This window comes from Microbacterium sp. Leaf203, from assembly GCF_001421275.1.
GTDB classification, from domain to species: Bacteria; Actinomycetota; Actinomycetes; order Actinomycetales; family Microbacteriaceae; genus Microbacterium; species Microbacterium testaceum_A.
On the sequence record NZ_LMKF01000001.1, the window covers coordinates 108,430 to 155,561 of the forward strand.

Consider the following 47,132-nt stretch of genomic DNA (forward strand, 5'->3'; position numbering starts at 1 on the left):
CGGGCCCGCGTACACGGCGACCCGGTCTTCGAGGATCTCGTACCCGGGCATGGGGTGCGGATAGTTCCAGGCGGCGCGAGCGGCGACCGCTCCCCCACCCCCGTGGACATCGAAGTACCGGGCTCCCCCCTTGAACTCGCAGAACGACGCGCCCTCACCGAGGGTCAGCGCATCGCCGAACGCCACGATGGGCACGTAGTACACCGGCGGATGGCTGGTCTCGACCACACGGACGACGTCATCGGTATCGGCGATCCGCACGCCGCCGAAGTCGATCTGCACGCGCTTGCGGACGCGCTCCACGCGCGGTGGGCGGGGGTAGTCCCACACGGATTCCTGGCCGGGACGAACGGGGTCGGGTACGGGACGCGCCATGCGCCCACGGTACGCCGCGATCCGCATACTCGGGCGATTCCCCGCATACCGGCTCAGGAGGCGCACAGCTTTTCGGTAGCCTGGTGACCGAGGGGGCACCGTGAGCGAACAGAAGACCACGCACGACGGCCGTCGATATCGCGTCTACCAGATCGTCGGCATCGTGCTGGCCGTGCTCTTCCTCGCCCTGGGTGTCGCCGCCTATCTGGCCGGCGGCGGACCCATCATCGCCGCCATCGCCGTCATCGGAGGACTCGCCGTGCTCATCGTCTCGATCGTCATGATGGTGCGCTCGTGAGCGCCCCCGAGACCCCCGGCGGCTCCGACGGGAAGAAGAAGTACCCGGCGGGCACCGTCGTCATCTGGATCGCCGGTGCGGGCATCGGCCTGTGGCTGCTCATCAGCGGCCTGATCGGCATCCTGTCCGGAGGCAGCTGAACCGGCGCGTCGCGGGAATGCCCTCCGACGGTGATCGTTGACCTCCACGTCACCGATTTCGACAGGAAGGGCATCATGACGCGTATCGGACGCAGCGACCTCGACATCCTCCCCCTCTCCCTGGGCGGCAACGTCTTCGGCTGGACCGCGGACCGCGACACCTCGTTCGCCGTTCTCGACGCGTTCCACTCCGGTGGGGGCGACTTCATCGACACCGCCGACGCCTACAGCGCCTGGGTGCCCGGCAACTCGGGCGGTGAGAGCGAGACCCTCATCGGCGAGTGGCTCGCCTCGCGCAAGCCCGAGAACGTCGTCGTGGCGACGAAGGTCAGCCAGCACCCTCAGTTCCGCGGGCTGAGCGCGAAGAACATCCGTGCCGCTGCGGAGGCGTCGTTGGCGCGTCTCGGCGTCGACACGATCGACCTGTACTACGCGCACTTCGACGACGCCGACACCCCGCTCGAAGAGACCGTGGCCGGTTTCGCCGATCTCGTGACGGACGGGCTCGTGCGCTACGTCGCGGTGTCGAACTACACCGCGGCCCGTATCCGCGAGTGGATCTCGCTCGCCGAGGCCGCCGGCGCCGACCTGCCGGTCGCGATCCAGCCGCACTACAACCTCGTGCACCGCACCGAGGTCGAGAGCGACATCGTGCCCGTCGCCGAGCAGTACGGCATGTCGCTCGTGCCGTACTACGCCCTCGCCAGCGGGTTCCTCACCGGCAAGTACCGTTCGGCGGATGCCACGGGCGATTCGCCTCGCGCGGAGGGTGCGGCGAAACTCGCCACTCCCGCAGGGCTCAAGCTGATCGACGCCCTTGAAGAGGTCGGTGACGCGCACGGTTCCTCCATCGCGGCGACGGCGCTGGCCTGGTTGCGCCTGCAGCCCACCGTGGCCGCCCCCATCGCGAGCGCCTCCAAGGTGGAGCAGGTCGCCGACCTGCTCGCCAGCGCGTCGCTCGAGTTGACGAGCGACGAGCTCGCGCACCTGTCGGCCGCATCCGAGCCCGCACAGGGCTGAGTGACGACTCTCTCCCTCGACTGAACGCCCGCCGCACGCTCAGCGCACCCACGGTGCGTGTTCCGGTGCGGCGGGCGTTTCGTCGCGCGGGCAGGTCGCGCTGGCAGGCGGCGCGAACGCGCGGCGGCGTCGGCGACAATGGTGGGGTGAAGCTCCTCGTCGCCGCCCATGCGTCCGAACTCATCGCCTTCGAGGCGGAGATCACCGGGTTCGAGCGCCTGCTCACCGGAGTGGGCAAGATCCCGGCCGCCTACGCGTTGACGCGGGCCCTGTGCGCGGGCGATTACGACGAGATCGTCGTCGTCGGAACCGCCGGAGCGATCGACGACGACGTCCAGGGCGGCATCTACGACATCGCCGCGGCGATCCAGCACGACGTGAAGGGCCTCGACGGCGCCTTCGGCGAGCACGTTTCGCTCCCCGCTCGCGTCGAGACCGGTCACGAGGGCATGGTCATCGCCACGGGAGACCATTTCGTCGACGATGCCGAGACCGTGCGACTCATCCGTGGCCTCGGCGGGAGTCTCGTCGACATGGAGTCCTACGCGCTCATCTGGGTAGCGCAGCAGTTCGGTGTGCCCATTCGCATCCTCCGTGCCGTGTCGGACCGCGCACAGGACGGCGCGACCGAACTCTGGGACGATGTCGTGGAACGGTGCAGTCACGAGCTCCGCGCTGAGATCCGCACCCGCTACGGCGTCTGAGCGCGACCGCGACGCCGCCTGCGCTCAGGGCGTCTGCGAGCCCGAACGCGCTCGACCCGCGAGGTCGGTGACCCCTACGACGAGCGCGAGCGCCAGGAAGACGCCGACCGTGATCATGCCCGACGCGTAGGCGTCGTGGTACAGCACGGCCATGTCGTCTATGTTGCCCTGCTCGCGATAGACCGTCGCGTAGAACAGGGCGAGGGCGATGGCCGTGCCCACGGCCGTGCCGATGCGCTGCCCCAGCTGGCCGACGGATCCGGCGACGCCGCCGCTCTTGACCGGGATGTCGGCGAGGGTGAGCGTCTGGTTCGGCGAGATGACGAGTCCACCGGCGAAACCCCCGAACGTCATGACCGCCGCCATCGCCCAGGGGGTCCACCCGGGGTCGGTGACGAGGGCGACCAGGACGAGCCCACCGGCGGTGGCGACCATGCCCAGGATCCCCCAGACGACGAGGGGGCGCCCCAGTCGAGTGACGAGGTTGCCGCCGATCCACGAGCTCCCCGCGGATGCCACGGCGAAGCCGATCGTGACCATTCCCGCGAACACGGGTTCGAGGCCGAGTCCTCCCTGGAGGAACAGGGTGCCGAGAAGGAACATCGCGGGAACGGCCGAGAAGTAGGCGGTCGAGATGAGCACGCCGTTGCGGTAGGACGAGAGGGAGAAGATCGAGAACGGCATGAGCGGCATCCGGCCGCGCTCCGCGTATCGCCGTTCCCAGAAGACGAAACCCGCGGCGAACACGACCGACGCCACGAGGAACCACCAGCGGTGCGGGTTGTCGTCGGGGCTGCCCGTCGTGAACAGGAACGGCCACATCAACGACAGGATCGTCAACGCGAACAGCACGACGCCGACCGGGTCGAGATCGAGCTTGCGGTGCGATTTGGTGCGCGTGTCGGGAAGCAGCCACGCCGCCAGGGCGATGACGATCGCGACGAGCGGGACGTTGATCCAGAAGATGAGCCGCCAGCCGTCGGTGTCGCCGCCGATGGCGATGAGCAGACCGCCCAGGGTCGGACCGAAGGCGGTCGCGATGCCGATCGTGGCACCGAAGAGCCCGAACGCGCGGCCTCGCTCTTTGCCCTGGAACAACTGCTGGACGAGCCCGAGCACCTGGGGCATCTGGATGCCGGCCGCGACGCCCTGCAGAAGGCGAGCGGCCAGAAGCACGGTGGTGTTCGGCGCGAGCGCGCAGGCCAGGCTCGTCACGAGGAACAGTGACAGGCCGACGAGGAAGAGCATCCGCCGAGAGCGGAGGTCGCCCAGGCGTCCGGCCGGCACGAGTACGAGGCCGAAGGTCAGGATGTAGCCCGAGACCACGAGCTGCAACTCGGTCGGGCCGGCGTTCAGTGCCGCCTCGATCGAGGGGAGTGCGACGTTGACCTTCGTGAGGTCGAGGATCGTCAGCGCCGCGACCGCGACCGCGACCCAGTAGGCACGCCACCGATGCCGCGGCGACAGCACGATGTCACGCGTGGGGGGATGGGCGGAATCCGTGGGCGCAGAGGGAGGAGTCATCGACGCCGACGGTACTCCGGGGGGCGGACACCGGACCCGGGCTTGCGCGCGGGGGCATCTCGTCCTCTGCGGACGCGGGGGTCAGTCGACGTCGCGGCGGGCGAAGACCGCGCGCAACACGAAGAACACGATCACGGCGACGACCGCGACGGCGAGGAGGCGGAAGGCGAAGGCGATGAGCGAGAACAGGATGTTCACGAGCACCCACGCGATGATCACGGCGACGACGACGCCGAGGATGGTCCAGAGGGTGCTTTTGCGCATGCGTCCAGCCTAGAGCCGGGGACCGGGGCTGCCGGCCGTGCTCTCAGCCGACAGTCGCACCCACCCCCTGTCGGATCACACTCGGGCCTCGGGTCGTCGCGGTGACGTGCAGCTGAGCGGGCAGCTGGCCCTTCATGGCCGCGACATGACTGATGACTCCGACTGTTCGGCCTCCCTGCCGCAGTTCGTCGAGCGTTCTCATGGCGAGGTCGAGGGTGTCGTCGTCGAGCGATCCGAATCCCTCGTCGATGAAGAGCGTGTCGAGCCGGATGCCGCCCGCTCTCGCCGTGACCACCTCGGCCAAGCCGAGAGCCAGCGCGAGCGACGTGAGGAACGTCTCGCCGCCCGACAGCGACTGCGGGGGGCGACTCTGCCCGGTGAAGGCGTCGACCACCTCGAGGCCCAACCCGCTCGCGGCACCTCGGGCGGCCAGGGCGTCGCTGTGCTGCAAGCGGTACCGGCCGGACGACATGTGGTCGAGCCGCAGATTGGCCGCGGCCACGATCTCTTCGAGCTCGGCCGCGAGCACGAAGGTCTCGAGCGTCATCCGACGCGTGTTCGGAGCGCGCCCGGCCACGGTGTCGGCGAGGCGGGCGATCACGGCGTGCTCGTCGGAGAGCGCCGCCACCGCCGTGTGCCCGGCGTCGGCGCGGTGCGAGAGGCCCCTCAGACGGTCGGCCAGCGCGCGAGCCGAGGCGTGCGCCGCGGACGAACGCTGGACGGCCTCACGCGCCTCGGCGACGGCGAGCGCGAACGGAGCCAGGTCGACGGGCTCGTCGGGGGCGTCGACGAGGAGCAACTCGAGATCCAGCAATCGCTGGCGGACGGAGGCGACCGCCGCGTCGTGCTCCGCGATCGCGGTGTCGAGGCGGTGCCGCTCGGACGCCGGCCGGAGAGCCCGGGTCACGGCCTCGACGTCTGCGAACGGGCTGTCGGCCACGAGGCCCGCGACGATCGCTGCGGTCTCGCTCTCATGCGCGATCGCGGTCTCGAGCAGATCCTGCGCGGCGACGAGCTCGCGCACCACTTCTCGTCGGGAGCGAAGGTCGCGCTGCCGCTCGGCCACGCTGTCGGAATCTCCGCGCGCCGCGGCGACCTCGACGCGCAGGATCTCGATCCGCTGCTCGGTGAGCGCGAGGGACTGGCGGGTGTTCGCGAGCTTCTCCGAGAGGCCGTCGATACGCTCGGCGATCGACGCATCGAGTTCTGCCACCCGCGCCCGTTCCTCCTGCACGCGCTCGTGCTCGTCGACCTCGGCCTCAGCCGAGGTGAGGGCCTCTTCCGTCTGGGCCAGACGCTCCTCGAGGACCTCGACGCTCTCTCCGCCCGCGAGAGCTGCGGCCAGCGTGTGCGCGTCACGCGCGACGCGCGCGGCGTCGGAGGCGAGTCGGTCCTGCTCGACGGCGACGTTCTTGCGATCTTCGGCGGCGTTGATCTCGTCGTCGGACACGGGAGCATCGTCACCGCGCGCGGGGTGCGGATGCTCGCGCGCTCCGCACACGGCGCACGGTTCGCCGTCGACCAGATCGTGGGCCAACTCGACGGCGGCACCCGCGAGACGACGGCGGAGAAGGGCGGTCCAGGCGTCGACGGCACGCTGCACCTCGTCGGCACGGACGAGAGCCGCCAGATCCGCCCGTTCGCGTTCCTCGAGCAGGGCCGCGGCGCGGCGCGCGGCCTCGAGCCGGCGAATCACGTCGTCTCGCGCGGTCGCCGCGGTCGACTTCCGGGTCTCCGCTCCGGCCAGTCGCATGAGTCGCTCATCGAGGCCGCGCAGAAGCTCCGGAACCTCGAGTCGCCCGTCGATCAACGCGTCCCGATCCGCGGTGGTGCGGGCGAGGAGCGCGGTGAACCGGTCGGCTTCGGCGACGAGCTCGTCAAGTTCGACCTCGGCGGCGAGTGCCGACTCGCCCCGGGCGAGCAGGGCGGTGATCTCGTCGTCGCGGGCGACGAGCTCTGCCCGGTCGACGCCGACCTCGAGGGACGACGCGGAGCCGACCGGCTCGCCGAGCCGACGGGCCTTCTCGATCGCGGCGCGGGAGCGGTCCCGGGCGGAGGCGAGCCCCCTGCGCGCCGACTCGGCCGCCTCGATCGCGCCGCGGAGGGTCTCGGCCTCGGCCGCGGCGGAAGACTCATCGCGCGCGTCGGACATCCGGGCGTCGTCCGCCTCGAGGGCCGTCAGGCGAGCGCGAAGACGTGCGCGATCGTGTTGCCGCTCGGTGAGGGCGGTCGCTTCGCGCTCGGCGATCAACGCCCGATCGAGACGCGCGTTGCTGTCGTCGCGTTCGCGCGCAGCCGACTCGACGCGGTAGTCGGCGCGTTCCACCGCTCGCACGACGCGGGCGACACGTTCGCCGACTCCGAGCGCTGCACCCGCGTCCGATTCACCTTCGACCGCGCCGACCGTCGAGGCCTCGGCGTCGAGCTCGAGGGCGAGACGCTCGGCTTCGTCGAGGAGGGTCGCGACCTCGACGCCCTCGGTGGCGAGACGCTCGGACGCGCGCTTGCGGCGTTCGTCGAGATCGGTCGCGTACTGCTCGAAGGACCGGGTACCGAACAACGTTCGAAGCAGGCTCAGTCGTTCGTCGTTCTTGGCGAGGAGGAAGCGCGCGAAGCGGTTCTGCGCCAACAGGATGACCTGGAGGAACTGCTGCTGGGTCAGACCGAGGATCTCGTCGAGACGAGCGGCGACATCGACCGGACGCGCGGCCACGCCCGTCCACCCTTCGGGAGCGAGGACCTCGAGCAGCGCCCGATGAGGCTCTTTCGTCGTCCCTCCCCCGCGTCGCTTCGGCCGCTCGAACTCCGGAGACCGAGTGATGCGCCAGCGCTCGCCCTCGGCGCTGAACTCCAGTGTCACGCGGGTCGGGTCGTCGGGCTCGCAGTGGTCGCTGCGCAGGCGGCGCTCCGCACCGTCGTACCGCGGAACGCCCCCGTACAGGGCGTAGCAGACCCCGTCGAGCACGCTCGACTTACCGGCTCCGGTGCGTCCCGTGATGAGGAAGATGCCGTCAGCGGTGAACACGTCGAAGTCGACGGTCTGCGCCTCGAGGAACGGCCCGAACCCCTCGAGGACGAGGCTGTGGAGCTTCACGCCGTGGCCTCCGCGACGGACCGGCCGTCGAGCACCTCGCGGATGAGGGCGCGCTCGGCCTCGGAGGCCCCTTCTCCCTCGCGGACGTGGGCGAGGAAGGTGTCGATGACCTCGCCGTCGTCGCGCGCGGACCGCACCCGTCGGGCGTACCCCGACCCGTCGTCGGGCAGGGTCTGAGCGGGGAGGTGGACGACCGTGGCGCACCAGGGGAAGCGCGCCTGCAGCCGGCGCATGGGATCGGGCTGTGGAGTGGAGTCGGTGTACTCGGCGCGCACCCAGTGCTCGTGGAAGTCGGCGAAGCGATCGTCGGTCAGGAGGTCGTCGAGGGGGGCACGGAGGGTGACGAGCGGGCGGAGAACGGGCAGGTCGAGCCAGGTCACGTTCGCGAGCCCGTCGGCGTCGAGATCCACCAACCAGGATCCGCGCGGTTTGCCCGCCTCACCGAAGCTGTAGTGCACCGGCGCTCCGGCGTACCGGACGCGGGTGGAGATCTGCTGGCGGCCGTGGATGTGTCCGAGGGCGACGTAATCGGGCCCGTCGAAGGCGGAAAGCGGAACCACGTCGAGACCCCCCTGGCGGATCTCGCGCTCCACCCCCGGCGTCGCGTCGACGCCTGCGGCGAAGCAATGAGCCGCCACCACCGAACGCCCACCGCGCTCGGTGAGGTCGGCGCGGACGAGGTCGAGGGCGTGCTGCATGGTCTGTGCCTGGCTGCGCAGTTCGACGCCCTCCCAGAGGTGGCGCACGATGGCGGGCTCGAGGTACGGGATGCCGTAGAAGTGCACGGAGCCGTGCTCGTCGTCGATGGTCACCGGGGTACCCACGGCGTGGGGGGCGGTGACGACCGTGATCTCGTCGCGCAACAGAGCGGACTGGAAGCCGAGACGGGCAGCCGAGTCGTGGTTGCCGCTCGTGACGATGACACGCGCTCCGGCGGCCGCCAGCGACGCCAGGGTCGACGTCAAGACCGGATAACAGGCCGCCGAGGGGGCCGCGGAATCGAAGACGTCGCCCGCGACGATCACCACGTCGACGGAGTTCTCGCGCACCTGCGCGACGAGGGCGTCGAGGACGCCGCTCAGCGCATCGAGGGTCGAGTGCCCGTGGAAGGAGCGCCCGATGTGCCAGTCGGAGGTGTGCAGGATCCGCATGCAGACACGGTACGTCGCACCTCCGACATCGGCTCGCAGCAAACGCCCGACCCGACGGGTTCGTCCCACGGAAAAGCCCCGCCGCCGGGTCTTTCCGGGGCGGGGCGTTCTCGAGGGATCAGGAGCCCGAGACCTCCGCGGCCAGGGCGCGGATGCGGTCGTCGCCCAGGTCGAGGCCGATGTCGCGGAAACGCTGACGCAGCACGTCGGCGATGCGCTCCTCGCTCTTGTCGCCGACGTCGGCGCGCGTCTGCACGACGACGCCGGCGATGCGTGCCTCGTCGTCGGTCGGGTGGGTGTCCATGGCCGGTTCGGACTGCTCGTCGGGTCGCGAGATCTTGCGATCGCGGTGCACAGCGCCGCCGACCGAGTCCGCGGCGTCTGCTCCCCCGTCGGGACCGCTGGTGGGCTGGGGCGCCCGAGTGTCATCCGTCATGTCAGTCCTCCGTGCTCAGGTCGGGGTCGATGCCCTGGCTGGCGGCATCCCCCTCGATGGGGTCCGAGGGCTCCGCGTCGTTGAGGCGCGGCGAGCCCTTCGCGTGCTCGTTCTGCTCTGCGGTCTCACCGTCGGCGACGGCGCCGCTCTCCCACCCACCGGGAGGGTCGGCGTTGATGACACCCTCGGGCAGGTCGCGGTCGTCTGTCATGACTTCCCCTTTCGACCCGACCAGCTTCGTCGGGCGGGCGGAGGACCCGGCAGGGGTTGACGGCCGGACGCGGTCTGCGTAGGCGCTCGGTTCAGGAGGCGGGTCGCTGGTGCAGGATGGCCGCCCGCTCGGGGTGGGCTTCGAACCACTCCCCCACGTACCAGCACACGGGCAGGATCTCGCGGTCGCCCGCCGCCTCGATCGCGTCCACCGCGCGCTCGGTGATCACGGCGGCGTAGCCGTGTCCGCGGAAGGTGGGGATGGTGAAGGCGCGAGTCAGGGCGACCGTGCGCCCGTCGTCGCGATAATCGAGGACCGAGACGAGGTCGTCTCCATCGTGCAACGTGTAGCGGGACGCGGTCTTGTCGTCGGCGAAAAGCAGGTCAGCCATGACGGAGAGGCTACGCCGCCCTCGATGGACGGGCTCCGTCGCGGCAGAGTGCACGGTGCGACGGCCCGGGAGGCCGCGAAACTGAGCATGATGCGCGCCCCTGACGGCATCCATGCCGATTTGACGAGGTCGGACACGCTGCGTCATAATCCCCCCATGACTCTCAACGCGCGTTCTCTGTCCGCCCGGGAGGCGAACAGGACTGCCGGCATGATGATGCCCGGCCGCGTTGCGATGTGTTGTCGAATGTGCCGCTAACAGCGACCCTCGCTCGGACCGCCTCGGTTTCTGAACACCGACGTCGTCCCTCGGCCGCCTGACGTCCGCGTCGATCACGCGTACCCCGGCACCGCACTCCGGCCCTCCGGCCTCTCCCTCCCGTCGAACCCCGCTCTCGTTGACGCCCGGGTTCACACACCCAAGGATTCTCTCCTCATGTCGATCTCCGCCGTTCTCGACCGCCCCTCCACCGCCGCCGCCCGTCCCGCCGCCCGCGACGCCGCTCCCCACGCGACCGCAGCGTCGGCCCCTGCGGCTCGCCCCGCCGCCCCCGCCACCACCGCCCCGCGGGGCTTCGCTCTCTACGTCGGCATCGACGAGGCGAAGGCCGCCGCCGCCGGCGTCAGCCTCGGTACTCTCGTCGAAGCCCTCCGCCGTACGCTCGGCGAGCTGGCCCCCGCCGCCGAGACCTACGCGACGGTCGCCCTCGCCCCGGTCGGGTCCGGTGGCCGCGACGTGGACGTGGTGCGTCTCGCCCTGCACGAGCCGTCGGCGATCGCACGCACCAAGGACGAGCCCGCCGAAGAGGACCGCGCGCCGGGAGGCGTCGTGGTCGACATCTCGCGCAAGCGCGTGCTCATCGACGGCGAGTCCGCTGCGTTCACGTTCAAGGAGTTCGAGCTGCTGCAGTACCTCGTTCTGCGCGAAGGCCGCACGATCGAGCGCACCGAGCTGGTGGCATCCCTCTGGGAGGGCTCGACCGACGATGACGCCCCGGGCGAGCGCACCATCGACGTGCACGTGCGGCGCCTGCGCGCGAAGCTCGGCGTGTACGAGGACATCGTGCGCACCGTGCGCGGCGTCGGGTACCGCTTCGACCGCCACGCCGACGTGTCGATCCGCTACGGACACGGCACCCCCTCGCCCGACCGGTTCTGACGCCCCCTCCCGCTCTCTGCATGGGAGCGGATGCCGCGGGAGCGGATGCCGCGATGTCGGCGCTCGGACGTAGGGTGTCGGCATGAGGTCGATCGGAGTCCGCGCGCATCACGCGCCGCGTGAATCGGCCGCTCCCGCGGGCGACCCGATCGAGTCGGAGTACCGCCCCGCCCGTCCGGTCGACATCGGCCGTGCCGTCGCGGCACAGCGTCACGGTGCGAACGACCCCACGTACTTCGCCTCGCAGCCGCTCCCGGCCGGGGGCGTCGTCTGGCGGGTGAGTCGCACCCCTCTCGGGGTCGCCACCCTCGCCTTGCGCATGCGCGTCGGCGGTGCGGTCAAGGCCGCGGCGTGGGGGCCGGGAGCCGAGTGGGCTCTCGACCAACTGCCCGCGCTGTGCGGTCGCGACGACGATCCCGACGGTTTCGACGCGTCGCGGCATCCGTCCGTCGCCGAGTGGCATCGCCGGCACCCCGACCTCCGTATCGGCCGCACCGACCTCGTCTTCGATGCGCTGGTCAGCGCCATCATGGAGCAGAAGGTCACGAGCATGCAGGCCTTCTCCGCCTGGCGGAGCATCGTCACCTGGTACGGCGAGCGCGCTCCCGGTCCGACCCCTCGGCCAATGTTCGCTCCTCCCGACGTCGACGGATGGCGCCTCGTCCCCTCGTGGGCGTGGCATCGCGCGGGTCTCGAGCCGCCGCAGTCGCGCACCATCGTCGAGACGTCGCGCCGGGGGGCCTCCATCGTCCGTGCCGCCGAGGCGGCCGTCGACGGCGAGGCCCGCGATCGCGTCTTCATCAGCCTCCGCGGGGTGGGCATCTGGACGAGCGCCGAGACGCGGATCCGTGCTTTCGGCGATCCGGATGCCGTGAGCGTCGGCGACTACCATCTCTCCCATCAGGTGGGTTTCGCCCTCACCGGGCATCGCACCGACGACGACGGCATGCTCGAGCTGCTCGAGCCGTTCGCCGGGCACCGTCAGCGCGTCATCCGTCTGATCTATGCCGGCTCTGCGCTCGAACCGCGCCGCGGCCCGCGCCTGCACCCCGAGGATCACCGCGATCGGTGACCCCTAGGCTGAGCCCATGACGCAGACGGGAACGGGCTGGCCACGCGGACGGACGTACTGGGTTCTCGGGAGCGTGCTCCTGCTCGGCCTGGGGGTGCTGTTCGGCCTCGTGTGGCAGAACGTGTGGCTCGGCATCATCATCGCCGCCGCCGTGTCGGTCGGGTGGCTCCTCGCTTACGAGTCGAGCCGCGGACGCAACGTCGGGGTGAACGACGAGGACAACGGCATCCAGCTCTAGGTCAGCGCTCGCCGGCGAGGTGGGTGCGCCGCATCGGCACGTGGGGAATGCCGTCCTCGGCGAAAGGGGCCCCCGACACGACGAAGCCGAACCGTCCGTACCAGGAGGCGAGGTGCGCCTGAGCGTCGAGCAGGATCGGGATGCCGGGAGCCTCGGCATCCAGAAGATCGATCGCCGCCCGCATGAGGTCGGCGGCGATGCCGCGCCCTCGAGCCGCGGGAGCGGTGGCGACCCGGCCGATGCGCGTGTTCCCCGCCTCCCGGAGAACGCGGAGCGTCGCGAGGATCTCGTCGCCGTCGGCGGCCCAGAACAGTTCGGCGCCGGACTCGATGTCGCGGCCGTCGATCTCGGGGTAAGCGGCCTCCTGCTCGACCACGAACACGGCCACTCGCATCCAGAGGATGCGGTACAGCGTGAGCGGGGCGATGTCGGCGACAGCGGAACGATGCACGGTGACGACCATCCCTCGACCGTACAACGGCCGGCGAGGCCGATCGGCGCTCTCGCCTGGACCCCTGTCGGAGGTGCGCGGTAGCCTGCGGCCATGTCTTTCCAGGCGTATCTCGACAACATCGAGACCAAGACGGGTCTCACCCCGCGGCAGTTCGTCGCCCTCGCCGCCGAGCGCGGTTTCGGTCCGGGCACGAAGGCGACCCCGATTCTCGAATGGTTGAAGGACGACTACGACCTCGGGCGCGGCCACGGCATGGCCCTCGTGCACGTGATCACGAAGGGCCCGCAGATCGGCGACACGCACGTCGGCCGCAGCGGGCCGCACGGCGACAACAGCGACACCCTCTGGCTCGACGGCGCGGCGTCGAATCCGAACCCCTAGCCTTCCGCCGAGAAGCGTCTCGACGCCGCGATCTGCTCGCCGACCCGCCGCAGGGCCAGAATGAGCGGCTCGACGAGTGCGGTGCCGAGCACGACGTAGCGCACAGCGTCGTCCATCGACGTCTCGGGTGTCGCGGCGAGCTCCGCCTCGCCGATCGCGGCGAGATGCGTGACGTAGCTGTCCATCACCGACGGCGGCACGGTGAACCCGGCGCGATCGAGTGTCGCGAGGGCCTGGGCGACGGCACGGAGCTGGTCGGGAAAACAGTCGACGGGCGATCCGCCCATGCGCTCGAGCAGCGCGGTCGCCGCGGTCACGTCGAGGTCGCCGTCGACCACCGGGGTCACGGCGGCATTGGCGGCGCCGAGCAGGTCGTAGGGGTTCTCGGGCGGCTCTTCGAGCACGCCGATCACCTTGCGCACCCCCGCGATCCCGACGCCCGCGTCGACGAGCGCGCGGATGACGCCGAGGCGCTGGACGTGCGAGGCTGCGTAGCTCGCCTGCGTCGGCGAGGTGCGCTCGCCCTCGGGCAGCAGTCGCTCGCGCAGGTAGTACTTGATGGTGGCGACGGGTACTCCGCTGGTCGCCGACAGTTCCGAGATCCGCACCGCTCGCCCCTTGACTCGATAGCAAGACTATCCAACACTGGATAGTGACACTATCGAGTGAGGACGAGCCATGGCATCCATCAATCCGGGACGAACGACCCACCGCTACGACGGCGAGCTCGTCGTCTTCCACATCGGCATGACGGTCAACAGGTGGTGGCGACCCGACCAGTGGATGCCGCTGATGGGCGACATGCCCAGGATGCTGCGCGAGCTGAGCACCGACCCCGACTCCGGGCTCCTCGGTTTCACGATGCTGCTCGGCTCCCGGGGTCCCTACCTCGTGCAGTACTGGTCGTCGCTCGACAAGCTCTACGCCTACGCCTCGGCGCCGGCCCAGGAGCACCGGCCCGCCTGGACGCGTTTCAACCAGCGGGCGCGGAAGAACCCCGGCGCGGTCGGCATCTGGCACGAGACGCACGTGGTCGAGCGCGCCGAGACCATTTACGTCGCAACCCCGCCGATGGGTCTGCCGCGGGCGACCGAGATCGTGCCCGTCGCCTCGCGACACGACCGGGCACGGGCACGCGTGGCCGACGGTCGCACGGGTGGTGCCGCCGCGCCCGCCGGAGCGACAGACTGAGGGCATGGCCTCGATCCTCACCACCGCCGAAGAACTGCACGACGCCCTGTCCGCGGGCCGCTACGCCGACGGCGGTCCCGTCCGGGTGCTCGACGTGCGCTGGCGACTGGACCGCCCCGACGGGCGGCCCGACTACCGCGCCGGACACATCCCGGGCGCGCAGTACGTCGACCTCGACCACGACCTGGCCACTCACGGCGCACCGACCGAGGGCCGGCATCCGCTCCCCTCCCTCGAGTCGTTCGAGCAGACCGCCCGTCGGTGGGGTATCGACGAGGGCGACACCGTCGTCGTCTACGACGACCTGAAGAACATGTCGAGCGCCCGCGCCTGGTGGCTGCTGCGCGCGGCCGGGGTCGCCGACGTGCGCCTGCTAGACGGGGCGCTGACGGCGTGGACCGAGGCCGGCTTCGCGCTCGAGGAGGGGGATGCCGGGGCTCCCGCCCCCGGCTCGATCTCGCTGGCCTACGGCGCGATGCCCACCCTCGCACTCGACGAGGTGGCATCCTTCGCCGAGGACGGCCTCCTGCTCGACGCGCGGGCGGGCGAGCGCTATCGCGGCGAGGTGGAACCCATCGACCCGCGCGCGGGACACGTGCCCGGGGCGGTGAGCGCCCCGACCACCGAGAACGTCGGCGGCGACGGCCGCTTCCGCTCCCCCGACGACCTGCGTTCGCGATTCCGGATGCTGGGGGCCGAAGACGGCATGAGCGTCGGCGTCTACTGCGGGTCGGGCGTGACGGCGGCGCACCAGGCGGTCGCCCTGACGCTCGCGGGCTTCGAGCCGCGGGTCTTCGCCGGGTCGTGGAGCCAGTGGTCGAACCACCCCGAGCTGCCCGTGGCGACGGGGCCGGAGCCGCGCTGAGGCCCGGTCCCCTCCAGAGATCCAGGGACCGTCCGCGGAGTCACGCCCAGAGGTCGCTGACGGGGATCTCGCGAGCGAGAACGTTCTGCGCCGCCCGGTGCCCCGAGAGCAGTGCACCGGGGACGGTGGCGGGGTCGTCACCCCACGTCGCTTCTCCGGCGAGATGCAGCACCCCGTCGACCGGGGTGGCGAGTTCGTCGTGGTCGGCGCCGACCGAACCGGGGAGCATGTACGCGTACGACCCCCGTGAGAACGGGTCGTCCTGCCAACGCGTGACGATCGCGCTCGTCGGATCGGGCACACCGTCGCCGTAGAGGCGGCGCAGCTGGACCATGGTCGACGCGATGATCCGCTCGTCGCTCCACTCGCGCGTCGCCACCGCAGCGGGACCCGCGGCGAACGTGAGCAGGGCGGGCTCGTCGTGAAGCCGACCGAGGTCGTACCAGGAGTGCCACCACTCCCCCTCGTCGCCGAGCTGACGGATGCCGTAGACCCCGGCATCCCAGAATCGCTCAGCGAAGCGCAGCACCACCTTCTCGAAGGCGTTCATCCGGAGCAGCCCGAGCGCCCGGCGATGCGGCTGCGGGAGAGGGGGCTCGATCACCAGGCCTCCGGCGTGCAAGACGCCGACGGGGACCGTGACCACGGCCTCCCTCGCCACGAACGTCCCGCGGTCCGTGTCGACCACGACGCCGGCGGCCGAACGCTCGACGCGCGAGACGACGTGACCGAGACGGACGTCGAGACCCACCGCGAGGTTCGTCGCGAGCTCGTCGTAGCCCCGGGGGAAGACGACCTCGTCGCCGTCGACGGTGTCATCGTCGAGACCGTGGGCACCGAGCTCGGCCATGCCGATGCCGTACTGCTCCTGAGCGCGGCGGTCGTTGTACTCCCGCACACGCTCCCTACGCTCGGCATCCCAGTCCTGTAGAGCGAGAGCACGCTCGACGACGTCCGCGTAGGTCGCGTCCGGCTCGGCGTCGCCGATGACGCGCGTGAGCGTCGCGTTGAGCGCGCGGATGTCTGCGGCGTATCCCGCCACCGCGTCGACGTCGACGCGCCGACCCCGGGCGTCGAAGTACGCCAACGGGCGGGAGTCGGGCTGATACCCGCCGACGGTGAACTCCACCATCGGCATGCCGAAGGCTCGCGCCGCGTCCGCGACGGGGCTGTCGGTGATGCCGTGGATCCACGATGCGCCGCGATCGGTGACGTGGCCGCCGGAGCGATCGGTGAACACGCGCCCACCCACCCGGTCCCGCGCCTCGAGCACGACGACCCGGTGCCCGCCCCGCACCAGGAGACGAGCGGCGGCGAGCCCCGAGATCCCCGCCCCGACGACCAGAGTGTCGACGGTTTCCATGGGCCCTCCCGCGTGCTCGATGTTCCGGCGACGCTACTGCGGGCGGCGAGCTCTCGGCATCCGCCACTCTGGCGTGCGAGCGGCGGCGGGCTGGACGCGGTGTACACACCGCACGGTTCAGGCGACCGGCGCCTCTTCATCGCGGCGCTCGGGAACCGTACCCTTACGGCCGTAGCGCAGCCAGAAGAACAGGTAGCAGAGCCCCACGAACGGGATGCCGAAGTACAGGGCGGCGACCTGGTTCGGGTCGAACGCGATCGCCACGATCGACGCGGTCAACAGCACGAAGGCGAGGATCGGCACGAGCGGGTACATCGGCGTGCGGTAGGCGAGGGTCGAGAGGTCTCCTCCCTCGCGCAAGAACTGGCGCCGGTGGAAGAACTGCGCAGCGACGATCGCCATCCACACCGCCACCGCCGCGAAGCCGGCGATCGACACGAGCACGATGTACACCGTCTCGGCGGCGACGACGCTGGTGATCAGTGAGACGAGGCCGATCGCGAGGCTCACCAGCAACGCCACCATCGGGATGCCGCGGCGCGTGAGCTTCGTGAAAGCGCGCGGCGCGTACCCCTCTTCAGCGAGGGAGAAGAGCATGCGCGCGCAGGAGTACAGCCCGCTGTTGCCCACCGAGAGCAGGGCCGTGATGACGACGAAGTTCATGATGTCGGCGGCGTAGGGCACCCCGACGATGTCGAAGACCTCGACGAAGGGGCTCTCGCTGACGCCGGCCTTGTCGTACGGCAGGAGCGCCGCGATCACGACGATCGAGCCGACGAAGAGCACGAGCAGGCGCAGCACCGTCGAGCGCAGTGCGCGGGGGATGTTGCGGGCCGGGTCCTTGGTCTCGCCCGCGGCGACCCCGACGATCTCCGCCCCACTGAAGGCGTAGAACACGGCGAGCGAGGTGATGAGCACTCCGCCGAGACCCGCGGGCAGAAGCCCCTCGGGCGTGACGAAGTTGCTCAGCAGCACCGCCTCGTGCGGCTCGGACGAGAGCGGGGTGAAGCCGAAGATCGCCATGCCGCCCAGCACGATCAGGGCGACGATCGCGAGCACCTTGATGAGGGCGAACCAGAACTCGGTCTCACCGAACACGCGCGCCGAGATGGCGTTGAGGGTGAACAGCACCGCGGCGAAGACCACGCACCACACCCACACGTCGACGTTCGGGAACCACCTTTGCATGAGGATCCCGGATGCCGTGAACTCCGACCCCAGCGCGACGACCCAGCACAGCCAGTACAGCCACGCCGTGGCGAAGCCCGTCGCCGGCCCCATGGTGCGCGCGGCGTAGATGTGGATCGAGCCCGAGACGGGGTAGGTCACCGCGAGCTCGCCGAGGCACACCATCACGAGCCACACGACGAAAGCGCCGAGCAGGTACGCGAGCACGGCTCCGAGCGGACCCGCCTGGGCGATCGTGTAGCCCGAGCTCAGGAAGAGACCCGACCCGATGACGCCGCCGAGGGCGATCATCACGAGGTGGCGCGCGTCCATCGCGCGGCGGAGCTGCCTCTTCGGCTCGCCCGACTCGGCGCGGTCGACGGCGGGACCCGAGGGTCGGTTCATGAGGGTTCTCGCATTCGTCCTCGAGGGCCGCGCGTTCGGGCGACCGCACGTCAGAGTAGTTGATGACCGCTGGCTACGCTGAATGGAGCGCACCGAGTCCAGTCGGTGCCGGAGGAAGGACGGCGAGATGGCAGAGCGCCCCGACCGCACCGACAGCGACACGCTCGCCGAGGCGAGTCTCGCCGTCCACGGCGGCAAGCAGCTCGACAGCACTCGCGCTCTGCGCACGCCGCTGGTCATGTCGAACTCCTACGAGCTCCCCGAAGACCCGAGCGAGATCAGCTGGTCGGCCACCGCGCCCGGGCTCTACACCCGCAACACCGGCGTCAACCAGCTCGCCCTCGAGCGCAAGCTCGCCGCCCTCGAGGGCGGAGAAGAGGCCGTCGCCCTCGCCTCCGGGGTCGCCGCCCTCCACGCGGTGTTCTTCACGCACGTGCGCGCGGGCGACCACGTCGTGGTGAGCGACGTCGTCTACGAGGCCACCTGGCGGCTCTGGAGCGAGCTGCTCCCCCGCCGCTACGGCATCCATGCCACCTTCGTCGACATCTCGGATCCGGATGCCGTCCGCGCGGCGATGCGGCCCGAGACGAAGCTCGTGTGCGTCGAGGCGATCGCGAACCCGACCACCAAGGTCACGGACGTCGCCGCGATCGCGGACATCGCGCACGCGGCCGGCGCGCTGCTGATGGTGGACTCCACCTTCACCCCGCCTCCGTTCTACCGACCGCTCGCCGACGGTGCCGATCTGGTCGTGCACTCGCTGACGAAGTACATCAACGGTCACGGCGATGCGATGGGCGGGGCGGTGATCGGGCGGTCGGAGCTGATCGAGCCGATCAAGGCCGACGCGATGGTCGACGTCGGCGGCGTCATCTCGCCCTTCAACGCCTGGATGATCGAACGTGGATCCGTGACGCTGCCCCTGCGCCTGCGCCAGCACCTGTCATCGGCGGAGCGGATCGCCGCGTTCCTCGAGGCCGACCCCCGGGTGGCGTTCGTCGCCTACCCGGGCCTGCCCTCGCACCCGGGCCATGAGACCGCGCGGCGCCAATTCGGCGGGCGCGGATACGGCGGCATGATGGCGTTCGCCGTCGACGGCGGACCCGACGCGCAGAACCGCATGGTCGGTCAGCTCCGCCTCGTCACCTCGGGGTTCTCTCTCGGTCACGACGACAGCCTCATCGTGCACACCGCCGCGGACGGACCGCGGACGGTGACGTATCCGGAAGAGTTCCGACGCTACGGGCACCTGCGGTTGTCGGTGGGTCTGGAGGATCCCGACGACCTGATCGCCGATCTCGCGGCGGCGCTGGACGCGTCGGGCGTCTGAGCTCGCCCTACGACTCGGGGAACAGGTCGCGGATCGTCGTGACGACGCCGTGGTCGAGATTCGAGGGGGCGCGGTAGCGCGCGCGAGCGACGACCTCGGGGTGGGCCTCGCGCATCGCGTACGACCAGTCGGCGGCATCCATCATCTCGAGGTCGTTGAGGTAGTCGCCGAAGGCGGCCGTCTGCGCGGGCACGACGTCGAGCGCCTCTTGCAGCCGCGCGAGGGCCGCGCCCTTGTCGACGTGAAGGTTCATGATGTCGACCCAGTGACGCCCCGACACCACGACACGGTGTGTTTCGGCGATCTCGTCGAGCGCGCGACCGACGCTGTGCTCGGCGACGGCGAAGTCGTAGATCGCGATCTTCAGGACGTCGTCGTCGACCTCGAGGATGTCGTCGACCGCCTCGAGCGCCGCGTAGTACGTGTCGGCCTCGGCGCGGAAGGCGTCGTCGGTGCGCTCGATGTAGGCCGAACGCTTTCCGCACAGCACGACCCCCAGGTCGTATCCCCGCTCACCGAGATCGCGGAGGTGACGGACGACCCGCTCGACGACCTCGCGATCGATCGCGTCGGACGAGACCTCGACGCCCGCGCGGACGACGTACGCGCCGTTCTCGGCGATGAAGGTCATCTCGCCCGCGGCTTCGCCGAACGATCGCTGCAGCGTGGCGAGCTGCCGACCCGAGGCGGGGACGAAGGCCACTCCGCGCTCCGCCAGCCGGGGCAGAAGGCTCCAGAGCGGGTCGGGGATGTTGCCCTCGCCGTCGAGGAGGGTGCCGTCCATGTCGACGGCGATGAGGCGGATGTCGTGGGGCACGACTCCATCCTCCCAGGCGGGCGGCGGCTCTCGAATCGGTGGGCCAGCGGGGAACCGCTGAAATGACTGGTTGACTCGGCACATGGACCTCGAACCCTGTCGTCCCCGCGATATCGGAGCGCTGACGGCGTTCCTCGAGGGGGTCGATCTCACCTTGAGCGGCCTCGACGCCCCGGGAGTGCGGTTGTGGATCGAACGCGATGAGGCGGGCGCGGTGATCGGCAGCACCGGGTACGAGCTGAGCGGCGACGGGCGACACGCTCTCATCCGCAGCGTGGCGGTCCGTCCCGAGACGCGCTCGCGGGGCCTCGGCGGCGCTCTGGCTCGCTTCGCTCTTGCGCGCGCAGCCGACGGAGGCGCTTCGCGCGCGTGGTTGTTCAGCCGCCGCTCTGGTCCGTTCTGGCAGGGCCTGGGGTTCGCCCCCGCCGATCGGGACGAGCTGGCCGCTGCCCTCCCGGACACGTACCAGGTGCAGTTGTTCCGACGAACGGGACAGCTCTCCCGCGAAATTGCGTGGACGCGCGCGCTGACCCGGGAGGACACGGCCGAGCGCACAGCCCCAATGTGACTCAGGCGTGAGGCCCAGGTTCGCAGACACTCAGAACGGGGCCGCCTCGTCGTCGGGCGGTGACGGATCATCGGGCAAGAAGCGCACGGCGGGAGCGTAGGGCAGCGGCTCGTCCGCGTAGACACGACCGGACGGAGACGTCCATCCCAGGATGCCGCCGGCTCTCTGCCTCACCTTCCACCGGGTGAACTGCTTCTGCGAGTGGTGCCGCTGGCACAGGTGGGCGAGATTGTCGACGCGAGTCGTTCCGCCCAAGGCCCAGTCGACCGTGTGGTCGACCTCGCACCGGACGGCGGGGACGGCACACCCGGGCCACCGGCAACGCCGGTCGCGGGCGCGGAGGTGCCGGTCGATGGCGGAGGACCGCTGATACGTGTCGGTGAACAGCACGGCCCCCGTCATGGGGTGGGTGACCACGCGACCCAGGGGACGGTCGTGGATTCCGCGATGCCACGAGCGGTCTCGGCGTCGATGGGACCGTGCCCGACGAGTTCCGCAGGGTCGAGGTTCTCGTCGCCGGGCCGCAGCATCGTCAGTGCGGGCACGACGACCTGCACGCGAGCACGGATCGCCCCGAGCACGCCGGGACCGTCACCGGAGCGGGTCGGATCGGCGACGGGAGCCGCCGCCAGACGAAGGTCGGCCAGGATGTCGGCGCGCAACTGGTCGGTCGTGCGTTCGTCGACGGCGGATGCCGTCGCTCCCTGGCCCTGAACAGGTTCGGCGGTCGTGCGGTCCCCCTGCGGGTCCGGGCCGCCGACCGTCCGCGCGTCGATCACCGCGCGGCTCTGCAGCGTCAGCCGGTCGTAGATGCCCACCGCGAGCACGGTGGGAAGAGTCGCGATGAGGTCGGACTGCCGTCCACGCCCGGCACGACCCGGACGCACCGCGTCTCGCGGCCCCGCTGGTGCCTCTCGGTCAGCGTCGTCGGGTTCAGCTTCTCGGCGAGCGCGGCCAACCGCGAACGCAGCCGCCCCGGGCTGAGCTGGGCGGCCAGCCCCACGGCGAGGGTGTCGAACTCCGGACGCCGTTCCTCGGGCAGGGCGGCTCCGGCATCCAGCACGATGCGCACGTGGGCTCGAGTGAGAGCACCCGCCTCCCAGGCGTCGACGACAGCGGGGTAGTCGTCGACGAGTTGCAGCGCCCGACCGATGTGCGTCTGCACGGTGCGGTCGGAGAGGTGCGCCACCGCGGCCACCTCGGACGCGATCTCTCGCATCGCCATATCGGACGCGCACGGACGCCCTGTGCTCTGTGGCGCGCGTCAGGCCGTACTGCCCGAGAGCGGCGTAGGCCCGCGTGCGCCGGGCCTCGGCCGCGGCGAGCGCGGCATCGGCGGCGAGGGCCTCGGCCACCAGCGCCTCGCGCACGCTCGACCCCGCGGAATCGGCGGGAGAGGGGATCCGCGAGGACATGTGTGCATGCCAGCGACGACATCCGACATTCACGGGTCGTCGGGCGGGCCGCGGGGGAGAGATCGCGAAACGCAGAGAGTGGGGAGAAGCCCCCTTCGCCACTCGGAACCTATGAAAGAGAAAAGAACGCCCCGACCCCTCTTCCACTCCGTTATCTCACCGTTATAGAGTGCAAGCACGGTAGTTGTTTTGCTGTGGCAGCTACCGACATGTGATTGCAGGACACTCTGGTGCAGGAAAGGGCCGGTCGGGATTTCCCGACCGGCCCTTCGTCCGTTTCGGAATGCGAGACCACGGCGACGCGGGAGGATGAGACGGTGAAAGACGAAGAGTTGACCGAACCCGACGGGCGCATCGTGCTCGTGAGGCACGGCGAGACCGAATGGAGTCGGACCGGCAAGCACACCGGACTCACCGACATCCCCCTGACCGAGACCGGTGCGTACAAAGCCGAGCTCGCCGGGACTCTTCTCGCCACGCGTCGATACGACCTCGTGCTCACCAGCCCCCTGCAGCGGGCGATCGAAACCGCCGAGCGCGCGGGCTACGGCGACGCGCAGCACGAGCCGCGCCTGGTCGAGTGGGACTATGGCGCCTATGAGGGTCTGACGACCCCCGAGATCATCGAGCAACTCGGCCGCCCGTGGACGATCTGGCAGGCCGGAGCCCCCGCGGGGGCCACACCCGGAGAGACCGTCGAGCAGGTCACCGAACGCGCACAGTCCCTGCTCGCCGAGCTCCGGCCCCGCGTGCGCGCCGGTCAGCAGGTTCTGCTCTTCTCGCACTCCCACTTCCTCCGCGCTCTCGCGGGCACCTGGCTCGGTCTCACGGCGGCGGGCGGGCGATACTTCGTCCTCGGCACTTCGGCCGTCAGCGAGCTCGGCTTCGAGCACGGCTCCGAAGTCATCACGCAGTGGAATCACGTGCGCGGACGCTGAGCCGCCCCATCCCTCGCTCATCGCGCGACGACGTGATGCGGAATCAGTGCGGAAGAGGCACGAACTCCTGCGCGGCGGCTCGCTGCACCTCGTCCTCGGCGTCGAGGAATCCGAACGAACGCAGCAGGGGCACCCAGAGCGATGCAAGACGCGACGCCAGCGCGGCGTCGTCGACGTCCCCGGTCTCGTAGACGCCGAAGGTCGCCCCCAGGAGCAGCTCGGGGGCGAACGAGGGGACCTCGGCGACCCCGTGCGCGCGGGCGGCGGCGTCGAGTTCGGCGGCGATGATGCCGTACCAATCGAACCCGTCGGGCACCTCGACCCCCTGTTTGCGCAGTTCATGGAGGAGCCGCGTGGCGCCGGCCGCGACCGGGCACGAACGGGCGTCCAACGACGCCGCCAACAGCAGCCCAGCGAGACGCTCGAGCCCGTGGGGCTGCGGCAATCCCCCCTCGATCTCGCGCCACCGCGCCTGCTGCGACTCGATCACCGCGACGGCCAGCGCCGTCTTGGAGGCGAACTGGTGGTACCCGATGGCGGACTTGGGGCGGCCCATCGCCTCGGCCACGCGCGCGAACGACGCGCCCTCGTAGCCGCGGATCGCGAACTGCTCGCCGGCCGCCTCGATGATCGCGCGCCGCGCCTCGGCCATGCCCTGCTGACGTCGGTTCACCTGCCCCACCCCTCATTCGCACCAGCGAGGCGGCGAGGTCGCCACCCGCGGTGTGTCCACCAGACGATCGTAGGGCGATGCCGCGCCTCCGAGTGAGGGGAACGGCCCTCCGGAGGGGGATCCGCGCAGCCCCAGATCACGCTGAGGTGACGCGGAGACCCCCCGGAAAATCGATCACGAAAATATAACGGCGAGCCCTTCCCCTCCGTTACCTCACCGTTATAGAGTGCTCGCACGGTAGTTGTTTTGCTGTGGCAGCTACCGACATGTGATTGCAGGACACTCTTGGTGCAGGGACAAGGGCCGGTCGGAAGCCTCTCCGACCGGCCCTTACTCTCGCCCTCGATCGGGCCCCTTCTCTCTCGAGCGGATGCCGGCACCCGACGCCCGCGCGCATCCGCCGCCACCATCGACGACGGCGCCCACCCCGAGGGGCAGGCGCCGTCGTGGTGGTCAGCTCCGGCGCGGTCGTCGTCGGATAGCGAGCAGGGTCGCGCCGACCGCGAGCAGCAGCGCCGCTCCCACCGCCCACGGCACCAGCACGCCGACATCCGCCCCCGTCACCGCGAGAGGCGCGCGCCCCGGTCGATTCCCTCCCTCTGCCCCGTCCGCGGTCGAACCGTCACCGGTTCCCGCACCCGGGCGGTCCGGCGAACCCGCACCCGGCTGTCCGGGCGAACCCGGCCCCGGGGCACCCGGCGCACCCGGATCCCCCGGCCCGACGGAGACCGCGCGCACGGTGAAGAGCGCGACGCGCGAGGAGTCCACGGCGCCGAACGGATCCGTCGATCGCACGTACCATCCCCGCTCCCCCTCCTCGGTCAGCGTCCAGGTCGCCGACAGCACGCTTCCGCTGTCGACGTCCGAGAACGAGGCGATCTCGTTCGTGCCGAGCACCTCGGCCGAGAACGCGTCCGTGCCGAGCGTGCGCTCACGCGGCTCGATACCGAGCTGGTCGTACGTCAGCTCGAACTCCTGCTGCGCGTACGGGTCGTCGGCCGGACCGAGCAGGCTCGGCTCGTCGGAGTTGTACTGGTCGAGCGACGGCGAATAAGTGCGCACCATCATGCGCTCGCCCTGGTTGTCGAAGTGCATCAGGCGCAAGAACCCGAGGCCTCCCTCGGGCAGGCCCTGGTAGTCGAACAGCATCGAATACACGGTGCGGTCGTCGACGCCGTCTCCATCGTCGTCGAAGGCATCCGTCCGGAGGAAGGCGTCGTGATAATGCCCCGACATCACCATCCGCACATTCGGATTGGGAGCCACCACCTCGTCGAGCACCCGCTGCGGGATGGCCCCCAGCCCTCCCGTGGTGAGGATGAACTCGTGCTGAGCCACGATCGCCACGCGATCGGGGTAGCGCTTCAAGACGTCGTTCATCCACGCGATCGACGCATCGTCCGGTAGCCACCCGGTGTACAGCATGAGGAAGTCGATGCCGCCCGCCGACACGAGGTCGTAGTGGCCGCGATTGTTCTCGTAACTGCCGCCGTACCAGGGGCTGGCGGCGAAACGGTCCTCTCCGAAGTACCGGCCGTAGTTCGTGTAGTCGCCCACGTCATGGCCGACGTCGTGATTGCCGGCGAGCACCCCGTACGGCAGACCCGCCGCGTCGAGGCGGTCGTACTGCACCGCCGCCCGGTCCCACTGCGGGATGACGTCGTAGTCGTCCACGATGTCGCCGGTGTGGAACACGTACTGCAGGTTCAGTTCTTCTCGACGGTCGAGGAAGTAGGAGTGGATGGCCTCCTGGTGCCTGTAGGGGTTCCCCGCCATCTCGTTCTCGTTGTAGTACTGCGTGTCAGACTCCCACCCGAGGGTGAAGTCGTAGTCCGAACGCGGCACGTCGGAGGCATTGTGCGGGGTCACCGCGGTGTCGCGCGTGCTCTGATCGGGTGCCGCGAAACCCTCGGAGTGCTGGACGAGCATGCGCACGACACCGTCGACCGCGTACTCGTCGACCGGAACGACTCCGTCGAGCTCGAAGGCCTCGTCGGCGTTCCGGGTGACGTGTCGGTCGACTTCATCCCAGCCCGAACCGTCGCGACGCTGCACCGACAGCACGACCGTCGCCCCGGCGTTCGCTCGTCCCGACCACGTCGATCGCACGTCGGCGCCCGCGTCCGCGGCATCCACTCCCACCTCGAAGAGCTGGTACGGGAACGCATCGGTGCTCGAGACGTCGTCGCTCAGACCGTCGACGGCGGCGAAGGTCTCGACCTGAGCGCGCGACAGCGTCTGTGGCTCCGAGCGATCGACCGAGGCGGCGTCGGCCACCGTGCCCGATCGCACCGCCACATCGCCGTCGGCCAGATCGAGTCGGCGACCTTCGAGGAAGGCGACGTCGAGCGCGTCCCCCTGCGGGTCCTCGACCTTCGCCTGCAGGGTGACCTCGCCGGCCGCGACCTCGGCGCCGTCGGCGGGGGTGAGCAGCCCCGCGGCCGGCTGCTCCGCGTAGGTTTCGAAGACGGCCGACCAGGTGGTGGTGTTGCCGACCCCGTCGGTCGCGACGATCTCGAGCCGGTGGTCGCCGGCCTCGAGGTCGAGCGACGACGTCTTCAGGGGAAGGGTGATCTCGCGGCCGTCGAGTCGAGCGACGGTCGAGGCGACCCCCGACCCGGCGTCGACGATCTGCGCGTCGATGTCGATCGGGCCGCGGTAAGCGGTGCCGTCGACGATGCGCGAGGTCACCACGGGCGCGGTGTTGTCGACGCTCACGGTGCGCGTGACCGTCTCGTCGCCGTCGGTGGCCGAGACGACCGCGTCGCCGTCAGCGCGGGAGGTGGTGTCCCAGGTGTGCGACACCGCCGAGTACGCGTCGTCGGGGATCGCGAAGCGTGCGTCGAAGAAGTCGAGCTTCCCGGCGCTGTCGCCCATCCTGAGCACCGCGGCCGGGTCGTCGTAACCCGCCGGGGTCAGGGTGCGACCGTCGGGGAGCACGAGACGCAGCCCCCGGATCTCGAAGTCGTCGTTGTTCTCGTCGGGGTCGATCTCGGGGGCCTTCTTCGTTCCGGCCCAGACACTCACGGTGAGGTCGTCGACCTCCGACAGGTAGCTCAGCGGCACGGGGGTCGAGATGGTCTCCCACCCTTCGGTGCCCTTGTCGAAGATCGTCAGCACGTCGTCCGCGATGCGCACGCCGTTCTTGAAGTAGTAGTTGACGTTCGTCGCCTCGAAGACGAAGGTGGGTCGCCCCTCGAGGCTGGGTGCCGTCGCGACCGCCGCCCCGTCGATGCTCAGACTCAGCGGACTCGGATACGCGTTCCCGGATGCCACGATCTCGGTCGTACCGTTGACGAAACGACCGTCGTCCACGTTGAGACGCACGGGGTCGTCGGAGGTGCCGGCGACGTCGACGCGGCGCTCCGTCGAAGTCTGAACGTTCGTGCCGTCGGTCGCCGTGACCGTGTAGGCGTACCAGTGCTTTCCGGTGAGGTCGACGGCCTTCACCGTGTGCCGGAAGACTCCGTCGCCCGCGTCGGTGAGGTTCACCCGCAACGCGGTGGTGTCGACGTCGTTGCGCAGTTCGAGCGTCGCCGTGCGGACCTCGTGGTCGTCGCTGATGGCGAGGTCGATGACGAAGTCGTCGCCGGGGGCGATCTGCGCCGCCGTTCGATCGGTGATCGTGGGCGCCGTCGTGTCGACGGGGGTGGCGACGGGGGCCGAACCCACCTGGTCGGGCTGGACGGTACCGGGGGTGGCCGGGGCCAGATCGACGAGGCGCTGCCGGGTCGCGTCTTCGGTCGCCGCGTAGCGGATCCCCTTGTCGGCCTGGGTGTCGTCGCGCCCGTCGAGGTTGTAGAAGGCGGCGCTGACCGGGTGGCCGGTGTTGGTGGACACCTGGATGCCGCGAGGACTGCTGTTCGCCATTCCCGCCGACGAGATCTCGACCAAGGACCGCCCGGCGACCAAGTCGGTGCCGAACTGGCGGTTGAAGTCGGCCGCGGTCAAGGCGTCGTTCGCGCCGTTCTTGATCCAGAACACGAGGGACCCGCGCCCCGGGATGACGACGTCGGAGGGAACGGCCGGCCACCGGCTGACCGTGCCCTCGACCGGGTAGAGGTAGTCGATCGCGTAGTCGGAGAAGTCGATGGGGGCGTCGGTGGCGTTGAAGACCTCGATGAACTCGTAGCCATCGGACCCGCCCACGTTCGCGGAGTCCGGAAGCAACTCGGTCACCTGCAGGGGCGCCCCCGCGGGCAGCGTCTCGCCGGGCGAGGTCGGCTCGGGGCTCGGCTCGGGCGACGGATCACCCCCCGGGCGCGTGACGGCCTCGGGCAGCACGGTCCCGGGCGAGGGAGCCGCGTTCACCGCGAGCACGTCCATCCGCTGCGCGGCGGGGTCCGACGGCAGCCGGAAGTGCGCGGCGAGGTCAACGCCGAACGCCCCGGTCGGGGCGTGCGACCATGACGAGAGCTCGCCGTGGTCGAGGACGCGGATCCCGCGGTTGCCCCCGTTCGCGAGCCCGGCCTGACCGGTGAGGCGGGCCACCTGCACGCCCTCGTCGACGCCGTGGCGCGCGCGGAACTCTTCGACCGTCCGGGCTGAGGTGTCGACCGCGCCCGAGGTGTAGCTCACCCACAGCAACGCCGTCTCACCCTTCGCGAGTGTGAGCGGCTCGGCGGTGAGGGCGACGTCGCGCGAGCGGTCGGCCGAATCGGCGTACGAATACGCGAAGGAGATCCCGGATGCCGCCAGGTCGACGGGCGCGTTCGAGACGTTGTGGATCTCGACGTATTCGAAGTCATCGGCACCGGTGTTGTCGGCGAGGATCTCGGTGACCACGATCTCGGCCGGTCCGGGCGCGGCGTGCGCGGCCGGGACGGCGAGGATCGGGACCGTGCCGGCGACGAGCATCGTCGACAGCGTTGCGGAAAGGAAACGGGTACGCGGAGAACGCATGGCGGAGCCACCTTCGTCTGGGGGGACGCTCCGACCATAGGAAGCTCACCGTCCGCTCACATGAACGGCGACGGGAACGAAGATGACCGGCAGGTGACTCGTCCGTCCACCCGCGTGTGCTACCCGCGCGCGGGGCGCGAGGGACGCTGTCGGCCCTACGCTGAACCTATGACCGATCGCCGTCTCGCCGTGCAGGCCTGGGAGAGCCTTTTCCGCGCCCAGCACGAGGTCTTCGAGGACATCCGGTCGGATTTCGACAGCACCGAGCTGACCCAGGCAGAGTACGACGTGCTGCTCACCGTCACGCGCGCCCCGCGCATGACGGCACGCCTGCGCGATGTCACGGGCAACATGCTCATCAGCCAGCCGAGCGTGTCGCGCCTGGTCGAGCGCATGGTGTCACGGGGCCTGCTGACCAAATGCGCCGACCCCGAAGACGGCCGCGGCTCCCTCGTCACGGCCACCGAGAACGGCGCCGTGACGTTCCGTCGTATCGCCGCCGCGCACGGCCGGTCGATCGCCGAGCGCATGGCCCGGCTCGACGACGACGAACTCGCTCAGCTGCACTCCCTCACCGCGAAGCTGCGCGCGCAGGACTGATCGTCGGGTGCCTCAGCACTCGATGACGTTCACCGCGAGACCGCCCTCGCTGGTCTCCTTGTACTTCGTCGACATGTCGATCCCCGTCTGACGCATCGTCTCGACGACGGCATCCAACGAGACGTAGTGGGACCCGTCGCCGCGCAGAGCGAGCCGGGCCGCCGTCACCGCGGTCGATGCAGCGATCGCGTTCCGCTCGATGCAGGGGATCTGCACGAGCCCACCGACGGGGTCGCACGTGAGACCGAGGTGGTGTTCCATGGCGATCTCGGCGGCGTTCTCGATCTGCCGATTGGTCCCGCCCATGACCGCGGTCAGGCCACCGGCCGCCATCGCGCACGCGGACCCGACCTCTGCCTGGCAACCGCCCTCGGCGCCCGAGATCGACGCATTCGCTTTGAAGAGCGAGCCGAGAGCCGTCGCGGTGAGGAGGAACCGGCGGATGCCGCGTCGGCGGTTCGCCTCGGCCACGTCGCCGTCGTCCCATTCCGCGACCTCGCCGCGCGTGACCGCGTGACCGTCGTAGCCGAGCAGGGCGCTTCCGACGAGCTCGCCGTAGGGCGTGACGGCGTTGCCGGCTCCGAGACCCGAGTCAGCCAGGAAGCGCCACCAGTACATGGCGACCGCGGGGAGGATCCCCGCGGCACCGTTCGTGGGGGCGGTGACGACACGACCGCCGGCGGCGTTCTCCTCGTTGACGGCGAGCGCGAACGCCCCGAGCCACTCCCCCGGGAGCTCGCGGTGCCCCTCGGCTTCGATGGCGTCCAGCTGCCCTCGGATGACCGCGGCCCGTCGCTTCACCTTCAGGATGCCGGGCAGCACGCCGTCGTTCTCGAGTCCGGCGTTCACGCACGCCGCCATGGCATCCCAGATGCGATCCAAGCCCGCCGCGATCTCTTCGTCGGAGCGCAGGGCCGCCTCGTTCAAGCGTGCGGCCTCGGCGATCGTGATGCCGCGCTCGTCGCACAGCTCGATCAGGGTCGCCGCGTCATCGAAGTCGAGAGGAACCGGCGCCGCCGCCACGCGCGCGGGCTCTCCTTCTCGCCGGATGAATCCCCCGCCGATCGAATAGAACGTGTCCTCCGCGATCACGGACCCCTCGCCGTCGCGCGCGACGAGCGTCATCGCGTTCGGGTGGCCGGGCAGGCGCGTGCGCGGCTCGAGCGCGATGTCGGCCTTCGCGAACGGGATCTCGTGTCGACCCGCGAGAGCGAGGCTCCGCCCCTCGGGCCAGTCGGACCACGCCCGCCGCACGGCATCCGGATCCACGGTCTCGGGGTCGAGGCCCTGCAGGCCCGCCACGACCGCGTCGGGGGTGCCGTGGCCGATGCCGGTCGCTCCGAGGGAGCCGTACAGGGCGCACGAAACGGATGCCACCCGCTCGAGGACACCGTCATCCTCGAGTCGCGCGACGAACTGGAGGGCGGCCTTCATGGGGCCGACGGTGTGGGAGCTCGAGGGTCCGATCCCGATGGAGAACAGCTCGAACGCGGAGGTGTATGCGCTCATCCCGCCAGCGTACGTCCCCACCCCGACTCGACACCCTCCCGTCACCGACGCGCCACGCCCGGGATGCACGTCGTTCCGAGCCGATTAGACGTCTCCCATCGTCCCGGCTATGCTGGACCACGGCCTGCGCGCCGTTTCGCGCGGAGGCCCTGCGCCCGTAGCTCAATGGATAGAGCATCTGACTACGGATCAGAAGGTTAGGGGTTCGAGTCCCTTCGGGCGCACACTGTGTTGAGACAGTAAGAAAAAGCCCCGGCGTGAGGAAACTCCGCCGGGGCTTTTTCTCTGCCCGGATGTCGGTGGCCTCTGCGGCAACTGACTCGGGAACGCACGGCCCACGCGACGGCGACGGGTCAGCGCGCGGCGGACTTTTTTTTCTTGCCGCTCTTGCCCGCGTCCGGTGCGTCGCTCGGCGCCTCCGCTTCGTCGGCGGCGGCCCGTTCCTTCGCCCGCCGCTTCGCCTGTGAGGCGAGGCGGGCCAGATCGACCATGCGCAGGGCGTCCATCCGCGCCTTGCGCATCTGGGCGTACTCGGGATCGGCATCCGCCGTCATTCCCTCGACGTCGAGTCGTTGGCTGAGGTTCGCCTCGACATCGCCCCACGCGGCGATCCGCGCATCGCCGACCAGCACCTTGACCCGTTCGGGGTCGTCGGCGAGCGCGCGCAGTTCCTTCGCGACGCCGCGGGACTGCTTCGCGCGACGGCGGAGGTTGCGCGTGTCGCGGTCACGGTAGTCGTGGGTGCCGGACGAATCCGAGAACCGCCCCCACGCGCGTTTACGCTGGTGGGTCACGCGCTCGGCGGCCTGGTCCTGCTCGTCGGCGAGGGAGCGCAGCGTCTCGCGCGCCAGCTCGGCGAAGACCTCGCCATCGAACTGACCACCGCGGGCGATCGTGTCGACGAGGATGCGGTTGCGCACGGCGAGCCGAGCCGCGGCTGTCGCGATCGACAGTCCCTCGGCGATGGCCTCTTTCGTGCGCCCCACGTGACCTCCCCGTCCAGGCTATCGCCCGGGAAGCGTCAATCGCTCAGGACAGCTTCGCGACGATCGCGTCGATACGGCGCGAGCGGGTGTCGGCCGCCTTCGCCGCCTCGACATTGGTCACGTGCGCCTTCCGCGCGCTCGGCGAAAGCGCGTCGAAGGCGTCGCGCGCACCGGCCGCAGCGAGCGCTGCGGCAAGGTCCTCGGGCACCTCGACCGAGCGGGGCTCGGTGTCGAGGGTGAGATCGACGGATATGGGATCCCCTCCGGACAGACCGGTGCTCGCCCGTTTGTCGGACGAGAAGGGGATCAGCGACTTACCGCCCATCGAGCCGACCGTGCTGCGGTACGTGAAGCCGTTCACCTCGACGACCACCGCGGCGCGCTTTCCGCCCCCGAGGGCGTCGAGCACCTCGGCGGGGACCTCGATCCCGGTGTTGTTGCCCATCTGCGACAGGGTCGTTTCGAAACGCATGGCCAGAGTGTGGCAGATGCGGGGATAGGTGAACAGCACGGGAAATGCAATCCCCTCGATCCGGTCGACGCCGATCCTTATGGTCGAATCTGTTGCGGAGGGCCTCGGAGAGTACTCGGGGGCCTTCTGTCGTTTCCGGATGCATACCGGAGAACGGCCCGTGCGCGCAAAGGCCAATCCGAATCGAGCATTGTCTCCGAAGATGGGGTGAAGCGACCGGACGGTCGCTGCCAACAATCTGGGAGGTTCATCATGAGCTCGTCACCCAACCGTCTCGTGGCCACCGTCTTCGGCGCTGTCTACCTTCTGGTCGGTCTGCTCGGCTTCGCCGTCACCGGCGGCGTCGGTTTCATCGCCACGCAGGGCGGTCTGCTCCTCGGCATCTTCGAGGTCAACCCGCTCCACAACATCGCGCACCTCCTGATCGGTGCCGCGCTGCTCGTCTCGGGTCTCGCCAACGCGCGTGCCGCCAAGGGCGTCAACACGACCGTCGGAGCCGTCTACCTGCTCCTCGGCATCGTGGGCTTCTTCCTCGTCGGCACGGGGGCCAACATCCTCGCGCTCAACACGCCCGACCACTTCCTGCACCTCGCCAGCGCCGTCGTGCTGCTGGGTGTCGGTCTCGGCACCGAGCGCAACGTCCCCCGCACCGCGGCGGTCTGACGATGACCGCCGCGACCTTCGTGCGGTCGTGGCCCTCCGTATCCGCCTGGGGGGCCGGCCTCACCACCGCCGCCCTCGGCGCGGGTGCGATCATCCGTCCCGATTCCGGGGCCGTCGCGAGCGGCCTCGGGATCGGGATGGTGATCCTCGGTCTCGCCTCACTCGCGTGGGGCGCGGCCACCCTGTCCACGGGACGACTCGTCGTTCCGCGGACGGCTCTGGCGGGAGCGCTCGGCGCCCTCGCCCTCACGGCAGCCCTGATGTTCGCCGCGCCCGCTCACACGAGCATCGTCGGCGTCGCCGCGGCATCCCTCCTGCTCGTCGTCGTAGGCGCCTCGGCGGCCCTGCACCTGCGCCGCACCGCCCGGGATTCGAGTGCGCCGCGCACCGCTCAACCGATGAGCGTCGTCGGCCTACTGGTGGCGGCCGCCGTCATCGCCGTCGTCGTCACCCCCGCTCTGGGGGCGACGCAGAACGCCGTCCTCCTCCGCGACGACGGAACGGTCCCCGTCATCTCGCACGAGGGACACTGACCCCGCCAGCGGAGCCCGCCCGCTCAGACGGTGGCACGCTGGAAGGGTGACGATCGACGCTTCGAGACCCGTGCCCGGCTGGATCCAGTCGCTGCGCGGGAAGATCCTCGTCGCCCTGGCGGGAGACCCCACCGGCATGGCGCCCTACGTGCGCGCCATCGCCGACGGCGACGACACCGGATACTTCGTCGAGAACGGCCCCGCGTGGACCGTGCACGCCGGAATGGGGACCCTGGTCGCCGGCATCCGGGCCCTGCTCCTGCAGGCACTGCACCCCGGCGCCCTGGCGGGCGTGCACGACTGGTCGCGGTATCGCGAGGATCCGATCGGCCGTCTCACCGGAACCGTCCGGTGGGTCATCACCCTGACGTACGGATCGAAGACCCAGGCGGATGCCGAAACCGCGCGCGTCGGCCGATTCCACCGACGCGTGAAGGGCGAATACCGGGCCGGCGACGGTTCGGAACGCGCCTACACCGCTGAGGCGGCGGATCTGGTGCGATGGGTGCACCTCGCCTTCACCGACGCGTTCCTGGCGGGGCACGAGGTGTCGCGCTTGCCCATCCCCGGCGGGCCCGACGCGTACGTCGCCGACTGGGCGACGGCCGGCCGCCTCATGCGGGTCGTGGACCCGCCCCTGACCCGTGCCGCCCTGCGCGCCGAGATCGACGGCTTCGCCGACCGTGGCGAGTTGCGCGGCGACGAGCGCGTCGCCGACGTCGTGCGCTTTCTGCGCAAGCCGCCGTTCCGCGGCCTCATGGGCCTGTCGTACCGCGTGCTGTTCGCCGCGGCGGTGGCGACCGTCCCCCGCCGGTATCGGAAGATGCTCGGGGTGCGGCGCTGGCCCCTCCCCGTCCTGACGCTCACGCGCGTCATCTTGCGCGTCACCGAACGGGCTCTCGGATCCGGCCCCCGCGCCCAGGACATGGCGCGGCAGCGACTGGCGCGGTTGAAGCGTGAGGGGCGGGAGGCGGCGTGAGCGACGACGCCCGTCAGGCCGCCGAGCGCTACCGCCTGGACCGACAGCTCCGCGACGCCGGCCTCGAGCCGGAACCCGCCGAGCACGAGGGTCCCGCGCGGGGCTCGACCGCCGCGGAGCGCGCCGCTTTCGTCGAGACCTCGATCCAGCAGGCCATCCGACGCGGCGAGTTCGACAACCTTCCGGGCGCGGGCAAGCCTCTCCCCGATCTGGGCGGCTCCCACGACCCGGACTGGTGGATCCGTCGCAAGATCGAGACCGAACAGCTGACCGGCCTGGGCCCACCCGCTCTGACCCTGCGGGTCGAGCACGCCGAGATGGCCGAGCGGCTGGATGCCATCGCACACGAACCCGAGGTGCGCGAGGCGGTCGAAGACTTCAACCGCCGCGTGATCGAAGCGCGGCGGCAGCTCCAGGGCGGCCCGCCCGTCGTGACCCCGACGGTCGACGTGGATGCCCAGGTGGAGGCGTGGATCGAGCGGCGGAGGGCACGTCTGGAAGCGGCCGCGGTGGCCGCGCCGGCGCGGCGTCGGCGGTGGTTCCGGCGGGGCTGACCGCGGGAGCGTCCCGTACGTCCGTCAGAGAGCCGCGAGCGCCTCGGCGCGCTCGATGAGCGCCCGCGCCCGCGCCAACGTGGGGGCGTACGACCCGTCGACCGGCCCCTCGGGCGTCGTGGAGAGCAGCGCCCGAGCGGCTTCGACGTCGGCGGGAGCGGGGGTGAAACCCGCGTGAGCGCCGGGGACGGCGGCATCCCGAAGAGCGAGCGTGCCGGTGAAACCCATCGCGACCGCGTGCACCGCGGCATCCTTCGCCTGCTCGATCGGCCCGCACGGGCCGTCGATCGGCCCGGCGATCCCCGCCGCGGCCGACGCCACCACGAGTTGCGCCCGCGGCCACGACAACGCGATGCGGTCGGCCGCCATGCCCGTGTCGCGCCGGAAGTCGCCGGTCCCGAAGGCCAGGCGACGAGTCGCGGGGTGGGCGGCGATGGCGGGAGCGGCCAGGAGCGCCGCGGCCGACTCGACCATCGCGACGATCGAGGTGCCGGAGGGGAGGGATGCCGCGATATGCGCCACGTCGTCGGGCCCGGCGCACATGGCCAGCACGACACCGGCGAGGCGATCGTCGAGCTCTCGGCCGAGGGCGAGGTCGGCCTCTCCGTCGCGGGTTCCCGCGGCACTGATACGCATCCAGACCGGCGCCTCGGCTGCCGCGCGGCGCACCCGCTCGCGGCCCTCGTCCTTCCGGCCGGCGGGGAGCCCGTCCTCGAGGTCGAGCACGAGCACGTCGGCCGCGGTCTCGAGCCCGCCCGCCAGCGGCGAGCGCAGCATCCAGGTGCGCGCGAGGTCGACACGCGCCGGGGCGGGGGCGGCCGAAGCCGCCCCCGCCGAGGTGTGGTGCGTCAGAGTCACGAGCGACCCCGTGCCGCGGCCTCCGCCTCGGCCTGAGCGCGGAAGGCGTCGAGCGACTGCGTGTCGACGGTGGCCGCGGGGCCCGCGCCGACCTGGGCGGACGCCTGCTCCTTGGCATCCGCCGCGGGAGTGGCCGAGTGGTCGTGTCCGGTGAGGATCGTCTCGTCGAACGGGATGTTGCCGGCGAGCACCTCGCGGACGCGCTGTCCGTCGTACTCCTTCGTCCAGACGCCGATGAGCATCGTGGCCACCGCGTTGCCCGTGAAGTTGGTGACGGCGCGGGCCTCGGACATGAAGCGGTCGATGCCGACGATGACACCGACACCGTCGACCAGGTCGGGGCGGTAGGCCGACAGACCACCGGCGAGGGTGGCGAGGCCGGCACCGGTGACACCGGCGGCGCCCTTCGACGCGATGATCATGAAGATCATGAGGCCGATCTGCTCACCGATCGACATGGGCGAACCCATCGCGGTGGCGATGAAGAGCGAGGCCATCGTCAGGTAGATCGCGGTGCCGTCGAGGTTGAACGAGTAGCCCGTCGGGACCGTGATGCCGACGACCGGCTTCGAGACACCCAGGTGCTCCATCTTGGCGATGAGGCGGGGAAGAGCGGCCTCGGACGACGAGGTGCCGACGATCAGCAGGTACTCGCGGCCGAGGTACTTCATCAGCGTGAAGATGTTGACGCGCGTCACGACGTACAGGAGCGTGCCCAGCACCACCGCGATGAAGAGGAAGCACGTGAGGTAGAAGGCGCCCATCAGGATGCCGAGGCTGATCACGGCCTGGAAACCGGTCTTGCCGACGACCGCGGCGATGGCGCCGAAGGCTCCGATCGGCGCGAGCCAGAGGATCATGCCGAGGATGCGGAAGACGAGCACCTGGAAGTTGCGAATGCCCTCGACCATACGCGCCCCGCGCTCGCCCATGCCCTGCAGGGCGAAGCCGACGAGAAGGGCGATGAACAGCACCTGGAGGATGCTGCCGCCGGTGAACGCCGAGAAGAACGTCGTGGGGATGATGCCCAGGATGAACTCCTGGGTCGAGGTCGCCTCGGCGGCGGGTGCGTCGTACTGAGCGCCGGCGATGTTCAGACCCTCGCCCGGGTGGATGATGTTGCCGACGACGAGGCCGATGATCAGGGCGAACGACGACATGACCAGGAAGTAGACCATCGCCAGGCCACCGATCTTGCCGACCGTGGAGGCCTTCGCGATCGAGCCGATGCCCACGACGATCGTGCAGAAGATGACCGGGGCGATCATCATCTTGATGAGGCTGACGAAGCCCTTCCCGACCGGCTCGAGGGCCGTGGCGAACTGCGGGGCGACGAGGCCCACGATGACACCGGCGACGACCGCGACGATGACGGAGATGTAGAGCCAGTGATTGCGGTCGATCTTCTTGCGAGGCCGACCGTCGCGTGTGGTGCGGAGTGAGAGTGCCATGAGCGACTTCCCCTTTTCTAACGCCTTCGTTGAGTCCGGCGGGGGCGCCGGTCGATGTCATGACTTTGATCGACGCGGGACGTGCGGGCGATTTGTGGTCGTATTGTTCACGGCAAGCGCGACGAAGGGCGGGGTGATGAGACTGAGCGTGGGTGGACGCCTGGCATTGGTGTCCCTCGGCGTCGTGATCCTGGTCGCCGGCGTCCTGGCGGCGTTGTTGTCGGTGCAGCTGAGCGACTCCGGTCAGCGCGAGGCCGAGAAGGTCACGCGTTCGGTGGCCGAGACGCTGGCGCACGAGCCCGACGTGGCGGCTCTCGTGGTGCAGCGCGACTCCGCTGCGCTGCAGCCGATGGTCGAGCAGATCCTCCCCGACGCCGACCTGTCGTTCGTCACGATCATGACCCCCGACGGCATCCGCCTCACCCACCGCAACCGGTCCGAGATCGGCCAGCAGTACATCGGCTCGCGAACCGAAGCCCTCGCCGGCCAGACGTTCACCGAGGTCTACGAGGGCACTCTCGGTCCCTCGGTGCGCACCATCGTCCCCATCCGTGACGGCGGCGACGAGAACGGCGACATCGTGGGCCTCGTCGCCGTCGGGGTCACGCTCGGCGCCGTGCAGCAGGACCTCGCCGCTCGCGCACCACTGATCGTGCTGGCATCCGCCGCTATCGTCGGGATGGGGGTGCTGGGCGCCCTCTACGTCCGCCGCAGTGCCCGACGCGTGACCGGTTCGTACACGCCCGCCGAACTGTCGCGCCTCGTCGAGAGCTACGAGACGGTGCTGCACTCCCTCCGCGAGGGTCTCGTGGTCACCGATCGCTCCGGACGCATCGTGCTCTACAACGACGAAGCCGCTGACCTTCTGGGCCTTCCTCCCGCCTCCAGCGGGCAGGTCTCACTCGATCCGCGCGCGGTCGACATGGATGCCGGCCTCGCCGAGGCCATCGCGAGCGGTCGGCGCATGGTCGAGGAGACCGTCGTGAACGGAGAGCGGGTGCTGCTGGTCAACCAGGAGGAAGCACGTGATCTCGCGGGGCGTCGCGCGCCCGAGCGCGGCCGAGTCATGACGCTGCGCGACCGCTCGGAGCTGCAGGCACTGCTCGGTGAGCTCGAGGGGGTCCGGACCCTCAGCGACACCCTCCGTTCCCAGACCCACGAGCACGGCAACCGGCTGCATGCCCTGCTGGCGCTGCTCGAACTCGGACGCATCGACGAGGCCCGCCGATTGATCGTGGCCTCGACCGGCGAACGGCAAGAGCTCGCCGATCGCCTCGTCTCGGACGATGACGACGCCGTGGTCGTCGCCCTCCTGCTCGGCAAGCTCGACGAGGCGTCCGAACGCGGAGTGCGCCTCGACCTCGACGTCGCCGAGCCCACGCCCGCACTCCCCCTCGCCGCGGCCGAGGCGGTCACCGTGGTGGGAAACCTCGTCGACAACGCCCTGGATGCCGCAGCGGCAGGCGCCGAACCCCGATGGGTGCGCGCGACCCTCCGCGAAGGCGGTGGCGACGTGGTGCTCGACGTCTCGGACAGTGGGGCCGGTTTCGACCCGTCGCTGCCCGACCCGTTCGCCTTCGGGGCGTCGACCAAGCCTGCGCACGCCCCCGGTGGCCGGGGCGTGGGCCTCGCCCTCGTGCGCGATATCGTCGCCGCCCACGGTGGAACCCTGCAGGTCGCGGCGGACCCCACGACCGTCCGCGTCTTCCTTCCCGCCGTCGCCGAGGCGGTGGTCTCGTGATCCGCGTGCTGGTCGTGGACGACGACGCGCTCGCCCTCGAACTCCACAGCGCGTACGTCGAGCGAGTGCCGGGCTTCGAGGTCGTGGGGCAGGCCGCGGGGGCGCGCGCCGCTGTCACCGCGCTGGCCGATCCCGACCGGCGGATCGATCTCGTCCTGCTCGACATGACGATGCCCGACGGCTCGGGTCTCGACGTGGCACGCCGGCTGCGCGCCACCGGATCGCGCGTCGACATCATCGCCGTGACAGCCGTGCGCGACGCCGCGACCGTGAGGGCGGCCGTGTCGATCGGGGTCGTGCAGTACCTGATCAAGCCGTTCGCGTTCGCGGCGTTCCGGGAGCGGCTGGAAGCGTACCGTTCCTACGTCGAGGGACTGGACCGCGCGGCGGGCGACGCAACTCAGTCGGAGGTCGACGCCCTGCTCGGGTCGCTGCGCACCGTGACCGCACCGGGGCTGCCGAAGGGCCTCAGCGACGAGACGCTGCAGGCCGTCGCCGAGAGGGTGCGCACCGCCGCGGGCGCGGTGTCGTCGACCGAGGTCGGTGAGAGCGAGGGCATGTCGCGCGTGACCGCGCGCCGGTATCTCGAGCACCTCGCCGACGTGGGTCGCGTCCGCCGTGTGCCGCGCTACGGCGGACAGGGCCGCCCCGAGATCACCTACGCCTGGGTGCGCGGCTGACGGCCGGGCGTCCGCACGCCCACCGGCTCAGAGGTCGAAGGCGGCGCGGACGCCCTCGTTCACGACCACGCCGGCGCGCACGTTCAGGCCCTTGGCGAGGGCGGGATCGGCGGATGCCGCGGCCTCCCAGCCCTGCTCGGCGATGCGCGTGATGTACGGCAGGGTGGCGTTCGACAGCGCCCGCGTCGAGGTGTGCGGCACCGCGCCCGGCATGTTCGCCACGCAGTAGTACAGCGCCTCGTGCACGCGGAAGGTGGGCGCGTCGTGCGTGGTCGGACGCGAGCCCTCGAAGCAGCCGCCCTGGTCGATCGCGATGTCGACGAGCACCGAGCCCGGCTTCATCGCGGCCACCATGTCGTCGGTGACGAGTTTGGGGGCGGCGGCGCCGGGGATGAGCACCGAGCCGATCACGAGGTCGGCGTCGGCGAGCTGCTCGGCGATCTCGAGGCGAGTCGAGGCGCGGGTCTCGACCGCGCCGCCGAAGCGCTCCTCGAGCTGACGGAGCTTGGGCAGCGAGATGTCGATCACCGTGACGCGGGCACCGAGTCCGAGGGCGTTGGCCGCGGCGTGCTCGCCCGCGACGCCGCCGCCGATCACGACGACCTTCGCCCTCGGGGTGCCGGGGACGCCGCCGGGGAGCAGCCCGCGCCCGCCCGAGGCGCGCAGCAGGTGGTGCGCGCCCTCGATGATCGACAGCCGACCGGCGACCTCGCTCATCGGCGCCAGCAGCGGCAGCGCGCGGTCGGCGGTCTGCACCGTCTCGTAAGCCACGGCCGTGGTACCGGCGGCCATGAGGGCGTCGGTCAGCGGCCGGTCGGCCGCGAGGTGCAGGTACGTGAAGAGCGTGAGGTCGCGGCGCAGGAATCCGTACTCGGATGCGATGGGCTCTTTGACCTTCACCAGCAGTTCGGCGCGCGCCCAGGTCTCTTCGGCGGTGTCGACGATCTCGGCCCCGGCCGCGCGGTACTGCTCATCGGAGAAGCCGCTGCCCTCACCCGCACCCGCCTGCACGAAGACCTCGTGACCACGATGGACGAGCGAATCGACCCCCGCGGGCGTCATGGCGACGCGGTTCTCGTTGTTCTTGATCTCGGTCGGCACGGACACGCGCATGGGTTCCTCCTCGAGCGGATGAGCGTTGCCGAGAGGATCGCAGAAAAGAGTGTTTCCGTGGTGTTTCTGCGCAGATTCTTCGGTTCTTGCGGCTTGCCTGGCGATATCATCGGCTGAATGACCCCCGCTGTGCTCGACGACGCGAAGGATCTACGGTGGCCGACGACGACCTGCACCCCCTCGACGCGCGCACCATCGAGCTGCTGTCGGCCGACGCGCGGATGACGAACGCCGCCCTCGCCGAGGAGCTCGGGGTCGCGGCATCCACCGCCCATGCCCGCCTGCGGGGCCTCGTCGACCGCGGGCTCATCACCGGGTTCCACGCCGCCGTCGACCAGAGTCGCCTCGGCCGCGGACTGCAGGCGATCGTCGGGGTGACCCTGCGCCCGGGGCAGCGACAGGAGAGCATCCGCGCGTTCGCGCACGAGATCCGCCGCCACCCCGACGTGATCCAGCTGTTCTTCCTCGGGGGCGCCGACGACTTCCTCGTGCACATCGCCGTCGACGATTCGTCGGCCGTGCGCCGCTTCGTCGTCGACCACCTCTCGGCCCGACACAGCGTCGCCTCGACGCGCACGAGCATCATCTTCGAGTACCACCGCAACGCCCTCGCGGCGGATTTCGACTGACCACACCCCCGCGTGAGGGGTCAGGAATCGTCGCTTCGAGGCGCCCCAGGCGACAACGTCTGACCCCTCACGCGGACGGCGAGCCTACGAACGACTCCACGACGCTCCTCGCCGTGACGGGCTCACGCCCGAGGAGGTCCGGGAGCGTCGGGGCGGTTCCGGCGAAGAAGCCACCGGACACCGCGCGGAAGAACCCCAGAGTGAACGGGACCGCAGCCTCGGGTTGGCCGGCTGCGATCGCCCTGCGCGCCCACTCGTCCTCGTCGACCACCTCGAAGCCCACGTCGCGGTGGGCCGCCTCTCCCGCCCAGCGCGCGAGGTCGGCGAAACGGGGTGCGTCGGCCGCCGTGAGCGTCACGGGCCCCTGAGGCAGTTCGTCGCTCAGGAGGAGAACCGCAGCAGCCTCGGCTGCGTCTTCGCGCGAGGTCCATGACACCGGCCCGTCGGCGGGCACCGCCACGACGCCCGACTCGCGCCACGGCCCGAGCATCCACTCGAGCGAGTGCGCGTAGAACCCGTTGCGCAGCGCCGTCCACCGCAGACCCGAGTCGGCGAGCAGCGCCTCGGTCGCCGCGTGGTCGCGCGCGGGACCGAAGGGGGAGGCCGCGTGGGCGCCCTGATGACTCGTGTACAGCACGTGACCGACCTCGGCGATCCGCGCGGCGTCGACGGCCGCGGCGTGCAGGGCGACGGCGTCGGCGCCCCGATCGTTCGACGAGACGAGGAGCAACCGATCGGCACCTTCGAACGCCGACGGGAGACTCGTCGGGTCCGCGTAGTCGCCGCGACGAACCGCGACTCCGCGCTCGGCGAATCGCCCGGCGCGAGAGGGATCGCGGACGACGAGAGTGAGGTCCGCGGGGCCGACGGTCTGCAGCAGGTGGTCGACCGTCCGGCCGTTCAGGGCGCCCGTTGCGCCGGTGATGGTGATCATCGTCATGCTCCTTTTGTTATCGACGGAAACAGTGGGAAGCTAACAGCGATTACCGCTGATAACAAGTGTTTGTTATCGTCGAACCATGACTCCTCCGGCGCCCCGAGACGACGTGCGTGAGCGGATCGTGGGAGCCGCGGCGGAGATCCTCCGCACCGAAGGGTCGGCGGGCGTCACGACGCGGGCGGTAGCCGAACGCGCGGGCGTTCAGGCTCCGACGATCTACCGCCTGTTCGGCGACAAGGACGGCCTGCTCGACGCGGTCGCCGAGCACGCGATGGCCCTCTTCAGCGCGTCGAAGACCTCCGCCCTGACGTCTGCCCCCGCCTCGACGGATCCGGTGGGCGAACTCCGCGAAGCGTGGGGCGAGACGGTGCGGTTCGGCCTCGACAACGCCGACCTCTACGTCATCCTCAGCGACCCGCGCCGCGGCCGGGATTCCCCCGCCCTCGCGAACGGCGTCCGCGCGCTCGAGGAGCGAGTGCGCCGCGTGGCCGCGGCGGGGCTCTTACGCGTCGCCGAGGCTCGCGCCGTCGCGCTGATCCACGCCGCCGGCACGGGCGCCATTCTGTCGCTCCTCGAACAGCCGATCGGCGAGCGCGACCCCGAACTGGCGACCACTCTGCTCGACGCCGTCCTCGATCGAATTCTCATCGAGCAGGAAGAGTCCGCGGCAGAGGAGATGCCCGCCGCGCATCGCGCCGCCGCCATCACCCTGCGCGCGGTCACGAACGACCTCACCGCCCTCTCAGTCCCCGAGCGCGCTCTGCTCGCCGAATGGCTCGACCGAATCATCGACAGTCACTGACGCGACGTCGGGAACGGGCGGCGCGAGCGGATCTCAGCGCACCGCGGCCGCGATCGCGGCGATGTCGGCGGGCGTCGACCGGCAGCAACCGCCGACCAGACGCGCGCCGGCGGCGACCCACGCGGGCGCCTCGTCGGCGAGCGGGGCGGCGCCGCCGTGCCAGGTGCGGCTTGCGGCATCCCAGGTCTCGCCCGTGTTCGGGTAGACCACCAGCGGCAGGCCCGGGGCGTCTTCGAGCGCGGGCAGTACCGAGCCGGGAGCGCAGCAGTTGACGCCTACGGCGACGACACCGGGGGCGGATGCCGCTTCGCGCAGTGCCGCGGCGAGCGCCCCGCTCCCCGCGAAACCGGTGCTGTCGGCCGAGAGGCTGACGAAAGCGGGCATGTCGAGCGCGGCGAGCTCGAGCGCGAGGGCCTCCACCTCGAGCGGCGAGGGAATGGTCTCGATCGCGAGGACGTCGGCTCCGGCATCCGCGAGCACGTGCAGGCGTCGGCGGTGAGCCTCGCGCAGCTCGGCGAGCGAGAGCCCGTAAGCGCCGGTGTACTCGCTGCCGTCGGCGCGGAGCGCTCCGACCGGGCCGACGGATGCCGCGACCACCGCCGCGCCGGCCTCTCGCGCCACGGCCACCGAACGGTGCAGCAGCGCCTCGACCTCGGCATCCGGAATCCGTCCGGCGAAACCGATCTGGTACGACGCGGTGATCACGACCTCGGCGCCCGCGGCGACGAACTCGGCGTGGGCGGCGCGCACCTCGTCGGGGTCGTCACGCAGCACTCGGGCCGACCAGAGATCGCTCGTGACGTCGTTTCCGCGCGCCTCGAGCAGCGTGCCCAGGCCGCCATCGAGGATGACGGGGCGCTCGGTCAGAGCGGTGGCGAGGTCGATCACGCCTCGTGCGTCTCGCCGGCGGCGAGGACGCGCAGGGCACTCGCGAGGAGGGCCTGGTCCTGTCGGCTGACATCGCGCAGGGCGTCGGCCTCGAGGCGGACGAGCTCGGTCATCGCGGCATCCACCCGCTCGATGCCCTCGGCGGTGATCGCGACGAGGATCGCACGACCGTCGGAGGGGTTGGGGCGTCGGTTCACGAGGCCGCGCTCGGCGAGCTTGTCGAGACGGTTGGTCATCGCTGCGCTGCCGATCATGGTGGCGGCGATCAGGCGCGTGGCGCTCAGCTCGGTGCCCGCGCGCCGGAGCACCGCGAGCACGTCGAACTCCCACACGGCGATGTCGGCACTCGCGAAGGCTTTCGCGCGGAGCTTCGACAGGTGGAAGGCCGCGCGACGCAGGCGCGACATCACGTCGAGGGGTGTCAGGTCGACCTCGGGCAGCAGCTGCGACCAGGCGTCGATGAGGAGGTCGACCTCGTCGTCTTTACTGCTCGCGGTAGGCATTCTTCGACGGTACCGGAGCCGGGGGGTGTCGCGGCGCGCGACGGGCGGTGCGGACGCGGCGAACGAGCGTCGAGCGGTCGGTGGGTCCGGACGGTTCGAGGCATGTCCGCGCGTGGCGGAAAAGACGCCGGATGCCGGCGTCCCCCGCCCCGCCTGCTTCAGCGCACGCGCGGGGGCGCCGTCGTCCCGCGCGCGACGAGGCGGGTCGGCAGTTCGATGTGCGTCTCGGGCAAAGTGTCACCGGCGAGGAGCGTCAGCACCATCCGCACGGCCTCGGCGCCGAGGCGCTTCATCGGCTGGCGGACGGTGGTCAGGGCCGGTTGGGCGCGCGCGGCCTCGGGGACGTCGTCGAAACCGACCACCGACAGGTCGTCGGGCACGGTCAGTCCGCGCGCGCCGGCGACCTCGATGATGGACAACGCCGACAGGTCGTTCGCCGCGAACACCGCCGTAGGCGGATCGTCGAGCGAGAGCATGGCCTCGGCGGCCTCGCGGGCGACGTCCTGGGCGTAGCGGCCGACGCCGACGAGAGCGGGGTCGAAGGCGATGCCGGCGGCGGCGAGTCCCGCGCGGTACCCCGACGCGCGGGCGCCCGCCGAGCGCAGGTCGGGACGCCCCGCGATGAAGCCGATGCGGCGGTGACCGAGCTGCGCCAGATAGTGCACCGCCTGCTGCGCGCCGGTGTAGCTGTCGGATTCGACGGTAGGCACATCGCCCCGGCCCGTGTGCGGGTCGATCGCGACGATCGGCACCTCGCCCGAGACGTTGACGACCGTGGGGGTGACGATGATCGCCGCATCGATGAGCGTTCCACTCAGGCGGCTGAGCGAGCGACGCTCCCACCCTTCGCCGTCGCGGCGGGCACCGGTGTACGCGAGCAGGTCGTACCCGGTGTCGGACAGGGCTCCCCCGACGCCCTTGAGGATCTCGGCCGAGAACGGCTCGATGTCGGCCACGAGTACGCCGATCACGCCGGTGCGACGCGAGCGCATGCTGCTCGCGACGAGGCTGGATTCGTAGCCGAGGGTCTTCACCGCGTCGAGCACGCGGCTCACCGTCTCGGGCGAGACGCCGTAGCGGCCGTTCACCGCTTTCGACACCGTGGCCACCGAGACCCCGGCCGCCGCGGCGACGTCGTGAATGGTCGGGCGCCTCGTCATGGCATCCGACCCTAGCGTGGAAATCATTTTCGAAAACGTTTGACGACGCCTCCGCCCGCGGGCGACACTGCTGACACCTCGGGGGCAGCAGACCCCGAGAAGCGCATGAACGGCGGAGCAGCCGAACACCGACGCGTCCCACGGCGCACCTCGACGAAGAGAAACGGGAATCACATGAACACGCGCAAGATCCTCGCCGGAGCGGCCCTCGCCGTGGCCGGCACCCTCGCGCTCGGCGGGTGCGCCGCAGGCGGCGGCAGCGGCCAGAACGCCGACGGCAGCGTCACCCTGACGCTCTGGCACAACTCCACCACCGGCGACGGCAAGAAGTACTGGGAAGACACCGCCGCCGCCTTCGAAGCGGCGAATCCGGGCGTCACCATCGAGATCCAGGCCGTGCAGAACGAAGAGATGGACGGCAAGCTCCAGACCGCCCTCAACTCGGGCGACGCCCCCGACCTGTTCATGGCGCGCGGCGGCGGCAAGCTCGCCGACATCGTCACCGCCGGCCAGGCGATGGACCTGACCGACAAGATCTCGGCCGACGCCAAGACCGCGCTGGGCTCCTCGCTGTCGGCGTTCGAGATCGACGGCAAGAACTACGGCATGCCCGTCGCCGTGCTCCCCTCGGGCATCTTCACCTCTCAAGACCTGCTCACCGCCGCCGGCGTCACCGCGGCGCCGAAGACCATCGACGAGCTCGAGGCGGCCAACGCCAAGATCAGGGCGACCGGTGTGGCCCCGATCGCCGTCGGCGCGAAGGACGCCTGGCCCGCCGCCCACTGGTACTACAACTTCGCACTGCGCGCCTGTTCGAAGGACGTGCTCGACTCCGCCGCCGCGAGCCGCAGCTTCGACGACCCGTGCTGGCTGAAGGCCGGCGAAGACCTGCAGTCCTTCCTCGCCACCCAGCCCTTCAACGACGGCTTCCTCACCACCGCCGCCCAGCAGGGCGCCGGTTCGTCGGCGGGCCTGCTGGCCAACCACCAGGCCGCCATGGAGCTCATGGGCGCGTGGGACCCGGGCGTGATCGCCTCGCTGACCCCCGACGAGCAGCCCCTGGCCGACCTCGGCTGGTTCCCCTTCCCCGAGGTCTCGGGCGGAGACGGCGAGCCGGGCGCCATGATGGGCGGCGTCGACGGCTACTCGTGCTGGGTCAACGCTCCCGCGCAGTGCACCGACTTCTTGAACTTCCTCGTGAACAAGGAGAACCAGGAGGCCTACGCGAAGGCGTTCCAGACCCTCCCCGCCTCGAGCGAGGCCGAGGGAGCGGTGACGACGCCCGCGTTGAAGTCGGTGCTCGAGGCCTACTCGAAGGCTCCCTACGTCTCGGTGTGGCTCGACACCCTTTACGGCCAGAACGTCGGCAACGCGCTGAACGTCGCCGTCGTCGACATGTTCGCCGGCAAGGGTTCGCCGCAGGGCATCGTCGACGCCGTCAACGCCGCCGCCTCCCGCTGAGGACACCGCTCATGACGACGCAGCTCGCCGCCTCGGCGACCGACGCCGCCGGGTCTCGCCGCCCG

Annotated in this window: 51 protein-coding genes and 1 tRNA gene; 24 read left to right on the top strand and 28 right to left on the bottom strand. The window is 70.6% G+C overall.

Annotated elements, in window-relative coordinates; genetic code table 11:
* The coding region (locus ASE56_RS17585; protein ID WP_235556877.1) for a DUF427 domain-containing protein at positions 1-375 on the bottom strand (375 nt) is incomplete at its 3' end.
* Between the two features lie 100 nt (positions 376-475).
* Between ASE56_RS17585 and ASE56_RS00565 the strand changes: the two genes are divergently transcribed.
* The 4 genes from ASE56_RS00565 (at position 476) to ASE56_RS00575 (ending at position 2,537) form a co-directional block, all read left to right on the top strand.
* Positions 476-673 carry a hypothetical protein gene (locus tag ASE56_RS00565; RefSeq protein WP_056224026.1) on the top strand — a complete coding sequence of 66 codons (198 nt, stop codon included), beginning with the start codon at positions 476-478 and terminating at the stop codon, positions 671-673.
* Positions 670-813 carry a hypothetical protein gene (locus ASE56_RS16750; protein WP_156371548.1) on the top strand — a complete coding sequence of 48 codons (144 nt, stop codon included), beginning with the start codon at positions 670-672 and terminating at the stop codon, positions 811-813. Before ASE56_RS00565 ends, ASE56_RS16750 begins: the two co-directional genes overlap by 4 nt.
* Positions 814-888: 75 nt before the next feature.
* On the top strand, positions 889-1,833 hold the full coding sequence (locus ASE56_RS00570) for an aldo/keto reductase (RefSeq protein ID WP_056224220.1): 945 nt from the start codon (positions 889-891) through the stop codon (positions 1,831-1,833).
* A gap of 146 nt (positions 1,834-1,979) precedes the next feature.
* Complete coding sequence (locus ASE56_RS00575) at positions 1,980-2,537, top strand: nucleoside phosphorylase (protein WP_056224028.1); 558 nt, start codon at positions 1,980-1,982, stop codon at positions 2,535-2,537.
* 24 nt (positions 2,538-2,561) lie between these two features.
* On the opposite strand, the gene ASE56_RS00580 is transcribed toward ASE56_RS00575, so the two are convergent.
* The 7 genes from ASE56_RS00580 to ASE56_RS00610 all read right to left on the bottom strand — a co-directional run bounded on the left by ASE56_RS00580 (position 2,562) and on the right by ASE56_RS00610 (position 9,608).
* A complete protein-coding gene (locus ASE56_RS00580; RefSeq protein ID WP_235556878.1) occupies positions 2,562-4,061 on the bottom strand; it encodes an MFS transporter in 1,500 nt (499 codons plus the stop codon).
* Between the two features lie 81 nt (positions 4,062-4,142).
* Positions 4,143-4,325 carry a hypothetical protein gene (locus ASE56_RS00585; RefSeq protein ID WP_056224029.1) on the bottom strand — a complete coding sequence of 61 codons (183 nt, stop codon included), beginning with the start codon at positions 4,323-4,325 and terminating at the stop codon, positions 4,143-4,145.
* A 43-nt stretch (positions 4,326-4,368) separates the two neighbouring features.
* A complete protein-coding gene (locus tag ASE56_RS00590; protein ID WP_056224031.1) occupies positions 4,369-7,419 on the bottom strand; it encodes an AAA family ATPase in 3,051 nt (1,016 codons plus the stop codon).
* Entirely contained in the window at positions 7,416-8,570 is a 1,155-nt protein-coding gene (locus ASE56_RS00595) for an exonuclease SbcCD subunit D (RefSeq protein WP_056224033.1), read from the bottom strand. The genes ASE56_RS00590 and ASE56_RS00595 overlap by 4 nt, the downstream gene beginning before the upstream one ends.
* Before the next feature lie 118 nt (positions 8,571-8,688).
* Positions 8,689-9,006: a hypothetical protein gene (locus tag ASE56_RS00600; RefSeq protein WP_056224034.1), complete on the bottom strand. Its 318-nt coding sequence runs from the start codon at positions 9,004-9,006 to the stop codon at positions 8,689-8,691.
* Position 9,007: 1 nt separating this feature from the next.
* Positions 9,008-9,217: a hypothetical protein gene (locus ASE56_RS00605; protein WP_056224037.1), complete on the bottom strand. Its 210-nt coding sequence runs from the start codon at positions 9,215-9,217 to the stop codon at positions 9,008-9,010.
* 91 nt (positions 9,218-9,308) lie between these two features.
* A complete protein-coding gene (locus tag ASE56_RS00610) occupies positions 9,309-9,608 on the bottom strand; it encodes a GNAT family N-acetyltransferase (RefSeq protein ID WP_056224039.1) in 300 nt (99 codons plus the stop codon).
* Between the two features lie 435 nt (positions 9,609-10,043).
* On the opposite strand from ASE56_RS00610, the gene ASE56_RS00615 reads away from it, so the two are divergent.
* From ASE56_RS00615 to ASE56_RS00625, 3 genes are all read left to right on the top strand, one after another.
* On the top strand, positions 10,044-10,766 hold the full coding sequence (locus tag ASE56_RS00615; protein WP_056224041.1) for a winged helix-turn-helix domain-containing protein: 723 nt from the start codon (positions 10,044-10,046) through the stop codon (positions 10,764-10,766).
* Positions 10,767-10,848: 82 nt separating this feature from the next.
* Entirely contained in the window at positions 10,849-11,838 is a 990-nt protein-coding gene (locus tag ASE56_RS00620) for a DNA-3-methyladenine glycosylase (protein WP_235556879.1), read from the top strand.
* A gap of 16 nt (positions 11,839-11,854) precedes the next feature.
* Positions 11,855-12,076, top strand: coding sequence for a hypothetical protein (locus tag ASE56_RS00625; protein ID WP_056224043.1), 222 nt, complete (start codon positions 11,855-11,857; stop codon positions 12,074-12,076).
* Position 12,077: 1 nt separating this feature from the next.
* Here ASE56_RS00625 and ASE56_RS00630 read toward each other — a convergent pair whose 3' ends face one another.
* Positions 12,078-12,539 (bottom strand): GNAT family N-acetyltransferase, encoded by a 462-nt coding sequence (locus ASE56_RS00630; RefSeq protein WP_056224045.1) that lies wholly within the window; start codon positions 12,537-12,539, stop codon positions 12,078-12,080.
* An 81-nt stretch (positions 12,540-12,620) separates the two neighbouring features.
* On the opposite strand from ASE56_RS00630, the gene ASE56_RS00635 reads away from it, so the two are divergent.
* Positions 12,621-12,911 (top strand): DUF4287 domain-containing protein, encoded by a 291-nt coding sequence (locus ASE56_RS00635; protein ID WP_056224047.1) that lies wholly within the window; start codon positions 12,621-12,623, stop codon positions 12,909-12,911.
* Here the strand turns inward: ASE56_RS00635 and ASE56_RS00640 are convergent.
* Complete coding sequence (locus tag ASE56_RS00640; protein WP_056224049.1) at positions 12,908-13,519, bottom strand: MerR family transcriptional regulator; 612 nt, start codon at positions 13,517-13,519, stop codon at positions 12,908-12,910. The genes ASE56_RS00635 and ASE56_RS00640 overlap by 4 nt on opposite strands.
* A gap of 70 nt (positions 13,520-13,589) precedes the next feature.
* Here ASE56_RS00640 and ASE56_RS00645 point away from each other — a divergent pair, with 70 nt between their 5' ends.
* On the top strand, positions 13,590-14,102 hold the full coding sequence (locus tag ASE56_RS00645; protein ID WP_056224051.1) for a DUF4188 domain-containing protein: 513 nt from the start codon (positions 13,590-13,592) through the stop codon (positions 14,100-14,102).
* A 4-nt stretch (positions 14,103-14,106) separates the two neighbouring features.
* Entirely contained in the window at positions 14,107-14,967 is an 861-nt protein-coding gene (locus ASE56_RS00650; RefSeq protein ID WP_056224053.1) for a sulfurtransferase, read from the top strand.
* Positions 14,968-15,007: 40 nt separating this feature from the next.
* Here the strand turns inward: ASE56_RS00650 and ASE56_RS00655 are convergent, their stop codons facing one another.
* Together ASE56_RS00655 and ASE56_RS00660 are read right to left on the bottom strand one after the other, a co-directional pair.
* On the bottom strand, positions 15,008-16,330 hold the full coding sequence (locus ASE56_RS00655; RefSeq protein ID WP_056224055.1) for an NAD(P)/FAD-dependent oxidoreductase: 1,323 nt from the start codon (positions 16,328-16,330) through the stop codon (positions 15,008-15,010).
* Positions 16,331-16,447: 117 nt separating this feature from the next.
* A complete protein-coding gene (locus ASE56_RS00660; protein WP_056224057.1) occupies positions 16,448-17,902 on the bottom strand; it encodes an amino acid permease in 1,455 nt (484 codons plus the stop codon).
* Positions 17,903-18,029: 127 nt separating this feature from the next.
* Between ASE56_RS00660 and ASE56_RS00665 the strand changes: the two genes are divergently transcribed.
* Positions 18,030-19,232: a PLP-dependent aspartate aminotransferase family protein gene (locus ASE56_RS00665; RefSeq protein WP_056224059.1), complete on the top strand. Its 1,203-nt coding sequence runs from the start codon at positions 18,030-18,032 to the stop codon at positions 19,230-19,232.
* Between the two features lie 7 nt (positions 19,233-19,239).
* Here ASE56_RS00665 and ASE56_RS00670 read toward each other — a convergent pair whose 3' ends face one another.
* The gene (locus ASE56_RS00670) at positions 19,240-20,049 is read right to left on the bottom strand and encodes a Cof-type HAD-IIB family hydrolase (protein WP_268768190.1); all 810 of its coding nucleotides are present in this window, start codon (positions 20,047-20,049) and stop codon (positions 19,240-19,242) included.
* Between the two features lie 82 nt (positions 20,050-20,131).
* Here ASE56_RS00670 and ASE56_RS00675 point away from each other — a divergent pair, with 82 nt between their 5' ends.
* Positions 20,132-20,617 carry a GNAT family N-acetyltransferase gene (locus tag ASE56_RS00675; protein ID WP_056224060.1) on the top strand — a complete coding sequence of 162 codons (486 nt, stop codon included), beginning with the start codon at positions 20,132-20,134 and terminating at the stop codon, positions 20,615-20,617.
* 30 nt (positions 20,618-20,647) lie between these two features.
* Here ASE56_RS00675 and ASE56_RS17590 read toward each other — a convergent pair whose 3' ends face one another.
* From ASE56_RS17590 to ASE56_RS17600, 3 genes are read right to left on the bottom strand one after another with little or no spacing between them, the layout of a single operon-like run.
* A complete protein-coding gene (locus ASE56_RS17590) occupies positions 20,648-21,034 on the bottom strand; it encodes an HNH endonuclease signature motif containing protein (protein ID WP_235556880.1) in 387 nt (128 codons plus the stop codon).
* On the bottom strand, positions 21,016-21,435 hold the full coding sequence (locus ASE56_RS17595) for a hypothetical protein (RefSeq protein ID WP_235556881.1): 420 nt from the start codon (positions 21,433-21,435) through the stop codon (positions 21,016-21,018). Before ASE56_RS17595 ends, ASE56_RS17590 begins: the two co-directional genes overlap by 19 nt.
* Positions 21,414-21,836, bottom strand: coding sequence for a DUF222 domain-containing protein (locus ASE56_RS17600; protein WP_235556882.1), 423 nt, complete (start codon positions 21,834-21,836; stop codon positions 21,414-21,416). Before ASE56_RS17600 ends, ASE56_RS17595 begins: the two co-directional genes overlap by 22 nt.
* A 513-nt stretch (positions 21,837-22,349) precedes the next feature.
* Here ASE56_RS17600 and ASE56_RS00685 point away from each other — a divergent pair.
* Entirely contained in the window at positions 22,350-22,970 is a 621-nt protein-coding gene (locus ASE56_RS00685; protein ID WP_056224062.1) for a histidine phosphatase family protein, read from the top strand.
* Between the two features lie 43 nt (positions 22,971-23,013).
* Here ASE56_RS00685 and ASE56_RS00690 read toward each other — a convergent pair whose 3' ends face one another.
* Both ASE56_RS00690 and ASE56_RS00695 read right to left on the bottom strand, forming a co-directional pair.
* Positions 23,014-23,643 carry a helix-turn-helix domain-containing protein gene (locus ASE56_RS00690; protein ID WP_156371549.1) on the bottom strand — a complete coding sequence of 210 codons (630 nt, stop codon included), beginning with the start codon at positions 23,641-23,643 and terminating at the stop codon, positions 23,014-23,016.
* Between the two features lie 453 nt (positions 23,644-24,096).
* Positions 24,097-28,545, bottom strand: a complete 4,449-nt coding sequence (locus ASE56_RS00695) for a metallophosphoesterase (protein WP_156371550.1) — start codon at positions 28,543-28,545, stop codon at positions 24,097-24,099.
* Positions 28,546-28,713: 168 nt separating this feature from the next.
* Between ASE56_RS00695 and ASE56_RS00700 the strand changes: the two genes are divergently transcribed.
* The gene (locus ASE56_RS00700; protein ID WP_056224067.1) at positions 28,714-29,145 is read left to right on the top strand and encodes a MarR family winged helix-turn-helix transcriptional regulator; all 432 of its coding nucleotides are present in this window, start codon (positions 28,714-28,716) and stop codon (positions 29,143-29,145) included.
* A gap of 12 nt (positions 29,146-29,157) precedes the next feature.
* On the opposite strand, the gene ASE56_RS00705 is transcribed toward ASE56_RS00700, so the two are convergent.
* Positions 29,158-30,654 (bottom strand): L-serine ammonia-lyase, iron-sulfur-dependent, subunit alpha, encoded by a 1,497-nt coding sequence (locus tag ASE56_RS00705; protein ID WP_056224069.1) that lies wholly within the window; start codon positions 30,652-30,654, stop codon positions 29,158-29,160.
* A gap of 151 nt (positions 30,655-30,805) precedes the next feature.
* On the opposite strand from ASE56_RS00705, the gene ASE56_RS00710 reads away from it, so the two are divergent.
* Positions 30,806-30,878, top strand: a tRNA-Arg gene (locus ASE56_RS00710).
* Between the two features lie 129 nt (positions 30,879-31,007).
* On the opposite strand, the gene ASE56_RS00715 is transcribed toward ASE56_RS00710, so the two are convergent.
* The gene (locus ASE56_RS00715; protein ID WP_056224071.1) at positions 31,008-31,640 is read right to left on the bottom strand and encodes a hypothetical protein; all 633 of its coding nucleotides are present in this window, start codon (positions 31,638-31,640) and stop codon (positions 31,008-31,010) included.
* Between the two features lie 43 nt (positions 31,641-31,683).
* The gene (locus ASE56_RS00720; RefSeq protein ID WP_056224227.1) at positions 31,684-32,112 is read right to left on the bottom strand and encodes a YdeI/OmpD-associated family protein; all 429 of its coding nucleotides are present in this window, start codon (positions 32,110-32,112) and stop codon (positions 31,684-31,686) included.
* 252 nt (positions 32,113-32,364) lie between these two features.
* Between ASE56_RS00720 and ASE56_RS00725 the strand changes: the two genes are divergently transcribed.
* The 4 genes from ASE56_RS00725 to ASE56_RS00740 are packed head-to-tail and all read left to right on the top strand — an operon-like array spanning position 32,365 to position 34,841.
* Positions 32,365-32,775: a DUF4383 domain-containing protein gene (locus tag ASE56_RS00725; RefSeq protein ID WP_056224073.1), complete on the top strand. Its 411-nt coding sequence runs from the start codon at positions 32,365-32,367 to the stop codon at positions 32,773-32,775.
* Between the two features lie 2 nt (positions 32,776-32,777).
* On the top strand, positions 32,778-33,308 hold the full coding sequence (locus ASE56_RS00730; protein WP_056224075.1) for a hypothetical protein: 531 nt from the start codon (positions 32,778-32,780) through the stop codon (positions 33,306-33,308).
* Between the two features lie 46 nt (positions 33,309-33,354).
* Positions 33,355-34,287, top strand: coding sequence for an oxygenase MpaB family protein (locus ASE56_RS00735; RefSeq protein ID WP_235556883.1), 933 nt, complete (start codon positions 33,355-33,357; stop codon positions 34,285-34,287).
* Positions 34,284-34,841, top strand: a complete 558-nt coding sequence (locus tag ASE56_RS00740) for a DUF1992 domain-containing protein (RefSeq protein ID WP_056224077.1) — start codon at positions 34,284-34,286, stop codon at positions 34,839-34,841. Before ASE56_RS00735 ends, ASE56_RS00740 begins: the two co-directional genes overlap by 4 nt.
* A gap of 24 nt (positions 34,842-34,865) precedes the next feature.
* Here ASE56_RS00740 and ASE56_RS00745 read toward each other — a convergent pair whose 3' ends face one another.
* Complete coding sequence (locus ASE56_RS00745) at positions 34,866-35,699, bottom strand: CoA ester lyase (protein WP_082450261.1); 834 nt, start codon at positions 35,697-35,699, stop codon at positions 34,866-34,868.
* Positions 35,696-37,150: a cation:dicarboxylate symporter family transporter gene (locus ASE56_RS00750; RefSeq protein ID WP_056224079.1), complete on the bottom strand. Its 1,455-nt coding sequence runs from the start codon at positions 37,148-37,150 to the stop codon at positions 35,696-35,698. Before ASE56_RS00750 ends, ASE56_RS00745 begins: the two co-directional genes overlap by 4 nt.
* Positions 37,151-37,286: 136 nt before the next feature.
* Here ASE56_RS00750 and ASE56_RS00755 point away from each other — a divergent pair, with 136 nt between their 5' ends.
* Together ASE56_RS00755 and ASE56_RS00760 are read left to right on the top strand one after the other, a co-directional pair.
* The gene (locus ASE56_RS00755; RefSeq protein WP_056224081.1) at positions 37,287-38,891 is read left to right on the top strand and encodes an ATP-binding protein; all 1,605 of its coding nucleotides are present in this window, start codon (positions 37,287-37,289) and stop codon (positions 38,889-38,891) included.
* A complete protein-coding gene (locus ASE56_RS00760) occupies positions 38,888-39,571 on the top strand; it encodes a response regulator (RefSeq protein ID WP_056224084.1) in 684 nt (227 codons plus the stop codon). The genes ASE56_RS00755 and ASE56_RS00760 overlap by 4 nt, the downstream gene beginning before the upstream one ends.
* Before the next feature lie 27 nt (positions 39,572-39,598).
* Here ASE56_RS00760 and ald read toward each other — a convergent pair whose 3' ends face one another.
* Positions 39,599-40,684, bottom strand: coding sequence for an alanine dehydrogenase (gene ald / locus ASE56_RS00765; RefSeq protein ID WP_056224086.1), 1,086 nt, complete (start codon positions 40,682-40,684; stop codon positions 39,599-39,601).
* A 155-nt stretch (positions 40,685-40,839) separates the two neighbouring features.
* Between ald and ASE56_RS00770 the strand changes: the two genes are divergently transcribed.
* Positions 40,840-41,313: an Lrp/AsnC family transcriptional regulator gene (locus ASE56_RS00770; protein WP_056224088.1), complete on the top strand. Its 474-nt coding sequence runs from the start codon at positions 40,840-40,842 to the stop codon at positions 41,311-41,313.
* A 67-nt stretch (positions 41,314-41,380) separates the two neighbouring features.
* On the opposite strand, the gene ASE56_RS00775 is transcribed toward ASE56_RS00770, so the two are convergent.
* Positions 41,381-42,253, bottom strand: coding sequence for an NAD(P)H-binding protein (locus tag ASE56_RS00775; protein ID WP_235556884.1), 873 nt, complete (start codon positions 42,251-42,253; stop codon positions 41,381-41,383).
* Between the two features lie 79 nt (positions 42,254-42,332).
* Between ASE56_RS00775 and ASE56_RS00780 the strand changes: the two genes are divergently transcribed.
* Positions 42,333-43,055 carry a TetR/AcrR family transcriptional regulator gene (locus ASE56_RS00780; protein ID WP_056224090.1) on the top strand — a complete coding sequence of 241 codons (723 nt, stop codon included), beginning with the start codon at positions 42,333-42,335 and terminating at the stop codon, positions 43,053-43,055.
* 33 nt (positions 43,056-43,088) lie between these two features.
* Here the strand turns inward: ASE56_RS00780 and mmuM are convergent, their stop codons facing one another.
* The 3 genes from mmuM to ASE56_RS00795 form a co-directional block, all read right to left on the bottom strand.
* Positions 43,089-43,943, bottom strand: coding sequence for a homocysteine S-methyltransferase (mmuM, locus tag ASE56_RS00785; RefSeq protein ID WP_056224092.1), 855 nt, complete (start codon positions 43,941-43,943; stop codon positions 43,089-43,091).
* Complete coding sequence (locus tag ASE56_RS00790) at positions 43,940-44,446, bottom strand: MarR family winged helix-turn-helix transcriptional regulator (protein WP_056224094.1); 507 nt, start codon at positions 44,444-44,446, stop codon at positions 43,940-43,942. The genes mmuM and ASE56_RS00790 overlap by 4 nt, the downstream gene beginning before the upstream one ends.
* A 158-nt stretch (positions 44,447-44,604) precedes the next feature.
* Positions 44,605-45,606: a LacI family DNA-binding transcriptional regulator gene (locus tag ASE56_RS00795; protein ID WP_056224097.1), complete on the bottom strand. Its 1,002-nt coding sequence runs from the start codon at positions 45,604-45,606 to the stop codon at positions 44,605-44,607.
* A 174-nt stretch (positions 45,607-45,780) separates the two neighbouring features.
* Between ASE56_RS00795 and ASE56_RS00800 the strand changes: the two genes are divergently transcribed.
* Positions 45,781-47,067, top strand: a complete 1,287-nt coding sequence (locus ASE56_RS00800) for an extracellular solute-binding protein (protein ID WP_056224099.1) — start codon at positions 45,781-45,783, stop codon at positions 47,065-47,067.
* Positions 47,068-47,132: the final 65 nt, after the last annotated feature.

Bases quoted from the DNA above. Each gene is read 5' to 3' on its own strand.
- ASE56_RS00570 (WP_056224220.1), top strand. From the start codon at position 889: ATGACGCGTATCGGACGCAGCGACCTCGACATCCTCCCCCTCTCCCTG.
- ASE56_RS00580 (WP_235556878.1), bottom strand. From the start codon at position 4,061: ATGACTCCTCCCTCTGCGCCCACGGATTCCGCCCATCCCCCCACGCGT.
- ASE56_RS00585 (WP_056224029.1), bottom strand. From the start codon at position 4,325: ATGCGCAAAAGCACCCTCTGGACCATCCTCGGCGTCGTCGTCGCCGTG.
- ASE56_RS00595 (WP_056224033.1), bottom strand. From the start codon at position 8,570: ATGCGGATCCTGCACACCTCCGACTGGCACATCGGGCGCTCCTTCCAC.
- ASE56_RS00600 (WP_056224034.1), bottom strand. From the start codon at position 9,006: ATGACGGATGACACTCGGGCGCCCCAGCCCACCAGCGGTCCCGACGGG.
- ASE56_RS00605 (WP_056224037.1), bottom strand. From the start codon at position 9,217: ATGACAGACGACCGCGACCTGCCCGAGGGTGTCATCAACGCCGACCCT.
- ASE56_RS00610 (WP_056224039.1), bottom strand. From the start codon at position 9,608: ATGGCTGACCTGCTTTTCGCCGACGACAAGACCGCGTCCCGCTACACG.
- ASE56_RS00615 (WP_056224041.1), top strand. From the start codon at position 10,044: ATGTCGATCTCCGCCGTTCTCGACCGCCCCTCCACCGCCGCCGCCCGT.
- ASE56_RS00620 (WP_235556879.1), top strand. From the start codon at position 10,849: ATGAGGTCGATCGGAGTCCGCGCGCATCACGCGCCGCGTGAATCGGCC.
- ASE56_RS00625 (WP_056224043.1), top strand. From the start codon at position 11,855: ATGACGCAGACGGGAACGGGCTGGCCACGCGGACGGACGTACTGGGTT.
- ASE56_RS00630 (WP_056224045.1), bottom strand. From the start codon at position 12,539: ATGGTCGTCACCGTGCATCGTTCCGCTGTCGCCGACATCGCCCCGCTC.
- ASE56_RS00635 (WP_056224047.1), top strand. From the start codon at position 12,621: ATGTCTTTCCAGGCGTATCTCGACAACATCGAGACCAAGACGGGTCTC.
- ASE56_RS00645 (WP_056224051.1), top strand. From the start codon at position 13,590: ATGGCATCCATCAATCCGGGACGAACGACCCACCGCTACGACGGCGAG.
- ASE56_RS00650 (WP_056224053.1), top strand. From the start codon at position 14,107: ATGGCCTCGATCCTCACCACCGCCGAAGAACTGCACGACGCCCTGTCC.
- ASE56_RS00655 (WP_056224055.1), bottom strand. From the start codon at position 16,330: ATGGAAACCGTCGACACTCTGGTCGTCGGGGCGGGGATCTCGGGGCTC.
- ASE56_RS00660 (WP_056224057.1), bottom strand. From the start codon at position 17,902: ATGAACCGACCCTCGGGTCCCGCCGTCGACCGCGCCGAGTCGGGCGAG.
- ASE56_RS00665 (WP_056224059.1), top strand. From the start codon at position 18,030: ATGGCAGAGCGCCCCGACCGCACCGACAGCGACACGCTCGCCGAGGCG.
- ASE56_RS00675 (WP_056224060.1), top strand. From the start codon at position 20,132: ATGGACCTCGAACCCTGTCGTCCCCGCGATATCGGAGCGCTGACGGCG.
- ASE56_RS17600 (WP_235556882.1), bottom strand. From the start codon at position 21,836: ATGCGAGAGATCGCGTCCGAGGTGGCCGCGGTGGCGCACCTCTCCGAC.
- ASE56_RS00695 (WP_156371550.1), bottom strand. From the start codon at position 28,545: ATGCGTTCTCCGCGTACCCGTTTCCTTTCCGCAACGCTGTCGACGATG.
- ASE56_RS00700 (WP_056224067.1), top strand. From the start codon at position 28,714: ATGACCGATCGCCGTCTCGCCGTGCAGGCCTGGGAGAGCCTTTTCCGC.
- ASE56_RS00705 (WP_056224069.1), bottom strand. From the start codon at position 30,654: ATGAGCGCATACACCTCCGCGTTCGAGCTGTTCTCCATCGGGATCGGA.
- ASE56_RS00720 (WP_056224227.1), bottom strand. From the start codon at position 32,112: ATGCGTTTCGAAACGACCCTGTCGCAGATGGGCAACAACACCGGGATC.
- ASE56_RS00725 (WP_056224073.1), top strand. From the start codon at position 32,365: ATGAGCTCGTCACCCAACCGTCTCGTGGCCACCGTCTTCGGCGCTGTC.
- ASE56_RS00730 (WP_056224075.1), top strand. From the start codon at position 32,778: ATGACCGCCGCGACCTTCGTGCGGTCGTGGCCCTCCGTATCCGCCTGG.
- ASE56_RS00750 (WP_056224079.1), bottom strand. From the start codon at position 37,150: ATGGCACTCTCACTCCGCACCACACGCGACGGTCGGCCTCGCAAGAAG.
- ASE56_RS00755 (WP_056224081.1), top strand. From the start codon at position 37,287: ATGAGACTGAGCGTGGGTGGACGCCTGGCATTGGTGTCCCTCGGCGTC.
- ald (WP_056224086.1), bottom strand. From the start codon at position 40,684: ATGCGCGTGTCCGTGCCGACCGAGATCAAGAACAACGAGAACCGCGTC.
- ASE56_RS00775 (WP_235556884.1), bottom strand. From the start codon at position 42,253: ATGACGATGATCACCATCACCGGCGCAACGGGCGCCCTGAACGGCCGG.
- ASE56_RS00780 (WP_056224090.1), top strand. From the start codon at position 42,333: ATGACTCCTCCGGCGCCCCGAGACGACGTGCGTGAGCGGATCGTGGGA.
- ASE56_RS00790 (WP_056224094.1), bottom strand. From the start codon at position 44,446: ATGCCTACCGCGAGCAGTAAAGACGACGAGGTCGACCTCCTCATCGAC.
- ASE56_RS00795 (WP_056224097.1), bottom strand. From the start codon at position 45,606: ATGACGAGGCGCCCGACCATTCACGACGTCGCCGCGGCGGCCGGGGTC.
- ASE56_RS00800 (WP_056224099.1), top strand. From the start codon at position 45,781: ATGAACACGCGCAAGATCCTCGCCGGAGCGGCCCTCGCCGTGGCCGGC.